50 protein-coding genes (1 of these 50 running past the window's edge) are annotated in these 56,453 nt (G+C 66.8%); 21 read left to right on the forward strand and 29 right to left on the reverse strand.

The window, feature by feature from the left end; all coding sequences use genetic code 11:
- The 7 genes from ACE3Q6_RS08770 to ACE3Q6_RS08800 form a co-directional block, all read right to left on the reverse strand.
- Positions 1-551, reverse strand: a 551-nt coding sequence (locus tag ACE3Q6_RS08770) for a superoxide dismutase (RefSeq protein WP_374431125.1), incomplete at its 3' end; no start/stop codon positions are given.
- 119 nt (positions 552-670) lie between these two features.
- Entirely contained in the window at positions 671-1,078 is a 408-nt protein-coding gene (locus tag ACE3Q6_RS08775; protein WP_374431127.1) for a hypothetical protein, read from the reverse strand.
- Positions 1,079-1,175: 97 nt separating this feature from the next.
- The gene (locus ACE3Q6_RS08780) at positions 1,176-1,721 is read right to left on the reverse strand and encodes a sarcosine oxidase subunit gamma (RefSeq protein WP_374431129.1); all 546 of its coding nucleotides are present in this window, start codon (positions 1,719-1,721) and stop codon (positions 1,176-1,178) included.
- Entirely contained in the window at positions 1,714-4,632 is a 2,919-nt protein-coding gene (locus ACE3Q6_RS08785; RefSeq protein ID WP_374431132.1) for a sarcosine oxidase subunit alpha family protein, read from the reverse strand. Before ACE3Q6_RS08785 ends, ACE3Q6_RS08780 begins: the two co-directional genes overlap by 8 nt.
- Entirely contained in the window at positions 4,629-4,952 is a 324-nt protein-coding gene (locus ACE3Q6_RS08790; protein WP_135450416.1) for a sarcosine oxidase subunit delta, read from the reverse strand. Before ACE3Q6_RS08790 ends, ACE3Q6_RS08785 begins: the two co-directional genes overlap by 4 nt.
- Positions 4,953-5,222: 270 nt before the next feature.
- Positions 5,223-5,579, reverse strand: a complete 357-nt coding sequence (locus ACE3Q6_RS08795) for a hypothetical protein (protein ID WP_374431134.1) — start codon at positions 5,577-5,579, stop codon at positions 5,223-5,225.
- A gap of 103 nt (positions 5,580-5,682) precedes the next feature.
- Entirely contained in the window at positions 5,683-6,930 is a 1,248-nt protein-coding gene (locus ACE3Q6_RS08800; RefSeq protein WP_374431136.1) for a sarcosine oxidase subunit beta family protein, read from the reverse strand.
- A gap of 218 nt (positions 6,931-7,148) precedes the next feature.
- Here ACE3Q6_RS08800 and ccmI point away from each other — a divergent pair, with 218 nt between their 5' ends.
- The 3 genes from ccmI to ACE3Q6_RS08815 are packed head-to-tail and all read left to right on the forward strand — an operon-like array spanning position 7,149 to position 9,062.
- A complete protein-coding gene (ccmI, locus tag ACE3Q6_RS08805) occupies positions 7,149-8,357 on the forward strand; it encodes a c-type cytochrome biogenesis protein CcmI (protein WP_374431140.1) in 1,209 nt (402 codons plus the stop codon).
- Entirely contained in the window at positions 8,354-8,827 is a 474-nt protein-coding gene (gene ruvX / locus ACE3Q6_RS08810) for a Holliday junction resolvase RuvX (RefSeq protein WP_374431141.1), read from the forward strand. The genes ccmI and ruvX overlap by 4 nt, the downstream gene beginning before the upstream one ends.
- Positions 8,828-8,831: 4 nt before the next feature.
- Positions 8,832-9,062 carry a DUF1289 domain-containing protein gene (locus ACE3Q6_RS08815; RefSeq protein ID WP_374431144.1) on the forward strand — a complete coding sequence of 77 codons (231 nt, stop codon included), beginning with the start codon at positions 8,832-8,834 and terminating at the stop codon, positions 9,060-9,062.
- Positions 9,063-9,178: 116 nt separating this feature from the next.
- Here the strand turns inward: ACE3Q6_RS08815 and ACE3Q6_RS08820 are convergent, their stop codons facing one another.
- Both ACE3Q6_RS08820 and ACE3Q6_RS08825 read right to left on the reverse strand, forming a co-directional pair.
- Positions 9,179-9,919, reverse strand: a complete 741-nt coding sequence (locus tag ACE3Q6_RS08820) for a hypothetical protein (protein WP_374431146.1) — start codon at positions 9,917-9,919, stop codon at positions 9,179-9,181.
- Positions 9,913-10,731, reverse strand: coding sequence for a sulfite exporter TauE/SafE family protein (locus ACE3Q6_RS08825; protein ID WP_374431148.1), 819 nt, complete (start codon positions 10,729-10,731; stop codon positions 9,913-9,915). Before ACE3Q6_RS08825 ends, ACE3Q6_RS08820 begins: the two co-directional genes overlap by 7 nt.
- 164 nt (positions 10,732-10,895) lie before the next feature.
- Between ACE3Q6_RS08825 and ACE3Q6_RS08830 the strand changes: the two genes are divergently transcribed.
- On the forward strand, positions 10,896-12,089 hold the full coding sequence (locus tag ACE3Q6_RS08830; RefSeq protein WP_374431150.1) for a multidrug effflux MFS transporter: 1,194 nt from the start codon (positions 10,896-10,898) through the stop codon (positions 12,087-12,089).
- On the opposite strand, the gene dusA is transcribed toward ACE3Q6_RS08830, so the two are convergent.
- Positions 12,068-13,093, reverse strand: a complete 1,026-nt coding sequence (gene dusA, locus ACE3Q6_RS08835) for a tRNA dihydrouridine(20/20a) synthase DusA (protein WP_374431153.1) — start codon at positions 13,091-13,093, stop codon at positions 12,068-12,070. The two genes, ACE3Q6_RS08830 and dusA, sit on opposite strands and share 22 nt — an antisense overlap.
- Positions 13,094-13,454: 361 nt before the next feature.
- Between dusA and ACE3Q6_RS08840 the strand changes: the two genes are divergently transcribed.
- Positions 13,455-13,646 carry a hypothetical protein gene (locus ACE3Q6_RS08840; protein WP_374431155.1) on the forward strand — a complete coding sequence of 64 codons (192 nt, stop codon included), beginning with the start codon at positions 13,455-13,457 and terminating at the stop codon, positions 13,644-13,646.
- A gap of 158 nt (positions 13,647-13,804) precedes the next feature.
- Here the strand turns inward: ACE3Q6_RS08840 and ACE3Q6_RS08845 are convergent, their stop codons facing one another.
- Positions 13,805-14,686: a hypothetical protein gene (locus ACE3Q6_RS08845; RefSeq protein ID WP_374431157.1), complete on the reverse strand. Its 882-nt coding sequence runs from the start codon at positions 14,684-14,686 to the stop codon at positions 13,805-13,807.
- Between the two features lie 147 nt (positions 14,687-14,833).
- Between ACE3Q6_RS08845 and ACE3Q6_RS08850 the strand changes: the two genes are divergently transcribed.
- Genes ACE3Q6_RS08850 through ACE3Q6_RS08860 form a run of 3 tightly spaced genes read left to right on the forward strand, consistent with a single transcriptional unit; the run spans position 14,834 to position 17,442 of the window.
- Positions 14,834-15,382, forward strand: coding sequence for a PepSY domain-containing protein (locus tag ACE3Q6_RS08850; RefSeq protein ID WP_374431159.1), 549 nt, complete (start codon positions 14,834-14,836; stop codon positions 15,380-15,382).
- Positions 15,383-15,427: 45 nt separating this feature from the next.
- A complete protein-coding gene (locus tag ACE3Q6_RS08855) occupies positions 15,428-16,087 on the forward strand; it encodes a response regulator transcription factor (RefSeq protein WP_374431161.1) in 660 nt (219 codons plus the stop codon).
- Positions 16,087-17,442 carry an ATP-binding protein gene (locus ACE3Q6_RS08860; protein WP_374431163.1) on the forward strand — a complete coding sequence of 452 codons (1,356 nt, stop codon included), beginning with the start codon at positions 16,087-16,089 and terminating at the stop codon, positions 17,440-17,442. Before ACE3Q6_RS08855 ends, ACE3Q6_RS08860 begins: the two co-directional genes overlap by 1 nt.
- A gap of 28 nt (positions 17,443-17,470) precedes the next feature.
- Here the strand turns inward: ACE3Q6_RS08860 and ACE3Q6_RS08865 are convergent, their stop codons facing one another.
- From ACE3Q6_RS08865 to ACE3Q6_RS08920, 12 genes are all read right to left on the reverse strand, one after another.
- Positions 17,471-18,715, reverse strand: a complete 1,245-nt coding sequence (locus ACE3Q6_RS08865) for a glycerate kinase (RefSeq protein ID WP_374431165.1) — start codon at positions 18,713-18,715, stop codon at positions 17,471-17,473.
- Complete coding sequence (locus ACE3Q6_RS08870) at positions 18,712-19,710, reverse strand: LacI family DNA-binding transcriptional regulator (RefSeq protein ID WP_374431168.1); 999 nt, start codon at positions 19,708-19,710, stop codon at positions 18,712-18,714. The genes ACE3Q6_RS08865 and ACE3Q6_RS08870 overlap by 4 nt, the downstream gene beginning before the upstream one ends.
- On the reverse strand, positions 19,710-20,879 hold the full coding sequence (locus ACE3Q6_RS08875; protein WP_374431170.1) for a dihydrodipicolinate synthase family protein: 1,170 nt from the start codon (positions 20,877-20,879) through the stop codon (positions 19,710-19,712). Before ACE3Q6_RS08875 ends, ACE3Q6_RS08870 begins: the two co-directional genes overlap by 1 nt.
- A 9-nt stretch (positions 20,880-20,888) precedes the next feature.
- Positions 20,889-21,191 carry a Dabb family protein gene (locus ACE3Q6_RS08880; RefSeq protein ID WP_374431172.1) on the reverse strand — a complete coding sequence of 101 codons (303 nt, stop codon included), beginning with the start codon at positions 21,189-21,191 and terminating at the stop codon, positions 20,889-20,891.
- Complete coding sequence (locus ACE3Q6_RS08885) at positions 21,188-22,762, reverse strand: GMC family oxidoreductase (RefSeq protein WP_374431175.1); 1,575 nt, start codon at positions 22,760-22,762, stop codon at positions 21,188-21,190. The genes ACE3Q6_RS08880 and ACE3Q6_RS08885 overlap by 4 nt, the downstream gene beginning before the upstream one ends.
- A gap of 100 nt (positions 22,763-22,862) precedes the next feature.
- Positions 22,863-23,621: a 3-ketoacyl-ACP reductase gene (locus tag ACE3Q6_RS08890; protein WP_374431178.1), complete on the reverse strand. Its 759-nt coding sequence runs from the start codon at positions 23,619-23,621 to the stop codon at positions 22,863-22,865.
- The gene (locus tag ACE3Q6_RS08895; RefSeq protein WP_374431180.1) at positions 23,618-25,120 is read right to left on the reverse strand and encodes a GMC oxidoreductase; all 1,503 of its coding nucleotides are present in this window, start codon (positions 25,118-25,120) and stop codon (positions 23,618-23,620) included. The genes ACE3Q6_RS08890 and ACE3Q6_RS08895 overlap by 4 nt, the downstream gene beginning before the upstream one ends.
- Complete coding sequence (locus tag ACE3Q6_RS08900; RefSeq protein WP_374431182.1) at positions 25,121-26,227, reverse strand: ABC transporter ATP-binding protein; 1,107 nt, start codon at positions 26,225-26,227, stop codon at positions 25,121-25,123.
- Between the two features lie 61 nt (positions 26,228-26,288).
- The gene (locus ACE3Q6_RS08905; RefSeq protein ID WP_374431184.1) at positions 26,289-27,533 is read right to left on the reverse strand and encodes an ABC transporter substrate-binding protein; all 1,245 of its coding nucleotides are present in this window, start codon (positions 27,531-27,533) and stop codon (positions 26,289-26,291) included.
- A gap of 190 nt (positions 27,534-27,723) precedes the next feature.
- Positions 27,724-28,602: a carbohydrate ABC transporter permease gene (locus ACE3Q6_RS08910; RefSeq protein ID WP_374431186.1), complete on the reverse strand. Its 879-nt coding sequence runs from the start codon at positions 28,600-28,602 to the stop codon at positions 27,724-27,726.
- Positions 28,599-29,492 (reverse strand): carbohydrate ABC transporter permease, encoded by an 894-nt coding sequence (locus ACE3Q6_RS08915; protein ID WP_374431188.1) that lies wholly within the window; start codon positions 29,490-29,492, stop codon positions 28,599-28,601. The genes ACE3Q6_RS08910 and ACE3Q6_RS08915 overlap by 4 nt, the downstream gene beginning before the upstream one ends.
- 111 nt (positions 29,493-29,603) lie before the next feature.
- On the reverse strand, positions 29,604-30,854 hold the full coding sequence (locus tag ACE3Q6_RS08920; RefSeq protein WP_374431191.1) for an ABC transporter substrate-binding protein: 1,251 nt from the start codon (positions 30,852-30,854) through the stop codon (positions 29,604-29,606).
- A 150-nt stretch (positions 30,855-31,004) separates the two neighbouring features.
- Between ACE3Q6_RS08920 and ACE3Q6_RS08925 the strand changes: the two genes are divergently transcribed.
- Positions 31,005-32,078, forward strand: a complete 1,074-nt coding sequence (locus tag ACE3Q6_RS08925; protein ID WP_374431193.1) for a LacI family DNA-binding transcriptional regulator — start codon at positions 31,005-31,007, stop codon at positions 32,076-32,078.
- Here the strand turns inward: ACE3Q6_RS08925 and ACE3Q6_RS08930 are convergent.
- From ACE3Q6_RS08930 to ACE3Q6_RS08945, 4 genes are read right to left on the reverse strand one after another with little or no spacing between them, the layout of a single operon-like run.
- A complete protein-coding gene (locus ACE3Q6_RS08930) occupies positions 32,069-33,595 on the reverse strand; it encodes an aldehyde dehydrogenase family protein (RefSeq protein WP_374431195.1) in 1,527 nt (508 codons plus the stop codon). The two genes, ACE3Q6_RS08925 and ACE3Q6_RS08930, sit on opposite strands and share 10 nt — an antisense overlap.
- A gap of 1 nt (position 33,596) precedes the next feature.
- Entirely contained in the window at positions 33,597-34,364 is a 768-nt protein-coding gene (locus ACE3Q6_RS08935; protein ID WP_374431197.1) for an enoyl-CoA hydratase/isomerase family protein, read from the reverse strand.
- The gene (locus tag ACE3Q6_RS08940; protein WP_374431199.1) at positions 34,361-35,932 is read right to left on the reverse strand and encodes an acyl CoA:acetate/3-ketoacid CoA transferase; all 1,572 of its coding nucleotides are present in this window, start codon (positions 35,930-35,932) and stop codon (positions 34,361-34,363) included. Before ACE3Q6_RS08940 ends, ACE3Q6_RS08935 begins: the two co-directional genes overlap by 4 nt.
- Positions 35,929-36,930 (reverse strand): Gfo/Idh/MocA family protein, encoded by a 1,002-nt coding sequence (locus tag ACE3Q6_RS08945; protein WP_374431201.1) that lies wholly within the window; start codon positions 36,928-36,930, stop codon positions 35,929-35,931. Before ACE3Q6_RS08945 ends, ACE3Q6_RS08940 begins: the two co-directional genes overlap by 4 nt.
- 160 nt (positions 36,931-37,090) lie before the next feature.
- On the opposite strand from ACE3Q6_RS08945, the gene ACE3Q6_RS08950 reads away from it, so the two are divergent.
- Complete coding sequence (locus ACE3Q6_RS08950) at positions 37,091-37,858, forward strand: aldolase/citrate lyase family protein (protein WP_374431205.1); 768 nt, start codon at positions 37,091-37,093, stop codon at positions 37,856-37,858.
- A 21-nt stretch (positions 37,859-37,879) separates the two neighbouring features.
- Here ACE3Q6_RS08950 and ACE3Q6_RS08955 read toward each other — a convergent pair whose 3' ends face one another.
- Complete coding sequence (locus tag ACE3Q6_RS08955; RefSeq protein ID WP_374431207.1) at positions 37,880-39,853, reverse strand: aminotransferase class V-fold PLP-dependent enzyme; 1,974 nt, start codon at positions 39,851-39,853, stop codon at positions 37,880-37,882.
- A gap of 103 nt (positions 39,854-39,956) precedes the next feature.
- The gene (locus ACE3Q6_RS08960; RefSeq protein WP_374431210.1) at positions 39,957-40,712 is read right to left on the reverse strand and encodes an inositol monophosphatase family protein; all 756 of its coding nucleotides are present in this window, start codon (positions 40,710-40,712) and stop codon (positions 39,957-39,959) included.
- A gap of 267 nt (positions 40,713-40,979) precedes the next feature.
- Between ACE3Q6_RS08960 and ACE3Q6_RS08965 the strand changes: the two genes are divergently transcribed.
- From ACE3Q6_RS08965 to iolD, 11 genes are all read left to right on the forward strand, one after another.
- Positions 40,980-41,993 (forward strand): BMP family protein, encoded by a 1,014-nt coding sequence (locus tag ACE3Q6_RS08965; RefSeq protein WP_374431212.1) that lies wholly within the window; start codon positions 40,980-40,982, stop codon positions 41,991-41,993.
- Positions 41,990-43,522, forward strand: coding sequence for an ABC transporter ATP-binding protein (locus ACE3Q6_RS08970; protein WP_374431215.1), 1,533 nt, complete (start codon positions 41,990-41,992; stop codon positions 43,520-43,522). The genes ACE3Q6_RS08965 and ACE3Q6_RS08970 overlap by 4 nt, the downstream gene beginning before the upstream one ends.
- Entirely contained in the window at positions 43,512-44,555 is a 1,044-nt protein-coding gene (locus ACE3Q6_RS08975) for an ABC transporter permease (RefSeq protein ID WP_374431217.1), read from the forward strand. Before ACE3Q6_RS08970 ends, ACE3Q6_RS08975 begins: the two co-directional genes overlap by 11 nt.
- Complete coding sequence (locus ACE3Q6_RS08980; protein ID WP_374431220.1) at positions 44,552-45,490, forward strand: ABC transporter permease; 939 nt, start codon at positions 44,552-44,554, stop codon at positions 45,488-45,490. The genes ACE3Q6_RS08975 and ACE3Q6_RS08980 overlap by 4 nt, the downstream gene beginning before the upstream one ends.
- A complete protein-coding gene (locus ACE3Q6_RS08985) occupies positions 45,491-46,768 on the forward strand; it encodes an amidohydrolase family protein (protein ID WP_374431222.1) in 1,278 nt (425 codons plus the stop codon).
- A gap of 286 nt (positions 46,769-47,054) precedes the next feature.
- The gene (locus ACE3Q6_RS08990) at positions 47,055-49,223 is read left to right on the forward strand and encodes a serine/threonine-protein kinase (RefSeq protein WP_374431225.1); all 2,169 of its coding nucleotides are present in this window, start codon (positions 47,055-47,057) and stop codon (positions 49,221-49,223) included.
- 275 nt (positions 49,224-49,498) lie between these two features.
- Entirely contained in the window at positions 49,499-50,641 is a 1,143-nt protein-coding gene (locus ACE3Q6_RS08995; RefSeq protein ID WP_374431227.1) for a hypothetical protein, read from the forward strand.
- Positions 50,642-50,908: 267 nt separating this feature from the next.
- Positions 50,909-52,006 carry an ABC transporter substrate-binding protein gene (locus ACE3Q6_RS09000; protein WP_374431229.1) on the forward strand — a complete coding sequence of 366 codons (1,098 nt, stop codon included), beginning with the start codon at positions 50,909-50,911 and terminating at the stop codon, positions 52,004-52,006.
- A gap of 131 nt (positions 52,007-52,137) precedes the next feature.
- Complete coding sequence (locus ACE3Q6_RS09005) at positions 52,138-52,974, forward strand: MurR/RpiR family transcriptional regulator (RefSeq protein ID WP_374431231.1); 837 nt, start codon at positions 52,138-52,140, stop codon at positions 52,972-52,974.
- A 66-nt stretch (positions 52,975-53,040) separates the two neighbouring features.
- Positions 53,041-54,948, forward strand: coding sequence for a 5-dehydro-2-deoxygluconokinase (iolC, locus tag ACE3Q6_RS09010; protein ID WP_374431232.1), 1,908 nt, complete (start codon positions 53,041-53,043; stop codon positions 54,946-54,948).
- Positions 54,945-56,453, forward strand: partial view of a 3D-(3,5/4)-trihydroxycyclohexane-1,2-dione acylhydrolase (decyclizing) gene (gene iolD / locus ACE3Q6_RS09015; RefSeq protein ID WP_374431235.1) — the 5' portion only. 318 nt of this gene lie beyond the right edge of the window; the window shows 1,509 of its 1,827 coding nt (coding positions 1-1,509); its start codon is at positions 54,945-54,947; the stop codon falls past the right edge of the window. Before iolC ends, iolD begins: the two co-directional genes overlap by 4 nt.

A 56,453-nucleotide genomic window follows, 5' to 3' on the forward strand; every position in this document is an offset into this window, starting at 1 on the left:
GTCAGGTAGGCCGGGCGCTTGTTGCGGAAGTCGATGTAGTAGCTGTGCTCCCACACGTCGCAGCCCAGAAGCGCGGTCTGGCCGAAGCAGAGCGGGTTCACGCCGTTCTCGGTCTTGGTTACCTTGAGGCTGCCGTCCTTGTCCTTGACGAGCCAGGCCCAGCCCGAGCCGAACTGGCCCGCACCGGCGGCGGCGAAGTCGTCCTTGAACTTCTGGACCGAGCCGAAGCTGTCGGTCAGCGCCTTTTCCAGGTTGCCCGGGATCTTCTTGTTCTCGCCCGGGGCCATCCAGGTCCAGAACATGTTGTGGTTCCAGTGCTGCGAGGCGTTGTTGAAGATGCCGTTCTGCGCCACGGCGCCGGCCTGGTAGGTGCCGCGGACGATGTCTTCGAGGGATTTGTTCTCCCACTCGGTGCCGGCGATCAGCTTGTTGCCGTTGTCGACATAGGCCTTGTGGTGGAGGTCGTGGTGATACTCCAGCGTCTCCTTCGACATGCCAAGCGAGGCGAGCGCGTCGTGGGCGTAGGGCAGATCGGGAAGGGTGAAGGCCATGGGAGTTCTCCTGTTGATTGCTTGGCACGAATAAGAGGGTTCGGTGCCGGAAGGTCAAGGGCAACCGACAAGAGGAAACCGCCCGCGCGGGAACGGGTTCCGACAGGACCACCGTCAAGTCAGACGGATTTGCACGTGCCGCGGCCCTCGAAGATGTTCGTGTAGTCGCCGCCGGGGGCGGCCCGCACCAGAACGGTCTTGTCGCCTTTGAAGTAGGCCGCGCGGAACTGCATGTTGGCTGTCTGTCCGGTGCTGTTGGTCATCTGGACCCGCCAGGTCCAAACCAGCTTGCGGGCGGTGTCCTCGGACACTTTGGCCTTCATCGGCTGTTCGTCGTTGTAATGCATGATCAGGGCATCGGACACGATCGCCTGACCGGAAGCCTCGCCATACTGCAGGATGTAGATGTCGGTCACATAGCCGCCGCCCGCATTCGAGGGGATAATCCTGCATTCCAGAGTCAGGGCCTCGGACAGTGACGGAGAAGCGATCAGAATGGCAGAAAGGAAAAGACTGCGAAGGGACATGGGACCACTCGTAAGGAAATGGTCGCCAGTGAATGCCAACGGCGACGGCCCCGTCAAGGGACGCGCCGCCGCGGTCGGGTCCGGGCTGAATCCGGGGTCAGAGCTCGCTGCCCGGCTGGGCGGAGTGGGTCAGGAGGCCCATGACATAAGCGGCGACCGAGCGGAAGCAGACCAGCGTGAAGCCGCCGTCCTGCGCCCACATCGCCGCGGCGACCTGGGCCGCGCGGGTGCGGCGGAGTTCGCCGGGTTCGAGTTTTTCGAAGTCCACGGGCGACAGCTTGCGCAGGACATCGGCGGCCTTTTCGCCCTCGATCCGGAAGACCGCGCGGGCGTCCGAGACATCGACGGCGAGGTGGTGTTCGCCGGCCAGCGCCTTTGCCAGCGAAGCAAGGGCGTCGCGGACCTCGGCGTAGGGGACGATCAGGAGGTATTCGTCCGGACTCATCCAGCCGCAGGCGCGGTCGCCGTTGACCTCGATCCGCCGCTGGGCCGGGAGTTTCGTCCCAGTAACGGCCTTCACGGCCTTGTCCAGCGCCTTCACGCCCTTGGCGCGCAGCGTGATCATGCCGAGGGGGCCGAACTCGCGGATGGAGGCGAAGCCCTGGAAGCTGGCGCCGTTCAGCGCCGAAACCGGGTTAGACATTCTGCTTCTCCCCATCCTTGTCGAAGAACACCGTGTCGCGGACCTTTGCCTTCACCGTGCCACCGGCGGCGGTGTTGAACTCCACGATCTCGCCCATGCGGGAGGGGCCGTGCTTCAGCAGCCCCATCGCGATGCCGCGCTTCAGGGTCGGCGAGTAGTAGGTGGACGTGACACGGCCCTGCACGTTGCGCTGGCCGTTGGCGTTGACCCCGTCGGCGATGATGTAGCTGCCGTCCGGGATGACCGAGCCGTCGAGCGTGTCGAAGCCCACCAGTTTCCAGCGGTCGGGGCTGGCGAGGTAGGTGCGTTCCTGCCCCCGCTTGCCGAGGTAGTCCGCCTTCTTCTTCGAGATCGCCCAGTCAAGGCCGAGGTCCTGCGGGATGACGGTCCCGTCGGTTTCGTCCCCGATCATGATGAAGCCCTTCTCGGCCCGCATGATGTGGAGGCATTCGGTGCCGTAGGGCATCGCGCCAAGGGCCTGGCCCGCCTTTGTGCACGCCTCCCAGAAGGCGGCACCGTGGCTGGCGGGGACAGCGATTTCGTAGGAGAGCTCGCCCGAGAAGCTGATCCGGTAGACCCGGACCGGGAAGCCGGCCAGCCTGCCGTCCGCCCATTGCATGAACGGGAGCGCCTCTTTGGAAACATCCATGCCGCCAAGGACTTGCAGGAGTTTCCGCGCGTTCGGGCCGACGACGGCGACCTGCGCATACTGCTCGGTCACGTTGGCGGTGTAGACCTTCCAGTCCCACCATTCGCACTGGAGCCAGTCCTCCATCCAGGCGTGGATGCGGTCGGCCCCGCCCGAGGTGGTGTGGCAAAGCCAGGTGTCCTCGTCGATGCGGGCGACGACGCCGTCATCGGAGAGGAAGCCCTGCTCGTTGCACATGAGGCCATAGCGGCACTTGCCGATGGGCAGCGTGGACATGACGCCGGTGTAGAGCATGTCGAGGAATTTGCCCGCATCGGGGCCCTTGACGATGATCTTGCCAAGGGTCGAGGCGTCGAGGAGGCCGAGGTTCTGGCGGGTGTTCAGCACCTCGCGGTGGACGGCCTGTTCGTGCGTCTCGCCAGCGCGCGGGAAGCAGTAGGGGCGGCGCCAGAGTCCGACGGGTTCGAAATAGGCCCCGGCGGCTTCGTGCTGGGCGTGCATCGGAGTGCGGCGCAGGGGTTGGAAGATTTCCCCGCGCGATTCCCCGGCCAGCGCGCCGATGGTGACGGGCGTATAGGGCGGGCGGAAGGTGGTGGTGCCGACCTGCGGTATTTCCGAGCCGAGGCTGTCGGCCAGGATCGCCAACCCGTTGATGTTCGAGAGTTTCCCCTGGTCGGTCGCCATGCCAAGTGTGGTGTAGCGCTTGGTGTGTTCGACCGAGACATAGCCCTCGCGGCTGGCGAGTTGGACGTCGGAAACCTTCACGTCGTTCTGGTAGTCGAGCCACATTTTGCTGCGCAGCTGGATCGGCGCGCCTTGCGGCATGACCCAGACGGGCGGGATGGCTTTCGGGCTGCCGGTGAGGTCCAGGTCCCCGGCGGCTGAGCCGACGACTTCCACCATGGCGCTGCCGTCGTGGTTCAGCGGCGGGCGCTTGGGGTCGGGAATGAAGGCCGAGATGGTCTCGTCCCAGGTCAGCTTGCCGCCGCAATGGCTCCACAGGTGGACGACGGGCGACCAGCCGCCGGACATGGCGACGGCCTCGCAGGCGATTTCTTCCTGGACCGAGCCTTCGCCGGCCTGGGCGCAGACGGCAACGCCGGTGACGCGCTTGCCGCCCTTGACCTTGGCGATGGCCTTGCCGGTGAGGACGCGGATTCCGGCGGCACGTGCGGCGTCCGGAAGAGCCCCGGTCGCGCTGTCGCGGGCGTCGAGGATGGCGGGCACGTCAAGGCCCGCGGCTTTCAGCGCCAGCGCTGTCTGGTAGGCGCTGTCGTTGTTGGTGACGACGACGGTCCGGTCACCGGGCGAAACAGCGTAGTTCACCACATAGTCGCGGACGGCCGAGGCCAGCATGACGCCGGGGATGTCGTTGCCCGCGAAGGAGAGCGGGCGTTCGATGGCGCCCGTAGCGGTGACGATCTTGCCGGTGCGGATGCGCCAGAGGCGGTGCTTGGGCCGCCCGTCGCCGGGGGTGTGGTCGGCGACGCGTTCGTCGGCGAGCACGTAGCCGTGGTCATAGACGCCGAAGCCGCAGGTGCGGGTGCGGATCGTGACGTTGTCGCGGGCGGCAAGGTCGGATTCCATCGCGGAGATCCAGGCCTCGACCGGCTTGCCGTCGACCTCGGCCTGGTCCACCGGTGCGCGGCCACCCAGGACCGGCTGCTGTTCGAGAAGGATCACGCGGTTGCCTGCGTCGGCGGCCGCCTTGGCGGCCTTCAGGCCCGCGACCCCTGCCCCGATCACGAGGACGTCGCAGAAGGCATAGGCCTGTTCATAGCGGTCGGCGTCGCCTTCCGTGGGAGCCTTGCCCAGACCGGCGGCACGACGGATGAAGGGCTCGAACAGATGCTTCCACGCCGGGCGCGGGTGGATGAAGGTCTTGTAGTAGAAGCCCGCGGGCATGAAGCGGGCGGCGTAGTTGTTGACCACGCCCACGTCGAACTCCAGGCTCGGCCAGTGGTTCTGCGAGGTGCATTCCAGACCGTCGAAAAGCTCGGTCGTGGTGGTGCGCTGGTTCGGTTCCAGCCGCGCGCCCGAGCCGAGGTTCACCAGCGCGTTCGGCTCTTCCGGCCCCGAGGCGACGATGCCGCGCGGGCGGTGGTACTTGAAGCTGCGGCCGACGAGAACCTGGTCGTTGGCCAGAAGGCCCGCGGCCAGCGTATCCCCCTGGAAGCCCTTGAAGCGCTTGCCGTTGAAGGAGAATTCGACGGGTTGCGTCCGGTTGATCAGACGGCCGCCCTTGGCGAGACGCGTGCTCATTTGTAGCCCTTCCAGTCAGGCCGGCGGGCCTGGATCTTCGCGATGATGTCGGCAGGCGGTTCGGAGACCTGCGCGGGATAGGTCCCGAACACCTCGAGCGTGGCGGTGCAGCGGGCGGCGAGGAACCACTTGCCGCAGCCGTAAGTGTGGCGCCAGCGTTCGAAATGGACGCCCTTGGGGTTCTTCCGGGCGAACATGTAGGCCTCGAACTCCTCGGGCGAGGAACCGGGGCCGAAGCGTTTCAGATGCGCCTCGTAGCCGGGCGAGAGTTCGGTCTCTTCGGCCTTCACGCCGCAGTAGGGGCATTCAAGGATCAGCATGAGGGTCTTTCCGGATATGCGGGGGTCATTCTTCGCGACGAGAGCGTGCCGACCATGCGGGCGACGCGCCCTGGGCGGGGCATGGGGGGCCTTTGCGGGGCAATGATCGCTGCAGCCTGCCGGGCAATGGCGGGGACGAGGCTGCGCGCGGGTTCCGGAGAGAGCGGGTGACGCGCGTCCGGCATGAAAAGGCCAGGGGCACGATCCTGTCGTGTCCCTGGCCGGAAGAGAGGGGCGCGCGCTGCGTGACGCGCACCGGAAATGCCCGTGTTACGGGTTGGTGGCAGGCTCGGCCGGTTCAGCCGGAGCAGGCTCGGCCGGAGCGGTCTCGACCGGCTCGGCAGGCGCAGGCTCGGCCGGGGCGACAGGCTCGGCAGCCGGTTCGTCGGCGTCGATGGTGACGTTGGTCGTGCTGTCGGCCGGTTCGGTGGGCTGAACGGTGACGTTGGTGGTGTCAGCCGCAGGGTCGGTCGAGACGGTCGACGGGCCGTCACCGCCGAAGACGAGCCAGAGGATGAAGCCCACGGCGACGACGAGGCCGCCGACGATGAGCGCCATGCTGCCGCCGGAGGAGGGTTCGGTCCGGGTTTCGCGGACGTAGGTCTTGTCGTTGTATTGGTCGGCCATTGGAGTGTCTCCATGCTGTTGCAATCTGGCATGGAAACGAGGTCCACGGGCGGAGGGTTCCACCCGCGCAGACGATCGGCAGGGAGTTGCCGACCCCGGGTCATCAGTGCGCCACCCCGGCGGCGACGGATTCGTCGATGAACTGGCCTTCCTTGAAGCGCCACATGCTGAATTCCGCCGCAAGCGGGCCAGGCTCGCCCTTGGCCATCAGTTCCGCCATCGCCCAGCCCGAGCCGGGGATCGCCTTGAACCCGCCGGTGCCCCAGCCGCAGTTGATGAAGCAGTTGCCCAGCGGGGTCTTGGAGATCAGCGGCGAGCGGTCGCCGGTCATGTCGACGATCCCGCCCCACTGGCGCAGCATCTTGAGGCGCGAGATCATCGGGAAGGTTTCGACCAGGGCGCGGAGGGTTTCCTCGATGTGGTGGAAGCTGCCGCGCTGGGTGTAGTTGTTGAAGCCGTCGGTGCCGCCGCCGATCACCATCTCGCCCTTGTCGGATTGCGACATGTAGCCGTGGACGGTATTGGCCATGACGACCACGTCCATGCAGGGTTTGATCGGTTCCGAGACGAGGGCCTGCAGCGCCACCGCTTCGATGGGCAGGCGGAAGCCCGCCATCTCGGCTAGCTGGCCCGAGTGGCCGGCGACGACCATGCCGAGCTTCTTGCAGCCGATGAAGCCCTTCGTCGTATCGATACCGGTCACATTGCCGTTTTCCGACCGGACGCCCTTCACTTCGCAGTTCTGGATGACGTGCATCCCCATCGCCGAGCAGGCGCGGGCATAGCCCCAGGCGACGGCGTCGTGGCGGGCGGTGCCGCCGCGGGCCTGGTAGAGCGCGCCGAGGATCGGGTAGCGCGGGCCATCGATGTTGATGATCGGGACCAGTTCCTTGACGCGCTGGGGCGAGATCCATTCGGTCTGCACGCCTTGCAGCGCATTAGCGTGGACCGTGCGCAGGTAGCCCCGCACCTCGTGATGGGTCTGGCCCAGCATCAGAAGGCCGCGGGGGCTGAACATGACGTTGTAGTTCAGCTCCTGGCTGAGCGTTTCATACAGGGACCGGGCTTTCTCGTAGATCGCGGCCGAGGGGTCCTGGAGGTAGTTCGAGCGGATGATCGTGGTGTTGCGGCCCGTGTTGCCGCCGCCGAGCCAGCCCTTTTCGATGATGGCGACATTGGTGATGCCGAAGTTCTTGCCAAGGTAGTAGGCGGTGGCAAGGCCATGGCCCCCTGCCCCCACGATGATCGCGTCGTAGGACGCCTTCGGCTCCGGCGAGGCCCAGGCGCGTTCCCATCCCATGTGGTAGCGGGCTGCCTCGCGGGCGATGGCAAAGACCGAATAACGCTTCATCGGGGCCTCATCTCGGACGGTTTGCGCCGGACAATCCGGCAGGGATGTCTTGGAACGGTTGCGGGATAAAGCCGAACCCCGCTGCGGCACAATTGGGAAAAATGCGACATTCGATCACGCCGGTGCCGAGTCCCTGCCGGTCTGCGCCGGTCTGCGGCCGAATGCCCCTTTCTTGCACGGGCCGAAAACACTATGTCGAGCCCCGAGAAGCGGGTGGAGTGACCAGCACCATGACAGGTGGAGTGTTCTGGGCAGTGGCCGTCGCCCTGGCGGCGATGGTCGCCTATATCCTGGTCAGCGCCTTGCGCCGGGTTCCCGCCGAAAGCAACAGCGCCGAAGCCGACCTGGCCGTCTACCGCGACCAGATGGCCGAGATCGCGCGCGACCTGCAGCGCGGCACCATCGGGCCCGAGGAGGCCGAGCGGCTGCGGGCCGAGGTCGGCAAGCGGGTGATCGAGGCGGACAAGACGCTCAAGGCCGGGTCGGTCGCCGGGGGGCGGACGCCGACGGGCGCGTTCGCTGCGGTGATCGTGGCCGTGGTCGTGGCGGGGGGCGCGGCGGCCTACTGGGGCCTTGGCGCGCCCGGCTATCCGGACATGGCGCTGGAGCCTCGGCTTGCCGCGCTGGATGACGGGATCCGCAACCGGCCCTCGCAGGAGGCGGAGCTGGCGAGGCAGGGCCGAAGCCGGGATGCGGCGCTGGATGCCAGGCTGGCAACTGAGCTGGCGGCGGTGACCGACCCCGAGGCTTTGCGCGCCCGGTTCACGCAGAGGTTCGAAGCGGGAAACCTGCAAGAGGCGGTGCGCGTGCAGGAACGAGCGCTGGCGCTGGCCGGGGACACGGCATCCTCGCAGGACCATGCCCTGATGGCGCTGGCCCTTGTGGTGGAAGCGCAAGGCTACGTGTCGCCAGAAGCGGAGCTGCAGGTCAAGCAAAGTCTAACCTTGGATGTGACAAACGAGATTTCCCGGTATCTGGTTGGCGAGATGTTCCTGCAGGGCGGGCGCTACGACTATGCCTTCAAGTTCTGGCGACCGATTGCGGAAAGTGGCAACCCGGAATCGCCCTTCGTGCAACAGGTTAGGGACGAGATCGCGGACGTCGCCGAACTGGCCGGGATCCGCTATGCCCCGCCCGCGGACGCGGGATCGGGCCCCTCAGCCGGGGACGTGGCCGCGGCTGCGGAGATGACGCCCGAAGAGCGGCAGGCGATGATCGAGGGCATGGTGGCGCAGCTCTCGGACCGGCTGGCGACCGAGGGCGGCGATGTCGAGGAATGGAACCGGCTGATCCGGTCGCTCGCGATCCTGGAACGCCTGGACGAGGCGCAGAAGATCTACGACGAGGCCAAGGCCAAGTTCGAGGGGCGGCCGGCAGAGCTGTCGTTCCTGCGGCTCGCGGCGGTCGAGACGGGGCTGAACCCGTGATCTGCGGGTCTGTCGAGGACTTCCTGGCCGCCCTGCCCCCGAACCGGGCGGTCGCCGGGCTGGACCTGGGCGACAAGACCATCGGCGTGGCGCTTTCGGACCTGCGCCGCCAGGTGGCGACGCCGATCGAGGTGATCCGGCGCGAGAAGTTCACCATCGACGCGGGCAAGCTTCTGGCGCTTCTGGACGCCCGCGGGGCCGCCGGGATCGTGCTGGGGCTGCCGCTGAACATGGACGGGTCCATCGGCCCGCGCGTGCAGGCGACGCAGGCTTTCGCGCGGAACCTGGAGAAGCTTACGGCCCTGCCGATCTGCTACTGGGATGAGCGGTTGTCCACCGTTGCGGCAGAAAGGGCACTTCTTGAGGCGGATACGTCGAGAAAGCGTCGGAAAGAGGTGATCGATCAGGTGGCCGCGGGCTATATCCTGCAAGGCGCGCTGGACCGGATGGCGCGACTTGAGCAGGGGTGACGGGGTGAAGGACGACGTCTGGAAACGTGACGAGATCGCCTCGCCTTGCGTGAAGCTCTGCGTCGTGCATCCCGAGGAGCGGATCTGCGTCGGCTGCTTCCGGTCGATCGACGAGATCTCGGGCTGGTCGCGGATGACCCATGAAGAGCGGGCGGCCTTGATGGAAGAGCTTCCCTCGCGCGCGCCCCGTCTGGCCAAGCGTCGCGGCGGGCGGATGGCCCGGCTGGAGCGCTGATCAGGCGGAGTGCCTTCGGCACGGAATCCTTAGGTCGCCTGCGCGGGACTGCGCCCGCTTGTCTCCGGCTGGGGGTTTCACCCCCAGACCCCCAGGATATTTGGGCAAAGATGAAATCAGGGGGCCGTGAGCCACTGGTGGACGGTCGGCATTTGCGGGCGGAGATAGGCGATCATCCGGCCTTCCGGGGGTGCGGCGTTGCCCGGTTTCCACGCGGCGACGCCGTGCAGGGTGAGGCGGTGAAGGAGCGTGGCTTCGCCGGGTTTTGCGGGGAGTTCGATGCGCCGGCAGGTGGCGAAGATTTCGCGCCGGGCCTGCTGGTATTCAGGGGTGATGTCGATGTCGCCCCAGCTTTCCGGCGGATGTGGGGCGAGGGCCTTGAGGAGTGCCGCGCGAAGGATTTCGTGACTTCCTTCCCAGACCGTGAGCGGTGACGCCGTGGCTTCGTTGAGCGGCAGGCCGAGGATCCAGGCATGGGGTTCCTTCACCATCCGGCGCTTCTCGGGGCCGATGGGGAGGAGGCCGTCGAGATGGGCCGCGTCGCGGTCACGGCGGAAGGCGAAGGCGGCGGGGGTCTCCTCGGGCGAGGGCTGGGGGTAGCCGGGGCGGATGATGGAAAGCTGGGCGCGGTGCAGGGGTTCGGGGGCCAGTGGCAGGGCGTCCCAAGGGAAGGGGATGCCGCCAATGCTGCCGTCGGTTCCGTTCGGCAGCGCATCGACACCCACGAACCAGGTGCCGCCGCAGCGCCAGGTCTCGTCCGTCGTGGCGAGATGCTGGAGGGCCGCAGTCCGCGCGGCGGCGGCCCAGGCGGCGATGGCGGGGTGAGGGCCAAGCTTCTGCCAGCCCTGCCCTACCATCCGACGACCTTCCGCAGCATGTTCAGCGCGACAAGCGTCAGGAAGACGGCGAAGGCGCGCTTCAGGGGCCTGGGGTTCATCGCATGGGCCAGGCGCACGCCCAGGGGCGTGGTCAGCAGAGTGGTGCCGATGACGACCAGGAAGGCGGGCAGGTTGACGGCACCGACCGTGTAGGGCGGCGCATCCTTTACCGTCAGGAGCAGGAAACCCAGGACCGAGGGCACGGCGATCAGCACACCGAAGCCCGAGGCGGTGGCGACGGCGCGGTGGATCGGCGTGTTGTAGAGCGTCATCAGCGGCACACCGAAGGTGCCGCCACCGATGCCCATCATCGCCGAGAAGAAGCCGACCGCCGCGGCCAGAAGGCTGCGCACCGGCTGGCCGGGCATGGCATGCCCAAGCCGCCAGCTGTCGCGACCGAAGGCCATCCAGAGCCCCGCGACACCCGCGAGCGCCCCGAACACGGCCTGGAGCGTCATCGACGAAACTCTCCCGGCGACGAAGGTGCCCACTGCGGCCGCGATCACCAGGGGCGGACCCCAGGTCTTCAGCACCTCCCAGTCGACCGCGCCCTTCTTGTTGTGCGCGGAGATGGACCTGAGCGATGTGATCACGATCGTCGCCATCGAGGTCGCCACGCAGACCTGCATCAACTGGTCGCCGCCGTAGCCGAGATGGTCGAAGGCGTAGAAGAAGGCGGGGACCAGCATGAGCCCTCCGCCCACGCCGAACAGGCCGCCGACGACGCCGGCGAAGGCGCCGATCACCAAAAGCACGGCAAGCATCGGCAGGAGGTCGGCGAGTTCGGGCATCAGGCACCTCGGGCAGCAGCCCGCCGGACATAGCCCGCCGGTCCGGGGCTGGCCAGTGCCGAAAGGGGCTGGCGGCAATGGATACCGAATGGTATGCAGCCCGTCCAACGGCCGAGTCGGGCCCTGCCCCTTCGTCGGGACAGCTTTTCAGAACAGGTTTCCAGATGTCTGATCGTATATTGCGCCCCGCGCTGGTGCTGGGGCTTTTGTCTTCGGTCGGTCCGTTCGCGATCGACATGTATCTGCCTGCGATGCCCCAGATCGGGGAGGCGCTTGGCACCACGGTCCAGGGGATGCAGGGCACCATCGTAGCCTATTTCATCGCCTTTGGCCTTGCGCAGCTGATCTATGGCCCCTGGGCCGACCGGTCGGGCCGCAAGCCCCCGCTTTATGCCGGCATCGCCGTGTTCCTGGCGGGCTCGGTCGTCTGCACCTTTTCGACGACGGTCGAGGGCCTGATCCTCGGCCGTGCGATCCAGGGGCTTGGCGGGGCCGCGCTGATGGTGGTGCCACGGGCGATCATCCGCGACAACTACACGGGTCCGCAGGCGACGCGGCTGATGGCGGCGGTGATGATGGTGATTTCGGTCTCGCCGATGCTGGCGCCCTTGGCGGGGTCGGGGCTGATGGCGGTCTTCGGCTGGCGGGCGATCTTCGGGGCGCTGGTCGTTGCGGCGCTGGTCAGCCTGACGATCCTGGCGCTGTTCCAGCCCGAGACGCTGCATGACAAGGACCGGCAGCCCTTCAACCTTGCCGCGATGCGGCGCGGGGCGGCGGTGCTGTTCACCGATCCCCTGTTCATGGGGCTGACCTTCCTGGGCGGGTTCGGGATGGCGAGCTTCTTCGTCTTCATCGCAAGCGCGAGCTTCGTCTACACCGGGACCTTCGGCCTGTCGCCCACCGGCTTTTCGCTGGCCTTCGCCGTGAACGCGATCGGCTTCTTCGGAGCGTCGCAGGTGGCGGGTCCCTTGGGGATGCGGCATGGCGCGCCGAAGGTGATGGCCTGGGCCTCGCTGGGGTTCGCGGTCTTCACCGTGGCGCTGTTCGCGCTGGCCTTGACGGGGGTGGTGAACCTGTGGCTCTGCATGGCGGGGCTATTCCTGGCCAATGCCTGCCTGGGGCTGATCATCCCGACGGCGATGGTGATGGCGCTGGACGAACACGGCGACATCGCCGGCCTCGCCTCCTCGCTGGGCGGCACGCTGCAGATGCTGGCGGGCGGGTTGATGATCGTCGCCGCGGGACCGTTCTTCGACGGGACCGCGACGCCGATGCTGGGCGCCATCGCGCTGTGTGGTGTGCTGGTGCTGGCGCTGTCGCGGCTGGTGCGGTCGCGTCAGGCGGCGGCGCTGGCCTGAAGCTCGGCCAGGGCGGCGTCGATCACCGCGAGCCCCGCCCCGTTCCGCGAGGCCTGTTCGGACAAGACCCGGCGCCAGCCCCTGGCGCCGGGTTTTCCCATGAAGAGGCCCAGCATGTGCCGGGTGATCTGGTGGAGCCGGCCGCCTGCCGCGAGGTGGTCGGCGATGTAGGGGCGCATGGCGTTGACGACGTCCACTGCGTCGGGGGCATGATCGTCACCCCAAAGCGCATCCGCCCCGATCAGCACCGAGGCCGGGTCGTGGTAGGCCGCGCGGCCGATCATCACCCCGTCGAGCCCCTGGTCGAGGAAGCACCGCGCCTGATCGAGGCTGGTGATGCCGCCGTTGATGCAGACCGTCAGCTCGGGGAACTGCCGCTTCATCCGCACCACGAGATCGTGGTCCAGGGGCGGGATCTCGCGGTTTTCCTTGGGGCTGAGGCCCTGTAGCCAGGCTTTCCGCGCGTGGATGATGATATGGCGCACCCCTGCCCCGGCGAGCGTCTCGATGAATTGCGGCAGGATGGTCTCCGGGTCCTGGTTGTCCACGCCGATCCGGCATTTCACCGTCACGGGCACGTCGGTCTCGCCCATCATGGCGCGGACGCAGTCTGCGACAAGTTGCGGCCGTTCCATCAGCACCGCGCCGAAGCATCCCGACTGCACGCGGTCCGAGGGGCAGCCGCAGTTGAGGTTGATCTCGTCATAGGCCCAGGGCCGCGCGATCTGCACCGCATCGGCCAGTTCGCGCGGGTCGGAGCCGCCCAGCTGCAGGGCGACTGGGTGTTCCACCGAGGAATAATCGAGAAGCCGGGGCTTCGGCCCGTGGACGACGGCGGGGGCGGTGACCATCTCGGTGTAAAGCATCGCTCGCCGGGTCATCTGGCGATGAAAGACGCGGCAGTGGCGGTCGGTCCAGTCCATCATCGGGGCGACGGAGAGGCGGTGGGCGGCTGGAGCTGCCGAGTCCCCTTTCGTTGCCGCTTTGTTATCAATGGCCGTCATGCGTCTTTCGTCCTTGAAAGGCCGTGAAAGTCTTCGTCGGCCGGATGTCTTAGCAGGGGGAGCCCAAGAAGGATGGGGACAGTGGGCGCCAAATCCAAGCGGGAACTATGCGATGGAGCCAGCGCATACAAGGTCGAGATCGTGGCTTGAGGCGCCGCTTCGGCCAGGCCGGAAGGGGAGTGAGGAGCACGCCGAAAGGGCGATTGCGGCGGACAGGTGGCGCAATGCGGGCCGGATCAAGATGAACCGAAGATGAACGGCAAGTTTGCCACCCGTTAAACATAGATTTGGCACAGTGATTCCAAGTTGAGTCGTAACCCGCCGCAAAGAGCGATCGACGTGTGTATCTGTGGGGGAAGTCATGCTGCGTTCGTCGACCGAGGAAAATCGCCTGTACCTGACTGCCGACCTGCGGGCCTTTGATGGCCAGCCGCTTCAGAAACGCCAGAAATCCTCGGGCAGCATGTTCCCCGCGGATCTGAAGCGGTTCCCGCCGGTCGAGGACGTTGTCGCCGCCCTCGACCGGATTGCGTCTCGGGCTTTTGTAGCCTGAAGTTCCCTTCTCTGTTGCGAAAGGAAAGGCCACCCCGGGACGGGGGTGGCCTTTTTGCTTTGGGTCCGCAGGGTGCCCGAATGGCCAAGGCGGAACAGTGAGGCACAAATGCAAAACGGCCGGCGAGACGCCGGCCGTTTGCCTTTGGTTTCGGAAGATCAGAGGCCGAGTAGCTTCTTGACCGCCGCCTCGACCTCGTCGGTCACTTCCTTGTTCGCGGCAGCTTCCAGGAGCGAACGCTCCAGTTCCGGCTGGTCCTCGACCTTCTGGGTCAGATCCGCGACTTCGGCTTCGAGGGTCTCGTAGTCAACGGCAGCGTCATATTCGATCTGAAGGGTTTCCTCGGCCTGTTCTGCCGCAGCGAGATCCTCAAGCGCGGCCGCGAGATCGGCTTCGATCGAGGGGACATCGGCCGGGTCGGCGGTGGCCAATTGATCTTCGAGCGCGCTCACAATGCCCTCGGCCGTGGCCGTTTCGGCGGCCGCAAGATCGAGTTCGGTCTTGACCTCACTAGACGAGCGCGCGGGCACCGGCAGCGCGGCAAGCTCGGCTTCCTTGAGTTCCAGGTCCTCGGCAAGCTGCTCACCGGCCAGAACGGCGTCGCGGTAGGCGGCGATACGCCCGACCCGCGAATTGGGCGAGGCGTTCTTCAGGGCGTTCTCGTTGGCATGGGCGGCGTTGAGCGCGCCGAGTTCCGAGGGATGCACGCCAAGCTCTTCGGCGAGGTCCTTCTTCTTCGGCTTGGCCTTTGCCTTGGCTTTCACCTTGGTCTTTTCCTTGGACTTGGTGGCCTTGCTGTCGGACGACTTCTTGTCGGCCTTGTCCGCCTTGCTGTTGCCGGAAGACTTGTCGGAGTTGCCGCCACCCTTCCCGTTGCCGCCGCCGTTGCCGCCGCCATTGCCATTGCCGCCGCCATTGTCATTGCCCGACTTGGCAAAGGCCACGTCATGGTGCGTCATCGCTGCCACTACGGCCACCGAGCCCAGGAGGGCGACTGAAAGCGAGCAGGCTTTCAGAAATTGCAGGGAGGTCTTCTTCATCTTCTGCCTCATGTGTTTGGGCGACCCGCCTGCACACAGACTGCGGACGGCAGCCCGAGTCGCGGGTCCATGGCGGCAATAGACACGAGACGCGTTTAACTCGGCGCAAACCAATTGTTCATCTTCAGTTCATGTCAAATCTGCTAGATGTTGATCATGAAAATTCGACACACCTTGGCACTTCTGTCGATGCTGGCCTTCGCGGGCCCCGGCTTCTCGGCCACTGTCCGTGAACTGGATGCGGCCGAATTGCGCCAAGTTGCGCGTTCGGGAGAGGTTCTCAGCCTCAAGCGCGTGATCGAATCAGTTGCCAAGGCCACAGGGGGCGAGCCGATCGAGGCGCGGGCTTTCGAACGGAACGACATCTTCTACCGGATCGTTCTGAAGAAGGCGAACGGGTCGGTCGTCAGCGTCATCATAAATGCCCGCACCGGAGAACAGGTCGGCCGGAATTCGGCCATCGGTCGCGATGTTGCTGCGGCCGCGGAAGGTGGCAAGGGCAAAGGAAACAAGGGCAAGAGCCAGTCCGCCGGATCGAAGGATAAGAGCGGAGGCAATTCGGGCGGCGGTGGCAACGGCGGTGGCGGTGGCGGGAACGGCGGCGGCGGTGGGAACGGCGGCGGCGGCGGTGGCGGTGGCGGCGGCGGGAGCAGTGGCGGCGGCGGCGGCGGTGGAAACGGCGGCGGCAAAAACTGATCCGTGCCATAATTGTTGCCAAATTAGCGGATAATTCCCGATCCCATGAGAATCTTGCTCGCCGAAGACGAAGTGGTCCTGTGCGACCAGATCAAGCGTCTGCTTGCTGCAGAGGGCCGGATTGTCGACGTCGCCCATGATGGCCAGGAAGCCGGCTTCCTGGGCGCCACCGAACCCTACGACATGATCATCCTGGACATCGGCCTGCCGATCAGGGACGGCATTTCGATCCTGAAGGAATGGCGTGCGGGCGGGATAACCACGCCGGTGCTGATCCTGACGGCGCGGGATGGCTGGTCCGACCGCGTGGACGGTCTGGACGCCGGCGCCGATGACTATCTGACGAAGCCCTTCCATCTGCCCGAGCTTGCGGCCCGCGTGCGTGCTGCCCTGCGGCGAAGCACGGGCCGCACCAATCCGCTTTTCGAACGTGACGGCGTCGTCTTCGACACCCGGCATGGCCGCGCGACAGTCCACGGGATTCCGGTCGACCTGACCTCGCAGGAGGTCGCGGTCCTGACCTATCTCATTCACAACGCGGGGCGGCTGATCTCGCGTACGGAACTGTCGGAACATATCTACGAATACGATGGCGACCGCGACTCCAATACCATCGCGGTCTTCATCAACCGGCTGCGCAAGAAACTTGGCCCCGAGCTTATCCAGACCATGCGCGGCCGCGGATACATGATCGACGCGCCCTGATGCTTTCCCTGCGGAAACGGGCCTGGATCAGCGGCGGCATTGCGGCGCTGGTCTCGCTGACCGTCGGGACATTCCTGCTTTACTCCTTCCTGAACCAGCGCGTCCTTTTGCGGTTCGACACGGCGCTGGTCGAAAAGCACACGCGGTTGGTCGCCGCGTTGAGCTCGGTCTCGGACAACCCCGGGCTTCTGTCAGAGCTGCTGTTCGACCCGGCCTACCAGACCCCCTTTTCTGGTCGCTATTGGCAGGTCACCGGGCCGGATGGAGAAATCTTCACCTCTGGCTCGCTGCTTGACGCGACCCTGCCCGGATCCGCGCAGGCGACCCCGGCCCTTGACATCCGCTATGCGGCGAACCCCGAGGTCGAGGAGGTCCGCCTGGCCCAGCAGCTGATCACGCTTGAGGATGGCAGCACCTGGACAGTGACCGTGGCCGAGACCGTGGCGGAGCTGAACGCCGAACGGGTGGAGACGCGCAGGAGCCTGGTGGTGGCCTTCGCGCTGGTCGCGCTGATCGGCATGGCGAGCGTGCTGTTCCAGACCGCAACGATCATCGGCCCGTTGAACCGGCTGCGCCGGGACGTGGCGCAACGCTGGGACAGGGACGAGGAGCTGAGCGAGGCGGACTACCCCGAGGAAGTGGCGCCGCTCGTCGCCGACATCAACGGACTTCTGGCGCGCAACCGCGAGATCATCAGCCGGTCCCGGCGGCAGGCGGCGGACCTCGCCCATGCGCTGAAGACGCCAAGCGCCATCCTGCGCAACGAACTGACGCTGCTGGCCGAGGGGTCGCATGACATGGACAAGGCGCTGGAGGCGCTGGACCGGGTGGACGCCCAGCTTGGCCGGTCGCTGGCACGCCTTCGCGCGGCGAACTCGGGTGAGGCGACGCAGGTGCGGACCGACCTCAGCCATTCGGTGGACCGGTTCGGCCGCATGTTCGGAATGATGGCAAGGCGGGAGGGCAAGTCGATCAGCCTCTCCTGCGAGCCGGGCCTCACGGTCCGGATGGACGCCCAGGACATCGAGGAGGTGCTGGGCAATCTCTTGGACAATGCCCTGAAGTGGTGCCGGTCGGGCATTGCGCTTACGGCCCGTAGGCGGCCTCAGGGGATCGAGGTGCTGATCGAGGACGACGGTCCGGGCATCCCCGCGGCCGACCGGGTCGAGGCGATGCGGTCCGGCGCACGGCTGGACACCTCGAAGCCCGGAACCGGACTTGGTCTGGCGATCGCAAGCGATCTTTTGCAGGCCTATGGGGCGACGATCGCGCTGGAAGACAGCGCGGCGCTTGGCGGACTGGCGGTGCGGATCACCCTGCCCACGGTGCAGGCGAGGATGGCGCCGAAGGGTTAGGACTACACTGTCCGCGCGGCACGGACCGTCACTTCGGTGGCAGGATCAGGATCGCGCGGAAGTCGTTGACGTTGGTCAGGGTCGGACCGGTCACGACCTGCGACCCGGCTTTCGCAAACCAACCGTGCGCGTCGTTGCGGGCAAGCGCCTCGGCTGCGCCGGGGGTTTGCAGCGTGTCCGGGCTGACCAGCGCGCCCGCCACCTCGGCGGCCCCGTCCACCCCGTCGGTGTCGCAGGCGATGGCGTGGATCTGCGGATGGCCGTCCAGCGCAAGTGCCAGGGCGAGGCAGAATTCGGCGTTGGGCCCCCCTACCCCGTCGCCAGTACGGGTCACGGTCAGCTCGCCGCCGGAGAGGAGGAGGATGGGCTTGTCGCCGGGCTTCAGGCTGGCAGCGAGGCTGGTCGCCATTGCGGCCTGTTCGCGGGCGACGTCGCGCGCCTCGCCTTCGATCCGGTCACCGAGGGTCCGGACCTCGGCCAGCGGGGCGGCGAGGTCGGCGGCGGCGGCGAGGGATTGGGCCGGGGCGGCGTAGATGACGTTTTGGGTGCGCGAGAGGCGCGGGTCGCCGGGGGGGACGACGCCGGAATGGGCAAGGGCGGCACGGGCCGACGGCGGGACCGGGATGGACCAGCGGTCAAGGATCGCGCGGGCGTCGTCGGGGGTGGTGGCATCGCCGACGGTGGGGCCGGAGCCGATGAAGGCCGGGTCGTCGCCGGGCACGTCGGAAATCATCAGGGCGAGAATCTTGGCCGGATAGGCGGCGGCGGAGAGCTGGCCGCCTTTGACACGGCTTAGGTGCTTCCTGACCGTATTCATCGCCACGATGGGCGCGCCGGAGGCGAGGAGGGCCGCGTTGACCTGCTGCTTTTCGGCCAGCGTCATGCCCTCGGCCGGGGCACAGAGAAGCGCGGAGGCCCCGCCGGAGATGAGGGCGAGGACGAAGTCGTCTTCAGTGAGGCCCTGCAGAAGCTGGAGCATGCGCTGCGTTGCATCCACTCCGGCCTGGTCGGGGACGGGATGGGCGGCCTCGACGATCTCGATGCCCTGGCATGGGCGGGCATAGCCGTAGCGAGTGATGACGAGGCCGTCGCAGGGGCCCCACGCCGCCTCGACCGCTTCGGCCATGCGGGCGGAGGCTTTGCCCGCGCCGATCACGAGGACGCGACCCTTGGGCTTTTCGGGCAGGAAGCGCGCGAGTGAGCGCATCGGGTCGGCCACTTCCACGGCGCGGTCGAAGAGCTGGCGGAGGAACTGGGCGGGGTCCGGGATCATGAAAGGCTCGACGCGCGGGGGATCAACGTCACGGGTGTAACGGTTTCCGGCGGCGGGCGATGGTCGTTTTCCAGCCATTCCAGCACCGTTTCCGCCATCCTCTGCCCAAAGCCCGCGATGTCGCAGCGGACCGAAGAGAGCGCGGGGTAGACCTGGGCGCAGTCCTCGATGTCGTCGAAGCCGACGATCTTCAGGCTTTGGCCAATGGCGCGGCCCTGCTCGGTGCAGCCGGTCAGAAGGCCCAGGGCGGTGAGGTCGTTGAAGCAGAGGACGGCATCGACGCTGGGATGCTGTTCGGCAAGGCGGCGGGCGGCCTCGCGCCCGAAGGCGCGGCCGGGGCGGCCGGGGAGGTGGAGGGGGGTCATGCCGTGGGCCGCGAGGGTGGCAAGGTAGCCGGACATCCGCAGTTGGGTGACGGCGCGGCCTTCGAGGCCGCCGACGAAGGCGATGTGCTGGGCGCCTTGAGCCAGGAGGTGCTCGGTGGCGAGGCGGCTTCCCGTGGGGTAGTCGGGCGCGGCGAAGGGCGCGCGGCTGGTGGGGACGACCTGGCGCAGGACCTGGAGGGCCGGGACATTGGCGCGGGCGATGGCGTCGAAGGCGGTCTCGTCGCCGTAAGCCGGCGAGACGATGAGGGCGGAGACGCCGTGTTCCAGCATGGCGCCGATGACTTGCGTCTGCAGGGCGGGGTCTTCGTCGGTATTTGCAAGGACGGTGGCATAGCCGCGCGCCGACAGGGCCATCTGCAGCGAGGTCGCGAATTCGGTGAAGAACGGGTTTCTCAGGTCGTTGATGACGACGCCGATGAGACCCGCGTTCGAGGAGCGCAGGTTGGCGGCGGCGCGGTTGTAGACGTAACCAAGTTGCGCCATCGCCCGGCGCACGTCGTCGCGGGTTTCCTGCTTCACCAGCGGGCTTTGTTGCAGAACGAGGCTGACGGTCGATTTGGAGACGCCCGCAAGCGTCGCCACGTCGATGATCGTCGGCCGTTTGTCCATCAGTCCTGGTCGATCCCGTGCAGGGCGAGAAGGGTCTTCATCCGCGCTTGTGCCAGATCGGGGTTGGAAAGCAAGCCTGAGGCGTCGGCCAGGCGGAAGACCTGGGCGTAGTGGGTGATGTCGCGGGAGGATTGGAAGCCCGCGGGCATGATGAAGTGCTTCTGGTGGCCGTTGAGCCAGCTGAGGAACGCAATCCCCGCCTTGTAGAAGCGGGTGGGGGCGCGGAAGATGTCCCGGGAGAGCGGGACGGTGGGGGTGAGGAGGCGGTGATAGGTCTGGCTGTCGCCCTGCGCGAGGGCTTCGAGGGCCTGGGAGGCCGCCGGGGCGATGGCGGCGAAGATGCCGAGCAGCGCGTGGGAGAAATGGGTGCCGTCGCCCTCGATCAGCGGCGCGTAGTTGAAGTCGTCGCCGGTGTAGAGGCGGACGCCTGCGGGAAGGCGGGCGCGGAACTGTTCTTCTTGGGACTGGTCGAGGAGGGAGATCTTGATGCCGTCCACCTTGCCGGGGTTCTCGGCGATGAGGGACAGGACGAAGTCCGAGGCCTTGGCGACGTCCGTGCTGCCCCAGTAGCCTTTCAGCGCGGGGTCGAACATGTCGCCCAGCCAGTGGAGGATGACCGGGTCTTTCGCGCCGTCGATGAGCTTTCGGTAGACGTGGCGGTAGGTGCCCTCGGAGGCGCGGATCGCCGGGAAGGCGCGGGACGCCATGAGGATGAGCTGGCCGCCGGCGGCTTCTATGGCCTCGGCCTGTTCGGTGTAGGCGGCGAGGATGGCGTCGGGGGTGGTCAGGTCGGCGAGGGGTTTGTGGTCGGTCCCGGCCCCGCAGGCGACCCTCGGTTTCATCGGGTGGGCCTTCGCGGCGCGCATGGTGCGCTGGATGAGCTCCATCGCGGTGGGCCAGTCGACCCCCATGCCGCGTTGGGCGGTGTCCATCGCCTCGGCGAGGCCGAGGCCCTGGTCCCAGAGCTGCTGGCGGAAGTTCAGGGTCGCGTCCCAGTCGACGGCGGGGCGGGTGTCCCAGGGGTTCCGCTCGCGCAGGGGATCGGAGACGACGTGGGCGGCGGCGAAGGCAGTGCGGGTGAGTGGGACCTTTGGGGCCCGCGGTGTCAGCGGCGTGCCGGTGAGGCGGTAGGGTTCGAGGCGGGCGTCGGCTGTGGGGAGGGTGAACATGGGGTGGCCTCAGCAGGGAAGGTCGAAGACGAGGATACCGTCGAGGCCACCTTGGGCGGCGGCGACGAGGGCGGCTCCGACGCGTTTGTGGTCGGGGTGGGCCTGGTAGGTGGCCAGCGCGTCCCAGTCGGCAAAGTCGACGGTGAAGCCGTGGAGGTAGCCGCGTTCGATCTTCTCGGGACTCTCCGAGCGGCCGGAGTGGATGGCGAGGATGCCGGGGAGTTTGAGGCTGTGGAGGTCGGCGAAGATGCTTTGGATGTGGACTTCGGAGACCTCGGGCCGGGCCTTGAGGAGGACGATGTGGCGGATCATGCGGCGGCTCCCTTGATCAGGTCGGCGGCTTTCTCGGCGATCATGATGGTGGCGGCGTTGGTGTTGGAGGAGACCACGGTCGGCATGATCGAGGCGTCGACGACGCGGAGGGCGTCGATGCCGTTGAAGCGGAGGGTGGGGTCGACGACGGCCTCGGCGTCCGCGCCCATGCGGCAGGTCCCGGCGGGGTGGTGGTCGGTCTTGGCGTTCTTCACGGCGTAGTTGATGTAGTCCTCGTCGGTTCTCACCTCGGGGCCGGGAAGGCGTTCGGCGAGGACGAAGGGTTTGAGCGCGGGTTGGCGCATGATCTCTTGCGCGAGTTTGAGGCCCTTGATCGACATTTCGCGGTCGTAGGGATCTTCCCAATAGTTCGGGTCGATCAGGGGGGCGGCTTTGGGGTCTGCCGAGGCCAGGCGGACGGTGCCGCGCGAGCGGGGTCGGAGGAAGGCGGAGTTCAGGGTGACGCCGCCCTGCGGCATGGCGGCGACGCCGGCCTCGATGCCGGAGCCGAGGCCCAGGTGGAACTGGATGTCGGGGGAGCGGGCGGAGCGGTCGGCGTACCAGAAGCCTCCCGTCTCGAAGAGGGAGGAGGTGACAGGGCCCTTGCGGGTCAGGAGGTATTGAAGGCCCGCGAGCGCCGACCAGTGGAGTTTGGCGTAGCGGTCATAGGTGTGGGGGCCGGTGCATTCGGCGATGACGAAGAGGTCGAGGTGGTCCTGCAGGTTCGCGCCCACCTGCGGGCGGTCGAGGACGACGGGGATGCCGAGGCGGTTGAGGTCGTCGGCGGGACCGATGCCGGAAAGCTGCAGGAGGCGGGGGGAGCCGATGGCGCCGGAGGAGAGGATGACCTCGGTCGTGGCGCGGTGGGTTTCTTCGGTCGTCTGGACGCCGACCGCCCTGCCCTTCTCGACGACGATGCGCAGGACCTGCTGGCCGGTCTTGACTTTCAGGTTCGGGCGACGGAGCGCCGGTTTCAGGAAGGCGGTGGCGGTGGAGGAGCGGCGATACCAGCGTTGGGTCAGCTGGTAGTAGCCCAGGCCGTCCTGCGTCTCGCCAGTGAAATCGCGGTTCCGCGGGATGCCGATTTCGGCCCCGGCGGCGAAGAACGCCTCGCAGATCGGCAGGGGCGCGCGGGGTTGGCTGACGCCGAGGGGGCCGTCCTTGCCGTGGTAACGGTTGTCGTGGGTGTCGTTGTGTTCGGACTTGCGGAAGTAGGGGAGGACGTCCTCATACCCCCAGCCGGGGCAGCCCATCTGGCGCCAGTCGTCGTAGTCCTGCGCATTGCCACGGGTATAGAGCTGCGCGTTGATCGAGGAGCCGCCGCCGATCACCTTGGCTTGCGTGTAGCGGATCTGCATCCCCTTCATGTGCCGCTGCGGAACGGTCTGCCAGCCCCAGGAGCCGATGCCCTTGGTCATCTTCGCGAAGCCCGCGGGCAGGTGGTAGAACGGATGGCGGTCGCGGCCCCCGGCCTCAATGAGGAGGACCTTTGCGGCGGGGTTTTCGGACAGGCGGGCGGCGAGGACGCAACCGGCAGAGCCGCCGCCGATGATGATGTAGTCGTAGGTCATTGGAGTGCCTTGGGTAGCGGTCCGGGGGACCGGAATTTTCGAAAATTCCGGGCAAAAATTTTCGAAAATTTTTGCGGTGCGCGGGGTGGGAACGGCATTCTCACAGCCTCTCGATGGAGAGGCCGCCATCGACGGGGAGGACGGCCCCGGTGGCAAAGGCGAGTTGTCCGGTGACGAGGGGGATGACGGCCTGGCCGATGTCTGACGGCTGGCCCCAGCGGCCGGCGGGGACGAGGCCCTGGGCGATGCGGGCGTCGTATTTGTCTTTGACCCCAGCGGTCATGCCGGTTTCGATGATGCCGGGGCGAAGCTCGAAGACGCCGATGTTGTGCGAGGCAAGGCGCAGGGCGAGCGTCTGGGCGGCCATCGCGGCGGCGGCCTTGGAGATGCAGTAGTCGGCACGCTCGGGGCTCGCCATCTGGGCCGAGACGGAGGTCACGAAGGTGATGGAGCGGTAGTGTTCGCTGCTCGTGGCGAGCATGCGTTTCGCGACCTGTTGCGCCAGGAAGAAGGCCCCGCGCAGGTTGATGCCCATGATCCAGTCGAAGTTTTCCGGTGTGATGTCCAGCATGTCGCCCCGGACCTTGGCGGCGACGCCCGCGTTCTGGATCAGGGCGTCGAGGGGGCCTTGGTTCGCCTCGATGGCGTCGAGGAGCGCAGGAATGGCGGCAATGTTCGACAGGTCGTGCTGGTAGTAGCGGGCGTCGGGGCCGAGGGCTTCGAGGGCTTGGGTGACGCTGGCGTCTCCGGGGGCGGAGCGGGAGGCGATGGCGAGGCGGAAGCCTTGGGTGGCAAGGGCCTGGGCGATGCCGAGGCCGATGCCTTGCTGGCCTCCGGTGATGAGGGCGAGGGGTTTCATGGCTGGGCTTTCGCGATGTGGTCGCCTGCGCGGAGAGCCAGCGCGGCGATGGTGAGCGAGGGGTTCACGGCGGCGGAGGTCGGCAGGACCGAGGCGTCGCAGATGTAGAGGTTGTCGAGGTCGTGGGCCTTGAGGTTCGTGTCGACCACGCTGGTCCTTGGGTCCGCGCCCATGCGGTTGGTGCCGCACTGGTGGGAGGGTTTGGATTTGGGGAAGCCCCGCGCCAGGGTGATGGGCCAGCCGGCTTTCCGCATGGCTTGCTTGAGGCGTTTCACCAGGAGGTCGTGGGCTTTGGTGTTGGTCTTGCGCCAGTCGAGGACGACCTCTCCGTTGCGCCAGAATACGCGGGAGTTGGGGTCGGGCAGGTCCTCGGACATGGCCATGATGTGGATCGAGTGTTCGGCGATGTGGTGGGAGAGCCAGAGAGGAAGGCCGGATTCGCCCGCGAGGATGGGTCCGGTGATGCGGCCGAGCATCTGGATGTTGCCGAGGGGTTCGCCGTTCGGGCCGCCGGTCAGGTAGAAGTCGTTGACCTGGATGGTCTTTTCATAGGTCGTGCGATTCCGGCGGAAGGGATTGTAGGCGACCATGCCGGTGAGGTTGTGGTTCATGAAGTTGCGGCCGACCTGGTCGGATTTGTTCGCAAGGCCGGTCGGGTGGTCGTCGTTCGCACTGGCGAGGAGGAGGGCGGAGGAGAGGATCGCTCCGGCGGAGAGTACGACGGTGGGGGCGGTCAGGGTCTCGCGGGTGCCGAAGCGTTCGACTTCGACGCCGGTGACGCGGCGGGCTTCGGAAAGGAGGCGGGTGACCTTGGTGTTGGTCTGGAGGGTAACGTTGGGGTGTTTCAGCGCCTCGACCAGCGCGCAGGATTCGGCGTCGGATTTGGCCCCCGTGGTGCAGGGGAAGGCGTCCCAGCCGGTGCGGGCGCGCTTCAGCCAGGCGTCGATGTCCACGCCCAATGGGAGCGCGGAGACGTGGAGGCCTTGGGCGGCGAAGGCCTGACGGAGGGCGGCGATGTCTGGCTCGTCCGGGACGGGTGGGAAGGGATAGGGGGCGGAATGGGGCGGCTCGGTCGGGTCACCCGCCACGTCGCCCCGGACGCGGTAGAGCGTTTCTGCCTTGGAGTACCAGGGTTCGAGGTCAGCGTAGGCGATGGGCCAGCCGGGGGTGGTGCCTTCGAGGTGGCGGAGGGGGCGGAAGTCCTCGGCCCGGTAGCGGAGGAGGACCGCGCCGTAGAACTTGGTGTTGCCGCCGACATAGGCGTAGTTGCCGGGGTGCAGGGCCGCGCCGGAGATGTCGCGCCAGGTCTCGTTCGGCTTGAAGTGGCCGCGCTGGAAGATGGCGGCGGGGTCGCGGGCTTCGGGCGTGTCGGGCAGGCGGTCGCCGCGTTCCAGGATCAGCACCTTACGCCCCGTAGGGGCAAGCGCGGCGGCCAGCGTCGCCCCCCCCATGCCGGAGCCGATGATGATGATGTCCGCGGTGTATTGGGCAGATTTCATTCAGGCGATCCGCTGTTCGGTTTGCGGATCGAAGGCTACGGCCTTTTCCATGTTCACTGCGAAGTCAAAGGCTTGTCCGGCCGCGACATTCGCGTCGGCGCGCATCCGGGCGATAGCGTCCTTGCCCGAAAGCGTCATCGTGACGAAGGTGTCGGCTCCCGCCGGTTCGGTGACGGTGACGCGGTTTCTCAGGGCGACGATGTTGCCGGACTTGCGGTCGGCGCCCTCGGGGTCGGTGATCGCCTCGGGGCGGATGCCGAGGAGGATGTCCCTGCCCTCCCATGCCGTCAGATCCTGGCTGAAGCGGAGGTGCTGGGGCGTGCCGTCGGCGTCGGTGAGCGCCGCGTGGGGCTGGCCGTCGCGGAGGACGACCTTGGCGGGGACGATGTTCATGGCAGGCGAGCCCATGAAGGTTGCCACGAAGACGTTGGCGGGGGTGTCGTAGATCTCTTTCGGGGTGCCCAGCTGCTGGACGAAGCCCTTGTTCATCACGGCGATGCGGGTGGAGAGGGTCATCGCCTCGATCTGGTCGTGGGTGACGTAGACGATGGTGGTTTTCAGCTTCTGGTGGAGCTTCTTGATCTCGGTCCGCATATCGACGCGGAGTTTGGCGTCGAGGTTGGAGAGCGGTTCGTCGAAGAGGAAGACGTCGGGGTTCCGCACCAAAGCCCGGCCCATCGCCACGCGCTGGCGCTGGCCTCCGGACAGCTGGCCGGGCTTGCGGTCGAGGAGATGGTCGATCTGGAGGAGCTTCGCGACCTCGGCCAGCGCCTTGTCACGCTCGGGTTTGGGGACGCCGTGCATCTCCAGCCCGAAGGTCATGTTCTGGCCTACGGTCATGTTGGGGTAAAGCGCGTAGCTTTGGAACACCATCGCGATGTTGCGCTTCGAGGGGTGGACGCCGTTCACGACGCGGCCCTTGATCGCGATCTCACCGGCCGAGATGCCTTCCAGCCCCGCGATCATGTTCAGAAGCGTGGACTTCCCGCAGCCGGAGGGGCCGACGAGGACCAGGAACTCGCCCTCCTCGACCGCGATGTCGACGCGGTGCAGGACTTCGACCTGCCCGTAGGATTTGGTGACGTTGCGGATGTCGAGAAAACCCATGTTCGTCCTCATGTCGTTGGGTCGGCCCCGTCCCGGGGAGTTCGGGACGAGGCCGGTAGCCTTACCGGGCCGCCGCGATGGCGTCGGCAAGGGCGGTTGCGGCCTCTTCGGGGGTCTGGTCAGAGTTGAAGAAAGCGGTGATTGCATCGGTGGCGGCGCCCACGACGGCGGCGTTGGCGGCGTGGGTTCCGGCGAAGGTCGGGACAGCGGTGCCAGCGGCGTCATTTGACGCGAGGCTGGCGGACGTAGCCTGGGCGCAGGCGTCCATCGCCGACAGGTCGATGTCGGTCCGCGCCGGGATCGCTCCCTTGGCCTGGTTGAAGGCGACCTGAACGGCGGGGTCCATGATCGCGCTGGCAAGCACCTCTTGCCCCTTGATCAGGTCGGGGTCGGTCTGGGTGAACAGGCTGAGAGAGTTCACCAGATAGACGAAGGCATCGCCCCTGGCCTTGGGGACCGGGATGCAGGCATAGTCGTCGCCGGGCTTCTTCCCCGCATTGGTGAACTCGCCCTTGGCCCAGTCGCCCATGATCTGCATCGCCGCCTCGCCGTTGATGACCATGGATGAAGCGAGGTTCCAGTCGCGACCGGGGGCGTTGTCGTCGACCATGCCGCGCAGCTCGGCCAGCTGGGTAAAGACGGCGACCATTTCCGGCCCGCGCAGGGTGGCATCGTCGAGCTCGATCAGCGCTTTGCGGTAGAAGTCGGCGCCCCCTACCCCGGCAGCGACGGCTTCGAACATGTAGGCCTCTTGCCAGGCCTGCCCGCCGTGGGCGAGCGGGATGATCCCGGCCTCACGGAACTTGGGCGCAAGGGCGTTCAGCTCTTCCCAGGTGGTGGGATAGGCCGCGCCGATCTTGTCGAAGGCGGCTTTGGAGGCCCAGATCATGTCGGTCCGGTGCACGTTGGTCGGGACCGAAACCCAGCTTCCCTCGACCTGGGTGAAGTCCTTGACGGCCCGCGGGAGTGCGGCGTCCCAGCCCTGCGCTTCAGCCAAAGCGTCGACATTGCCGAGCATGCCCTCATTCGCCCAGTCGATGATGTTCTGGCCCAGGATCAGCACGGCGGCGGGCGGATTGCCACTGGCGATGCGGGCCTGCAGCGCGGTCTTGGCCTGATCGCCGCCGCCGCCCGCCACGGGCGCGTCGGTCCAGGTGACGCCCTCGGCGACGACCTTGTCACGGACGGCGCCCAGGGCCGCCGCTTCGCCACCAGAGGTCCAGAAGTGCATCACCTCGACCGAAGGGTCGGCGAGGGCCGGGCTGGCGGTAGCCAGAAGTAGTGCGGTTATGGACAAGACCTTCATCTTCGGTATTCCTTCCTGCTGTTCGCCCTTGTCAGTCGTCAAAGCGGGCTTGGGTTGAACATGACCGTCGGGCGGTTGCCGCCGCCCGGCGGTCTCCCTCAGGTCCTTTGCGTTTGCGCGGGACGTTGGGGCCGGGAACCAAGAATTTTCGAAAATTCTTGGCAAAAGTTTTCGAAAACTTTCGCGGGGATCATCCCTTGACGCTCCCCGCCATGAGGCCGCGGACGAAGTACCGACCAGCGACGATGTAGACGATCAGGGTGGGAAGGGCGGCCAGGATCGCGCCCGCGAAGTGGACGTTGTATTCCTTCACGCCCGTCGAGGACTGGACGAGGTTGTTGAGCGCGACCGTCATCGGCTGCGAGGTGCCGCCGAACGAGACGCCAAACAGGAAGTCGTTCCAGATGTTGGTGAACTGCCAGATGACCGAGACCACGGCGATGGGCCCGCTGACCGGGAGCAGGATGCGCCAGAAGATGCGGAAGAACCCGGCCCCGTCGATCTGGGCGGCGCGGATGAGCTCGGTCGGGAAGGAGGCATAGTAGTTGCGGAAGTAGAGCGTGGTGAAGCCGATCCCGTAGACGACGTGGACCAGGATCAGCCCGGGCACGGAGCCCGCGAGGCCGAGTTTGCCGAGGACCACCGCCATCGGGATCAGCACGATCTGGAACGGGATGAAGCAGGAGAAGAGCATCAGCCCGAAGACCCAGGTGTCGCCCTTGAAGCGCCACTTGGTCAACACGTACCCGTTCAGCGCCCCGACGATGGTCGAGATCGCAACGGCGGGGACGACCATCAGGATCGAGTTCAGGAAATAGGGTCTGAGGCCGGTGGGTTCGACGCCGATCTGGGCGGTCGACCAGGCCGAGCGCCAGGGGTCGAGCGTCCAGGTCTGCGGGAGCGCCATCATGTTGCCGCCGGTGATTTCCTCCAGCGGTTTCAGGGAGTTGACGCCCATCACGTAGAGCGGCAACAGGTAGAAGAGCGCGAAGAGGACCAGGACCAGGTAAATCAGAACCCGCGTCGCGCGCCCCGTCGAGACGGCGGTGTCTTGGCTTGCGCCGCTCATGCCTTCTTCTCCTTCAGCTCGGCGTAAAGGTAGGGGACCATGATCGCGGCGATGGTCATCAGCATGATCACGGCCGAGGAGGCGCCGATGCCCATCTGGTTCCTCGTGAAGGTGTAGGAGTACATGAAGGTCGCAGGCATCTCGGTCGCCCGTCCCGGCCCGCCCCCAGTCAGCGCGATGACGAGGTCATAGGACTTGATCGCGAGGTGGGAGAGGATGACGAAGGCCGACAGGAAGGCGGGGCGGAGGAGCGGGATCACGATCCGCCGGTAGAGCTGCCAGTTCGAGGCGCCGTCGATCTGGGCGGCCTTCAGGATCTCGTTGTCGATACCTCTCAGGCCCGCCAGGAACATGGCCATCACGAAGCCCGAGGTCTGCCAGACGGCGGCGATGACGATGGTGTAGATCGCCATGTCGCCGTCCTTGATCCAGGTGAAGGAGAACGACTCCCATCCCCAGAGGTGCATGATCCGTTCAAGGCCGATGCCGGGGTCGAGGAACCATTTCCAGGCGGTGCCGGTGACAATGAAGCTCAGCGCCATCGGGTAGAGGTAGATCGGCCGCAGGACGCCCTCGCCCCGGATCTTCTGGTCAAGGAAGATCGCCAGCATCAGGCCTATGACCGTGCAGATGACGATGTAGAGCGTCGCGAAGATCGCGATGTTGGTGATCGCTGTGGTCCAGGCGGGCAGCGCGAAGAGCTTCTGGTAGTTCTCGAAACCAACCCAGTCGTAGCGGGGCAGCATCTTCGACCCGGTGAAGGACAGGACCACGGTAAAGAGAATGAAGCCGTAGACGAAAAGGAGGGTTACGGCGAAGGAGGGGGCGAGGACGAGCTTCGGCAGCCAGTCCTGCAGGCGTGTGCGGAAATCGGCCTCGGTCGTGGCCATCGGTCCCTCCCGTTGATCCTGGTGTCCAAAATCCTTGAGTAAGGATTTTGACAAATTCCTTGCTTCAGGAATTTGGCTCGGGGGGCGGCGGTGCCGCCCCCCGGCAATCGATTACTGCGCGGCGGCGACGGCTTCGGCCAGCGCGGCGGCAGCCGCGGCGCCGTCGGCATATTCGCCGTTGAAGGCCGCGGTGATCACGTCATAGGTGGCGTTCTTCACCGCCGCTGGGGCTGCGTGACCATGCGCCATCGAGCCGAAGAGCGTGCCGTTGGTGTTGGCTTCCGCCAGGTCCGCCATGCCCTTCTTGCCGCAATCGTCGAAGGCGTCGTTCGGCACGTCGGTCCGGGCCGGTACCGAGCCCTTGACCACGTTGAAGGCCGACTGGAAGGTCGGGTTCATGATCGCACTCGCCATCGCGGCCTGGGCAGCCTTGGCCTCATCGCTCTCGACGTTGAACATCGCGAACTGGTCGCTGTTGAAGGTGACCGAGCCCTGCGTGCCGGGGAAGCGGATGCAGACGAAGTCGGTGCCCGGGACCTTGCCGGCCTTCAGGAACTCGCCCTTGGCCCAGTCGCCCATCATCTGCATCCCGGCTTCGCCGTTGATGACCATGGCGGAGGCGAGGTTCCAGTCGCGGCCCGAGAAGTTGTCGTCGACGTAAGAGCGCAGCTTGATCAGGCGGTTGAAGGCCTCGGCCATTTCCGGCCCGCCCAAGGCAGCCGGATCGAGGTCGATGAAGGCCTTCTTGTACAGATCGCCCCCCATCCCCAGGACAACGCCGTCGAAGACGGTCGCTTCCTGCCAGGGCTGGCCGCCGTGGCCCAAGGGCGTGATGCCGTTTTCCTTCATCTTGTCGAGGACGGCTACCAGTTCGTCCCAAGTGGTCGGCGCGGCAAGGCCGGTCGCGTCAAGCGCTGCCTTGTTGATCCAGACCCAGTTGGTCGAGTGGACGTTGACCGGCGCGGCGATCCACTTGCCGTCGGCCTTCGAGAAGCCCTGAAGCGCGGCGGGAACGACAGCGTCCCAACCCTCGGCGGTCGCAACTTCCGTCAGGTCGCCCAGAGCGCCCTCGCCCGCCCAGTCCAGGATGTCGAAGCCCAGCATCTGAACGGCGGTCGGGGGATCGCCGGCCGTGACGCGGGCACGCAGCGCGGTCATCGCCGCCTCGCCGCCGCCACCGGCGACGGGCATGTCAACCCAGCCGATGGACTTGGTGGCAAGGTCGTCCTTCAGCACGTTCAGCGCCGCCGCTTCCCCACCCGAGGTCCACCAGTGCAGGACCTCCACATCTTCGGCGTGAACCAGGCTCGTGGTCACCAGCAGCATCGCGGCCGCGGCAAACCCGCGTTTCATCATCGTCATGGTCTTTCCTCCCGTGTTGCGTCCCCTTGGGACTGTGGAATTTAAAACGTTGCAAAATTCAACTCGTCAACCGATTCCTGCTTTTGGTGCCGATTGCAGTTGAAATGCCGCAGGTAACCGGGCAGATTCCGCTTTCAGAAGCAGGGCAGGTTGTATCGTTACAGCACCGGCCAGCCGGGAAAGGGCACCTCTTTGGACGAGACCGCGAGCCACGCCGCCCCGCGTCCCCGCGCCACCTTGCGGACGATTGCCCAGGCAACCGGCCTTGCCGTCACGACCATCTCGCGCGCCTTGGCTCAGGATCCGCGCATCGCGGCGCAGACCCGGGCGCTGGTGGCCGAGGCCGCGCGGGCACAGGGTTACGTTCCCGACCGGGCCGCGCAGCGGCTGCGCACGGGCAGGACAAAGGTCGTCCAGCTCCTCCTCAGCCTCGATCACGAATTCCTGGGTTTCACCCATGACCTCCTGGGCGGGCTGGCCGAGGCGCTGCAAGGCACCGGCTATTCCGTGACGCTTTTCCCCGACGTGATGCAGGCCGACCGCATGACCGCGGTGCGTCAGATCGTCGAGAATCGGTTGGGCGACGGGATCGTGCTGAACCGGACCGAGCCCTTCGACCCCCGCGTCCGCTATCTGACCGAACAGGGTTTTCCCTTCGTCAGCCATGGACGGACGGAATTCACCACGCCGCACCCCTGGGTCGACTACGACAACGAGGCCTTCGCCCGCGCCGCCGTGGCGAGGCTTGCCGAAAAGCGGCGCTCGCGCCTGCTGATGATCCTGCCGGATGCGCGCTACACCTTCGCCCAACACCTGCGCTACGGGCTGATTGCCGCCTGCCGCGAGCGCGGGTTGCATTGGGAGACGCCCGAGACGGTCACCCTCTCGACCCCAGCGCCCGAGATTGCCGCCTTCCTGCGCCAGCGCCTTGCGGCCCCGGACGCGCCCGACGGCGTGATCTCCGTCGGTGAGGTGGCGGCCATCGCCTGCCTTTCCGCGATGTCGGACCTGCGCCTTGATCCAGGCCGACAGCTGGACGTCGTGGTCAAGCGGGCCTCGGCGATCTTCGACCTTCTGCGTCCCAACGTCGACACGGTGTTCGAGGATCTCCGGGGTGCGGGCCGTGCGATGGGCGCGGTGCTCTTGCGGTCCATGCGCGGCGAGGCCGCAGCCGACCTGCACGTCCTGCAGTCCCCGAAGATCGAGTTCGCGGCTCATCCCTGACCCCTGACCCAAGGCGCCCGCGTGCGACCGATCCGCATGACCAGCGACTTCACCTCCAGGAACTCGTCCAGGCCATAGCGCCCGATCTCGCGGCCAAGACCCGACTGCTTCATCCCGCCGAAAGTCACTTCGGGGAAACCGTCCATCCAGGTGTTGGTCCAGACCGTGCCGGCCTGCGCGCCGCGCGCGAAGGCCAGGCAGGTGTGGACGTTCTCGCTCCAGACGCCGGCGGAAAGGCCGTAATCGGCGTCGTTCACCAGGGTCAGCGCCTCGTCCAGCGTCCGGAAGGTCAGGACCGTCAGGACCGGGCCGAAGACCTCTTCCCGGGCGATCGCCATGTCGGAGGTGACGCCCGTCACCACCGTCGGCTGATAGAACTGCGGCGTCAGGCCCGGAACCTCTAGCGGTGCGCCGCCCAGCGCGACTGTGGCCCCGGCCTTGCGGGCGGCGGTCACATAGGCGTCGATCTTGGCCCCATGCTCGCGGCTGACGATGGCGCCCACCTGCGTTGCGGGATCCAGGGGGTCTCCGAAGGCGACCTGGCGCGACAGTTCCACCACCCGGGCGGTAAAGGCCTGGGCGATGTCTTCGTGGACGATGATCCGGCTGCCCGAGTTGCAGCACTGACCCACGTTGAAATAGACCCCGAAGACCACGGCATCGGCGGCGCTTTCAAGGTCAGCGTCCGGGAAGATCACCTGCGGGTTCTTGCCTCCGAGTTCCAGGGCGACCTTCTTCAAGGTGCTGGAAGCAGCCGCCGCGATGCCCCGGCCTACGGCAGTAGAGCCGGTGAAGGTGACCATGTCGACGTGCGGATGGCTGGCGAGCGTCGCCCCGACGGGTTGGCCGTAGCCGAGGACGATGTTGACGACTCCGGCGGGCAGACCCGCTTCGATCAAGTGTTCTCCCAGGATTACTGTGGTCGAGGGGGTGAGTTCCGAGGGTTTGACCACGCAGGTGCAACCAGCGGCCAGCGCGAAGGGAAGTTTCTGGGACAGGATCCAGAAGGGGAAGTTCCAGGGCGTGATGACCCCGACGACGCCGATGGGTTCCTTCAGGACCACGGCCAGCATTTCCGCGCCGAGGCTGTTGTGGCTGTCGCCGTGCAGCGTCCGGGCAAGGCTGGCGGCATAACGCCAAAGGTCTGCGGCTCCGCTGATTTCGCCCCGAGCCTGGGTGATGGGTTTGCCCGATTCCAGTGTTTCCACCAGCGCCATGCGCTCAACATTGGCCTCGATCAGGTCGGCCACCTTCAGCAGGACCGTGGCGCGGGCCTTGCCGGAAAGCTGGCTCCACCGGCCGTCGTCGAAGGCGGTGCGGGCGGCGGCGATGGCAGCCTCGGCCTCGGCCTTGCCGCCCTTTGCAGCGCGGCTGACGACGGTCCCGTGCGAGGGCGACAGGCGTTCCGAGGTTGCGCCGTCCGCGCTGCCCTGCCATTGGCCGTCGATCAGGTGGCGGGCCTCGAAGGCCGGCGGGAGTGTGGTCCGGATCGCGGGGATCAGGGTCAGGTCAAGCATCTCAGGTCCCCGGAAATTCTGGTTTGCGCTTTTCCTGGAAGGCCGCGACGCCCTCCTGCCGGTCGGCGCTGGCGGCGATGGCGGCGGAGCCGAGCGCCTCGATCAGGGCGGCGCTGTCCTCGCCCTGCCCCGCATGGATCATCGCCTTGGTGATCTCGGTCGCGCGGGGGGAGAGGGTGGCGGCCTTCCCGGCGATCTCTTGCGCCGCGGCGCGGGGGTCGTCGGTGACCTCGGCGACAAAGCCGCAGGAGAGAAGGCGGTCGGCCGGGATGCGGCGGCCGAAGAGAGCCATTTCCTTGAGGACGCCTTCCGGGATCAGCCGCGCAAGGCGCTGCGAGCCGGACCAGCCGGGGACGATGCCCACCCCAGCCTCGGGCAGCGCGATGGTGGCGCGGGGCGTGATCAGGCGGATGTCGCAGGCGGCGGCGAGTTCGAGGCCGCCGCCGAAGGCGTGGCCGTTCAACGCGGCGATGGTGGGTTTCGCAAGCCTCGCGAGGCGGTCAAAGATGCGGTGGCCGCCGCGCACCCAGTTGCGGGCGAACTCGGCCGGGGACAGCCCGCCCCAGGCGTTGATGTCGGCACCGGAGCAGAAGGCCTTCTCCCCTTCCCCGGTGACGATCACGGCGCGGACCTCCGGGCGGCCCTCGATGACTTCAAGGTGGCTGGCAAGCTGGGCCAGCATGTCCACGGTGAAGCAGTTGAGCTTGGCCGGGTTGTCCAGCGTCAGCGTGGCTATGGGGCCCGCGATGTGAAGGCGGACACCGCTCATGGCTGCCACCCCATCGGGCCTTCGGCGAGGAGCGAAAGCGGCATGAGGGTGGCGTTCTCGACCACGGTGACGCGACCCTGGCTTGCGGCGACGATGTCGCGGGCGGGGTCGATGCCGGGCATGATCTCGGTGGCGACGAGGCCCTGGTCGGTCAGCCGGATCACGCAGCGTTCGGTGATATAGAGCACCTCTTGCCCCGTGGCCCGGGCGCGGGTGCCAGAGAAGGTGACGTGTTCGACACGCTCGACCATCTTGCAGAACTTGCCGGGGGTGGCGACCTTGAGGCCCTTTTCGGTCAGTTCCACCCCTGCCCCGGCCTCGAACCAGCCGGAGAAGACGATCTTGCGGGCGTGCGAGGTGATGTCGACAAACCCGCCGCAACCGGCCGTGAGGTAGGGCTTTTTCCCGAGTTTCGAGACGTTGACGTTGCCTTCGATGTCGATCTCCAGGAAGGACAGGAACGACAGGTCGAACCCCGCGCCCTGGAAGTAGATGAACTGCTGCGGCGAGGGGACGTAGCCCCAGGCGTTCGACGCGCAGCCGAAGGCAAAACCGGTGAGGGGCATCCCCCCGACGGCGCCCTGTTCGATGGCCCAGGTGACGGCTTCGGGGTGGCCTTCCTCCAGCAGGATGCGGGGGACCATCGCGCTGATGCCGAAGCCGAGGTTGGCGGTCTGGCCCTTCCGCAGCTCCATCGCGGCGCGGCGGGCGATGACCTTTTCGACGCCGCGCTCTGCCAGCGTGAAGGACGACCACGGACGCATGATCTGGCCGGAGATGGCGGGGTCGTAGGGCGTCTCGCAGGTCTGCTTCTGGTCGGGGTCGAGGACGATGAGGTCGACGAGGTGGCCGGGGACGCGGACGTCGTGGGGGCGGAGGCTTCCGGCGGCGGTGAGGCGGGAGACCTGCGCGATGACGAGCCCACCGTTGTTCCGCGCGGCGATGGCCTGTTCGAGGCCGCCCAAGTAGGCGCCTTCGTGTTCGTAGGTGAGGTTGCCGTTCTCATCCGCCGTGGTGGCCCGCAGGATGCAGACGTCGGGCTGGATGTTGGGGAAGTGGAGCCAGGTGTCTCCACCGAACTCAACGCGCTTCACGATCGGGGCGGCCATGCCGCGCGCGTTCATCGCGCAGCCCTCGCGGATCGGGTCGGCGAAGGTCTCCATCCCCACCTTGGTCAGCACCCCGGGGCGGCGGGCGGCGGCTTCGCGGTGCATGTCGAAGAGGATGCCGGAGGGGACGTTGTAGGCGGCAACGCGGTCCTCGACGATCATCTTCCAGATCTCGGGCATCGGCAGGTTCGAGGAGCCGGAGGGGTAGGAGCCGGCGAGAACGCGGGCGAGGAGCCCGTCCTGCGCGATCCAGTCCATGCCCTTGACGCCGTACATGTCCCCCGCCGCGATGGGGTGGAGCGTGGTGATGCCCCTGGGGTGGCCTTCCGCGCGGAAGCGGTCGCCCAGCGCCTTCAGGACCAGGTCGGGGCAGCCCAGGGCCGAGGAGGAGGAGACGGTGACGACCGCGCCATCGGCGATGCGGGCGACGGCGTCCGATGCTGCGACGAGCTTGGTCATGCCGCCCTCCCATAAGTGACGTGCTGGCGGGTTCCGGTGCGCGCGGCCTCTCGCACCGCCAGCGCGACGGCCAGCGAAGCGACCCCGTCCGGGCCGGTTGCGGCCGGGGTGCCTTGCCCGGCAATGGCGGCGAGGAAGTCGGTGACGCCCTGGACGTAAAGGTTGTGCGGCGGGAAGGGCACGGCTTCGCGGCCCTGGGCGGTGACGAGCTCGATCTCCCCAACCGGCTGTTGCGTCATCACGCCCCGCGCGAAGATCGAGCCTTCGGTGCCGTGCACCTCCAGCCCTGAACCGGCGAAGGGATGGGTGAAGCTTTCGTGGCTGAAGACCATCGCGCCCGAGGGCATGGTCCAGACCGACATGGCCGAATCCTCGACCCCCTGCCCCATGCCGCTGGCTGCCATCTGGGCGACGACAGAGTGCGGGTCTTCGCCCAGAAGGAAGCGGGCCACGTCGGCATCGTGGACGGTGATGTCGGGGATCACCCCGCCGCCCGCCGCGGGATCGTTGATGCGCCAGCCCTGCAGATGCGGCGGCAGGTGGACGGCGTGGAAGATGCGAAGCGACAGGATGCGGCCGATGCGCCCGGCCCGGATCAGGTCGCGGATGGTGCGGTGCGAGCCGGAGCAGCGCAGGTGATGGTTCGTCGCGAAGGTGACCCCGGCGACCTGCGCGGCATTTACCATTTCGGCAGCCTCGGCCACCGTCATGGCAAGCGGCTTTTCGCAGATGACATGCTTGCCCGCGGCAATGGCGCCAAGTGCCTGGTCGCGGTGCTTCTCATTGGTCGACGAGATGTAGACAGCGCCGATGGACGGGTCGTCCAATATCAGCGAAAGGCTGTCACCCGCTGCCGCAATGGCGTGCTGCGCCGCATAGTCACGGGCGCGGGCAGCCGTGGAGCTGACCACCGCCGCCACCTCGCCCCCCGTGGCGCGGATCGCCCCGATCATGTGCTGCTCGGCAATGGTGCTTGCCCCGATCAACCCCCAGCGCATGATTCCCCTTCGTTCTTTTGGATCGTTCCAAGAACCTACTGGAACGATCCAAGTCAAGTCAACCGCCTTGTGCGTTCCAGGCAGGAAAAGCTGCGCCGGGACTGGCGTCTGGCAGAAGGCCGATTATGCTTTGCCCGGACCGCATATCAGGAAAGTGCCGATGCCCGCCCCTATCAACCGACTGAAGTACCGCCTCGCTGCTGGCGAGACACTGCACGGCTGCTGGCTTGGCATGGCCGATCCCTATGCCGCGGAGATGGCGGCGACCTGCGGCTTCGATTGGCTCTTGATCGACGGCGAACATGCGCCGAACGACCTGCGGTCCACGGTGGCGCAGTTGGCGGTGATCGAGCCGTCGCCCAGTCTGCCGGTGGTGCGGCTGCGCGACGATGATCCGGCGCGGATCAAGCAGATGCTGGACGCTGGCGCGCAAAGCCTGCTGATCCCGATGATCGAAAGCGCCGAGCAGGCAGCGGCCTGCGTCCGGGCAACGCGCTATCCGCCCGAGGGGATCCGGGGCGTGGGGTCTTCGCTGGCGCGCGCATCGCGGTTTTCAGCCGTGCCGGATTACCTGGCCACGGCGAACGGGCAGATCTGCCTGATCCTGCAGATCGAAAGCCGCGCGGGGCTGGCGGCGCTGGATGACATCCTCGCGCTGGACGGCATCGACTGCGTCTTCATCGGACCGGCGGACCTTGCGGCCGACATGGGCCATCTGGGGAATGCGGCCCACCCGGAGGTGCGGGAGGCGGTCATGGATGCGATCCGGCGGATTGCGCGTTCCGGCAAGGCTGCGGGGGTCTTGTCGACCGAGGACCCCTTCCTGTCCGAATGCAAGGCAGCTGGCGCGCGGTTCGTGGGCGTCGGGATCGACGTGCTGATGTTCGTCGAGGCGATGCGGGCCCGGGCGCGGCATTTCACCGCCTGACACTCGTCGTGGGACCAGCGGTCAGCCGGAAACCAGCGCAAGCGCCCGGATGGGCGATCCGGTGCCGTCCTTGATCTTCAACGGCGTCACGATCAGCACGGCCCCCTTGGGCGGCAGCTGGTCGAGGTTGCAGAGGCTGGCGAGGCCGAAGCAGTTGTCCCGGTGCAGGAAGTTGTGCGCCGGGAAGGGGGGGCTGAATTTCCCCGCCATTCCGGCGTCGGTCCCGATGCACTGGGTGCCCCAACCGACGATTCCCTTTCCCAGGAGGTAGTCGATGCAGTCGGTCGAGGGGCCGGGCGAATGCGAGCCGTCCTCGAACGGATCGGGGTCCTCGTTGAGGAACAGCTCCTCGTCATGGGATCGCTTGTCCCAGTCGGTGCGCATCAGGACCCATTCGCCGGGGCCAATGGGGCCATGCTTCGCCTCCCACGCCTTCACATGGGCGGCGGTCAGCAGGAAATCGGGGTCGGCAGCGGCCTCGTCGGAACAGTCGATGACGTTCGCCGGTGCGATCAGGCGCTGGACGGAGAGGGTATCGGTGAAACCATCCGCGTGGTCCTTGCCCGACAGCCAATGGTGCGGCGCGTCGAAATGGGTGCCGGAGTGTTCGCCAAGTTCCAGCCAGTTCCAGGCCCAGAACGGACCGTCCGCATCGTATTCGCTGATGCGGTGGATGGCGACCTTGGGGGTGTTCTTGGCGAGGTCTTCGGGCAGACGCAGGATCGGCGTCTCGGGGCCAAGTTGGGCGGTGAGGTCGACGACTTTCACACCGCCTGAGGCAAGACCTGAGGCAAGCGCGGTGAGCACCTCGGTCGGGTTCCCGGTCCGCTCCCCCTGCCCCGCGAACCGGCGGCGGCGGCGGGCCATGACCTCTTCCACCATGTCGAAGACGGCATCCACCGCGCGTTCCTCGGTCACGAAGCCGGGCGACATGCGCAGGATCGGGCCGCGGAAGTCGACGGAATAGCCCTCGACCCCCAGCGCGCCGACACAGGCCGCCGCTTCGGCCTTGTCGGGCATCCGGATCATCACCGCGCCGCCGCGCTTGTGGGCCTCACGCGGCGAATGGAGGGGCAGGTTCAGTCGGTCGGCCCGTTCGATCACGCGGTCGACAAGGCGGCGGTTATGGGCGGCGACGTCGTTCAGGTCCTGCTTCGCAAACCACTCCATCGCGGGCAGAGAGGCGATGGCGGCGACGGACCCGGGCGTGCCGGTGTCGAAGCGGCGGACGTCGGGCGCGTATTCGAACTTGTCGAGGTCCCAGGAGAAAGGATTGTTCTGCGAGAACCAGCCGCGCCCCTCGGGCGTCAGCATGGGGATCAGGTCCTTGTCGGCGTAAAGGATGCCCGCGCCCGGCGTGCCGCAAAGCCATTTGAGGCTGGTGGAGACGACGAAATCCACCCGCGGGTTCAGCGCGTCGAAGGGCATCAGGCCCGCGCCTTGCGTGATGTCGGCGACCATCAGGCTGCCCATCTGGCGGCCGTGGGCGACCAGCGCCTCGTAGTCCATCTTCGACGAGCCGATGGAGGTGACCCAGGTCAGAAGTGCAAGGCCCACGTCGGGGCCCCAATGGGCCAGGAAGTCCTCGGTGGTGACGAGCGGAAGGCCTGCGGACAGCGGCACGGTGGTGAGCGTGAAGCCCATCTTCGGCGCGAGGCCCTGGAGGAGGAAGTGGAGCGAGGGGAAGCAGTCTGCCGCGACCAGCACGCGCTTGCCCTTCAGCATCCCCTCCGGCAGGGCACGCAGGATCTTCTGCAGGCCTTCGGTCACGTTGTCGACGGTGGTAAGCGACCCCTTGGGCACGTTGATCAGCCGCCGCCAGCGGTCGATGAAATCCTGCCGCTTGCGCAGCACATAGCCCCATTGCTTGTCGTTCGGGGCGGACCAGACTTCGGAGAACTCGGCCATGGCGCGGGCCATGTCCTCTTCCTTGCCGGGGTAGATGCCGATGGAATGGTAGAGGAAGTAGCCCCCAGTTGTCGTGTTGCTGGCCAAGGTATCCCGTCCTTCCACCCGATGACCCGGGAACGATAGGTCAAATCCCTAGGGGCCTCAAGATGTTTCAAGTTTGAACCATCTGGCCGGTCCTCACCGGGCCTTACTGCAAGCCACGAAGCGCGGCCGCCCAGGCCACACCGTCCAGGATGCCGAAGGCCTTGCCGGCAAGGACATCCACCGTGCCGTCCGAATGGACCTTGAACGCGGCGGGAAGCCCGGCGGCGCGGCAAAGCGCAAGGCCCCCGGCACAGTCCCAAATCCCGCCCGCCCGCGGCTCGACATAGCCGGCCAGCCGCCCTGTCGCGACCAGCATCAGCGACAGCGCGCAGGACCCGAAGAGACGCGGCGCATGGCCCGAAGCCTCGATGGCGGCCTCGACGGCGTGGCGATCGGCCGCTGGCCAGCGCGGGTTGCGGCCGATCCCGATGCAGGGCGGAGCGATGGCGCGCGAACCGGGAGAGAGGCCGGTTTCCTGCAAGGGCCCGCTGGCCGTTCCCACCGCCATCATGCCCAGCGCCGGGGCAAAGACCGCGCCCGCAACGGGCTGGCCCCGGTCCATCAGGCCCAGGGAGATGGTCCAGAACGGCAATCCGGACAGGAAATTCGCCGTCCCGTCGATGGGGTCGATGGCCCAGAACCTGCTTTCGACCGGCCCGCCATATTCTTCCCCGAGAACCCCATCGCCGGGAAAGTGCTGCATCAGAAGGCGGCGGAGCGTGACCTCCACTGCGCGGTCGGCGTCGGACACCAGATCCCCGGGGGCCTTCGCCTCGACGGCGCGATCCTGAAGGCTGTCGAAAAAGCCCAGCGCCTCGCGGCCCGCCTCGTCAAGGATATGCGAGAGTGCATCGATCATGGGGCCAGCATAGGGGCGAGGTCCGGCCCGATGGAAGGCCGTTCGCGAAGCCTGCCCGCCGACGAAAATCCGCCATCGCATGGGGCCCGGATCCTGTGGTGACCTTGTCCTGCTGACTTCTCGCGCAGAGCTGTTTGCCTTTGCCGGAAAGCCGGGCAGCCGACATCATCCTCATCAGGCGGTCCCGCCGTGCCGCTTGTGTCGAATCGGGAATGAGTTTTACCTCTTGGTAAAAATCGGCTTGCAACAACAGGGATCGGAGAAGCTATGACCACGGGAACCTTCACGGTATCGCGGCGCGGACTGCTTTTGGGCGGGGTGGCTGCAACGGCGGCGGCAAACCTGCCCTTGGCAACCTGGGCGCAAGAGCCGATCAAGATGGCGGGCATCTACACGGTGCCGGTGGAGCAGCAGTGGGTGAGCCGCATCCACATCGCCGCCGAGGCGCTGAAGGCGGCGGGCACGGTGGACTACACCTACACCGAGAACGTGGCAAACACCGACTATCCCCGGGTGATGCGCGAATACTGCGAGGCGGGCGTCAAGCTGATCGTGGGCGAGATCTTCGGGGCCGAGGCCGAAGCGCGCGAAGTCTGCGCGGAATACCCGGACGTGGCCTTCCTCCTCGGCTCCAGCTTCATGCCTGACGCAGCGGCGAACCCGAACCTCGCCGTCTTCGACAACTACATCCAGGACGCGGCCTACCTGTCCGGCATCGTCGCGGGCGGCATGACCAAGGGCAACATCGGGATGGTCGGCGGCTTCCCGATCCCCGAGGTGAACCGGCTGATGCATGCCTTCATGGCGGGCGTGCGCGAAGTGAAGCCGGATGCGAAGTTCCAGGTCAGCTTCATCGGGTCCTGGTTCGACCCGCCGAAGGCCAAGGAAACCGCCTTCGCCATGATCGATGGCGGCGCGGACCTGATGTATGCCGAACGCTTCGGCGTCTCGGACGCAGCGAAGGAACGCGGCGTTCTGGCAATCGGCAACGTGATCGACACGCAGGCGGATTACCCGGAAACGGTCGTCACCTCGGCGCTCTGGCACTTCGAGCCCACGCTGAACGCGGCCGTCGCGGCGATCCAGGGCGGGACCTTCAAGGCCGACAATTACGGCATCTATTCCTACATGAACGTCGGCGGCTGCTCGTTGGCGCCCTTGGGCACCTTCGAGGGCAAGGTCCCGGCCGAAGTCATGGCTCTGGTGGCCGAGAAGGAGAAGGCGATCAAGGACGGCTCCTTCGTGGTCGAGATCAACGACACAGAGCCGAAATCGTCGTGAGCAAAGAAGAAGGGGCGGAGGTCGTCCTCCGCCTCGACCGCATTACCAAGCGCTTCGGCGCGCTGACAGCGAACGACGCGGTGTCCCTGACCCTGCGGCGCGGGGAAGTCGTTGCCCTGCTGGGCGAAAACGGCGCGGGCAAGACCACGCTGATGAACATCCTCTTCGGTCATTATGTGGCCGATGAGGGAACGGTCGAGGTCTTTGGCGCACCCCTGCCCCCCGGCAACCCACGCGCGGCGCTGGCGGCGGGCGTGGGTATGGTCCACCAGCATTTCACACTGGCGGGCAACCTGACGGTGCTGGAGAACATTCGCCTCGGGACCGAGGGCCTTTGGTCTCGTAGCGCGACGGATGCGCGGGAGAAGGTGGAGCGGCTCTCGCGCGACTTCGGGCTGGCGGTGCATCCCGATGCCAAGGTCGGACGCCTGTCGGTGGGCGAACGCCAGCGGGTCGAAATCCTGAAAGCGCTCTACCGCGATGCGCGCATCCTGATCCTGGACGAGCCGACGGCGGTGCTGACGCCTCAGGAGTCGGATGCGCTGTTTGCCACCCTACGCAAGGCGACGGCACTGGGGCTGTCGGTGATCTTCATCAGCCACAAGCTGCACGAGGTGATGGCCATCGCCGACCGGTGCGTGGTGCTGCGGCACGGGCGGGTGGTGGGCGAGGTCGACACGCATGCAACCGACAAGTCCGCCTTGGCGGCGCTGATGGTGGGGGGCGAGCTGTCCCTTCCCCGGGCCGAGGCGCGGGCGGCGGGTCCGGTCCTGATGAAGCTGGAGGCGGTCTCGACGCCCGACCGGGGGGCCGCGCCGGGGTTGAAGACGGTGACGCTCGAGCTGCGGGCGGGGCAGATCACTGGGCTCGCGGGCGTCTCCGGCAACGGGCAGGCTGCGCTGGCCGAGATTGTGGGCGGCCTCGCCATGCCGTCCTCGGGGCGGATCGTACTTGCGGAGGCAGCCATCGCGCGCTGGTCGCCGGGCGAGGCGCTGGCGCGCGGCGTCGCGCGAATTCCAGAGGATCGGCACCACCAGGGCTCCATCGCCGATTTCGACCTGACCGAGAACGCGGTGCTGGAGGGCTACAAGACGCGGTTTTCTCGCCGGGGCTGGATGGACTGGCGAGCGGCGCGGGCCTTTGCGGAGGGGATCATCAAGGGCTACGACGTGCGCTGTCCGGGGCCTTCGACTCGCATCCGGCTTCTGTCCGGCGGGAACATGCAGAAACTGATCCTGGGCCGGGCGATGGCGTCCGAGCCGATGGTGATCCTTGCGAACCAGCCGGTTCGGGGGCTGGATGTGGGCGCGATCGCCTATGTGCAGGGCCAGCTGATCGCGGCGCGAGACCGGGGCGCTGCAGTTTTGCTGATCTCGGAAGACCTCGACGAAATCATGGGCTTGTCGGATGTCCTTCACGTGATGTCTCAAGGCCGACTGTCGCCCGCCTTTGCCCGCGGCACGATGACGGCGGCAGAGTTGGGGCTTTGGATGGCGGGGCAGAGATTCGGGGACGCGGATGCGGCTTGAGGCGATCCCCAACCCCTCGACCGCGCGGCGGCTAGGGCTGCCGGTGCTGGCGCTCGTCGCCACGCTGGCGGTCGCGATGGGCCTCGCGCTCATCGCCGGGGCGAACCCCTTTGCGGTCCTGGGCCAGATCGTGACCGGCGCGCTGGGATCGCGGCTCGCGGTGCTGGAGACGCTGAACCGCGCGACGCCGTTGATCTTCACCGGGCTGGCCGTGGCCGTGGCTTTCCGCGCGAAGCTGTGGAACATCGGGGCCGAGGCGCAGCTTTATGCCGGAGCGATCCTTGCGGTCGTGCTGGGGACCGGGCTGCTGGGGAGCCCTTGGGTCCTGCCAGTGTCCGCCCTCGCCGCGATGCTGGCGGGGGCGGCGCTGCTTTTGGGTCCGGTACTCCTCAAGACGCGGCTCGGGGTGGATGAGGTCGTCACCACCCTCCTTCTCAACTTCATCATGCTGTTATTGGTCAGCTACCTCTTGGAAGGCCCGATGAAGGACCCGATGGGCATGGGCTGGCCGAAGTCGACCCCGCTGATCCCCGAAGCCCGCCTGCCCCGCATCGTCGAGGGCTTGCGGCTGCACTGGGGCTTCGCCCTAGCGATCATCGCGGCGGTGGTGGTCTGGGTGATCCAGACTCGGACGACGCTCGGCTTTGAAATCCGAGCGGTGGGGCAGAACCCCGAAGCCGCGCGGTTCGCTGGGATGCCGGTCAATGCGGTCTTGGTGAAGACGGCGCTCTTGTCGGGCGGGCTGGCCGCGCTGGCGGGGTGGTCCGAGGTGGCGGGGCTGAAGGGGCATCTGTCGTCCGACCTGTCGCCGGGCTTCGGCTACACGGGGATCATCGTGGCGATGCTTGCGCTTCTGCATCCCCTGGGCGTCGTGGTAACGGCGATCTTCGTCGCGGGAATCTTCGTGGGGTCCGATGCGATGAGCCGGGCGGCTGGCGTGCCGACCTATATCGCCGACATGCTGCTGGCGGTGGCGCTTCTCTTCATGGTGCTGGCGATCCTTCTGACCAAGGTCCGGGTGGTGCGGGGATGAGCGAGATCGTCGACATCCTGATCTCGGCCAGCTTCTGGGCCGCCGTGATCCGCATCGCGACGCCCTTGATCCTGGCGACGATGGGGGAACTCATCTGCGAACGCGCGGGCGTCCTGAACCTCGGCATCGAGGGGATCATGGTCATCGGAGCCTTCACCGGCTGGATGGCGGTCTATCAGGGGATGCCGCTTTGGGGCGGGGTCGTGGTGGCGATGGCGGCGGGGATGCTGTTCGGGCTGTTGCATTCGGTGCTGACGGTGCCTTTCGGGTTGTCGCAGCATGTGGTGGGGCTGGGCGTGACGCTTTTCGCCACCGCCTCGGCCTCCTTCGCCTATCGCCTGATGCTGCCCGAAGTCACCAGCCCCCCGAAGATCGAGCCGTTCCAGCCGCTGGCCCTGCCCTTCGATGTCCCGTGGCTAAGCGAGGCCCTGTCGCAAACAGCGCTGACCTGGGCAGCCTTCGCGGTTGCGGGCCTGGTGGCCTGGGTGCTGTATCGCACTCCGCTTGGGTTGGCCGTCCGCGCCGTGGGCGAGAACCCGGCGGCGGTAGAGGCGCAGGGGCTGTCGGTCACAGGCCTTCGGATGGGGGCAGTCATCGTTGGGTCCGGGCTGATGGCGGTGGGGGGCGCGTTCCTGACGCTATCGGCTTTCTCGAGCTTCTTCTTCGAGATGGTCAACGGCCGCGGCTGGATCTGCATCGCGCTGGTCGTCTTCGGGGCCTGGAAGCCGGGCAAGGCCTTGCTGGGAGCGATCCTGTTTGCGGCCTTCGATGCCTTGCAGATCCGGTTGCAGCAGACCGAACTGGGCGCGGTCCTGCCCTACCAGCTCTTCCTGGCCCTGCCCTTCATCCTGTCGATCCTGGCCCTCATCCTCATGTCGCGCCGGGCCGAAGTGCCTGCGGCGCTGATGGTGCCCTACAACAAGGGGGAACGCTGAATGTTCGATCTTCTGGTCAAGGGCGGCACCCTGCCCGACGGTACGGTGGCCGACATCGGGATCGCCGGCGACCGGATCGCCGCCGTGGGGCGGCTGGACGCCCCGGCCGGACGGGTGATCGATGCAACAGGAGACCTCGTCTCCCCGCCCTTCGTGGACCCGCATTTCCACATGGACGCGACGTTGTCCTATGGCCTGCCGCGCGTGAATGCCTCCGGCACCCTGCTGGAAGGGATCAGCCTTTGGGGCGAACTCCGCGAGATCGCCACGGTGGACGAGATGGTCGACCGCGCGGTTACCTATTGCGACTGGGCGGTCAGCATGGGGCTTCTTGCCATCCGCACCCATGTCGACACCACCCCCGACCACCTGCGTACCGTCGAGGCGATGCTGGAGGTCAAGCGCCGCGTCGCGCCCTATCTCGATCTGCAGCTGGTGGCCTTCCCGCAGGACGGCCTCTACCGCACCAAGACGGGCCGCCAGAACGTGCTTCGCGCGCTCGACATGGGCGTCGACGTGGTGGGCGGCATCCCGCATTTTGAACGCACGATGGAGGAAGGGGCCGAGTCCTTGCGCGACCTCGCGCGCATCGCGGCAGAACGCGGCCTCATGTGGGACGTCCATTGCGACGAGACCGACGATCCACTTAGCCGCCATGTGGAAACAATGGCGCGGGAGGTGACGCGGCACGGGTTGGGCGGTCGGGCGGCGGGCAGTCACCTGACCAGCATGCATTCGATGGACAACTACTATGTCTCGAAATTGCTGCCGCTGATCGCGGAAAGCGGCATGACGGCGATCCCCAACCCGTTGATCAACATCACGCTTCAGGGCCGCCACGACACCTATCCGAAACGCCGGGGGCTCACCCGGGTGAAGGAGATGCAGGCCCTGGGCATCCCCGTGGGCTGGGGGCAGGACTGCGTGCTGGACCCCTGGTATTCCCTGGGGACAGCCGACATGCTGGACGTGGCCTTCATGGGTCTGCACGTGGCCCAGATGACCCATCCCGCTGAAATGGCACGCTGTTTCACCATGGTGACCGAGGTCAATGCGCAGATCATGGGACTTGCGGATTATGGCCTGCGACCCGGCTGCGTGGCGAGCCTCGTGGTGCTGGACGCAGGCAACCCGACCGAAGCCCTGCGACTACGGCCTGATCGCCTTTTGGTTGTAGCCAAAGGCCGGGTCGTGTCGGAACAGAGCCGCAATGACGCCCGACTCACCCTGTCCGGTCGTCCGGCAACTGTCCGCCGCCGACTGCATCAAACACCCTGAAGTGCCACAATTAAGTGCAGTAGCTCCGCCCCTTGCCACGGATGCCATTCGCCTTGATTTACTGATGCAAGGATATCATTTCCCTCAAAGGTTGAGAGGGACGCACCTTCAAATCTCCTATTAATCGCCCCATTTTCGCCCTCATCCACAACCATCACGGATGCTGAAGATTGGTGCGCTTGCGTGGACGATGAGCCCTGCGTGGCAGAGCCGTCCGGCAAGAGTGCCGTGAATGCGTTGGCAGAAGCTGATTGGACGCCGCACCAAAGCGGAAAGGGTGAGCGACATGGCACAGCAGAAAGTGGCCGAACCCCTTGATGAGGCCGAGGACCTCATCGACGAACTGCAGCCGGGCGCAAAGCTTCTCAAGGGTCAGTACACGATCACCCGTTACATCAACTCGGGCGGGTTCGGGATCACCTATCTGGCCAAGGACAGCCTCGACCGCGACGTGGTGATCAAGGAGTGCTTCCCCTCCTCGGTCTGCCGGCGGTCGAAAGTCATGGTCGCCGCCCGCTCGCGCGCGCATACGGCCGAACTGCGGTCCATCGTGCAGCTTTTCGTGCGCGAAGCGCGGAACCTGGCAAAGATCGTCCATCCGAACATCGTCGCCGTGCACCAGGTGTTCGAGGACAACGGCACCGCCTACATGGCGATCGACTTCATCGACGGGCTGGACCTGCAGCAGATCATCGACGGCGAAGGCGAGAAGCTGACGCCGGACCACATCGTGCGGATCACCGACAAGCTCTTGGCCGCCGTGGGCTTCATCCACGATCATGACATGCTGCACCGCGACATCTCGCCGGACAACGTGCTGATCAACAAGGCCGGTGAGCCGATCCTGATCGACTTCGGTGCGGCGCGGGAACATGCCTCGAAGACCACGCGCGCCATGTCCGCGCTGCGGGTGGTGAAAGACGGCTACTCGCCGCAGGAATTCTATATCGCCGGGTCCGAACAAGGCCCGTGGAGCGATCTCTACGCGCTTGGCGCGACGCTGTACCACCTGATCTCGGGCGAGGCCCCGGTCAACGGCCAGGCCAGGCTTGCCGCCCTCGCCGAAGAGCGTCCGGACCCCTACGTCCCGCTGACCGGGCGCTTCGCGGGATATCCTGCGGGATATCTGGAAGCGATCGACTGCGCGATGAGCGCCCTGCCGAAGCAGCGGGTGCAGACGGCGGCGGACTGGATCGCGATGTATCGCGGCCGTCCCACCGCGGCGGCCAGCGTGGATGACGCGGTGCATCGCCTGGTGGCCGAGTTCCAAAGCTCGCCTGCCCCGGAACCTGCGGCAGTGGCCAAGGCAGTCTCGCGCCAGCCCGAAGCGTCCGCCGCGGTTGCCCCGGCCCCGGTGGCGCGCGGGCGTAGTCCGGTGCAGCTCGTGGCCGGCGTCGCGGTGGCGCTGGTCGTGGTTGCGGGCGGATATCTGATGCTGGGCCGGCCCGACGCCCCCGCGGCTGAAACAGCTGCTGCCGCCCCTTCCCCTGCCAGCGCGGAAAGCACCGCCTCGGCGGCGGCGACGGCGGCACTCGTTGCCCCCGAAGCGGCAGCGCCCTCTACCGCAGGCACCTCGGCCCCCGCGACGACGGCCGCAATCGAGGCGGCCGAGCCGACCGATGTGGCCGAAGCCGCCCCCGCCCCGACCGAGAACGCCGCCGAAGCAGAGCTTGCCACCACCGCGACGCCGGCCACCACGGAACCGGCAGTTGAACCCGCCGCAACCCCGGCGGTTTCCAGCGCCGCGACGGAAGCTGGGACCGAGGCCGTCCCCGTGATCGAGGCCGCCGCCGAAACCACGCCGGAAGCTGCGCCTGCCGCCCCCGCCCCAACAGACGGCCCGAAACCCGCCGCGACCCAGGTGGCCTTCGCCGTCTGGGACGTGGCGATGCCCTTCAGCTACGACGACCGCATGATCGACGGCCGCCGCGTCGCCGTGGTGACCCGCTTCCGCCCCAACGTCGACATCCCGTCCGCGGGCGACTGGCTTGCGCCGGGCGTGGCGATCCGGTCGGTCAACGGCATGACGATCGAGGCGGCGGGATCGCTGACCGCTGCGGTGATGAACGCGATGGCCGTCGATCCCGATGGCCGTGCACGCGTCGTGGTCGAATTCAGCGACGCCGCCCGCCAGGTGAAGACCGGCCTTCTCACCGTGGATGCCATCCGGCTTCTCACCCTGCAGAACGGCGTATCGGCCCAGGCCCAGGTCGTCGATGGCGCGTGGCGGACCACGGTCACTGCGGTCGGCCGGCCCGAGGCGACGGACCTTCAGCCCGGGGATACGCTCTTCCGCGACAAGACGACGACCACGCCGCTGGACGGCGCCGACTCCTTGGAAAAGATCCTGGCCGCGCTGGTCGACCGGAATATCAGCAGCACGGACTTCTCGATCATCCGCGACGACAAGGTCGCCACCGCCACGATGCAGCTGGCGCTGGACGGAGGCAACTGATGGCAGCCAAGACCGCCCGGCAGGATGATCGCACCGGGCCAGTACTTTCCCCAGCCGCCCCTGCCCCGGTGGTCCGGCCAGCCGGCGCCATGCCGCTTGACCCACTGGTCGCCATGCTGTCGCGCGCCGTCGAACGGTCGTCCCCGGCACCGGTCGCCGGTCCCTCTTCCAGGGCTTCGGGCTGAGACCTCCGCCCGGAGACCGCAAAGTCATTCACCCCGACCTGCGTGCGGCCGCATCTCCAGCCCGCACCGGCCGGCCAAAGGAGCAGAAAGATGGCACTTGCGCGGACCTTCACACTTGGCTGCTCGGCGGTTCTACTGACCAGCGCGGCCGCCTTTGCGCAGGAGGCATGTTCGACCTACACGGTCTCGGCCGGGGACAATCTGCGCTTCATCGCGCGGGCGGCCTACGGCGACTCCGACCTCTACCGCGCGATCTATGAGGCCAATGTAGCCACCATCGGCGAAAAGGCGGACCTGATCGAGATCGGAACCCAGCTGGTCATCCCCTGCGATCCCAAGAACCCGACCGCCCCCCTTGCTGCGGACCCGGCACCCGCCGCCGAGACAGAGACCACCGCGGCTGCAGAGCCCGCCGCCGCCCCCGAACCCGAGGCCGAGGTCACTCCGGTCGCCGCGGCGCCCGAACCCGCCGCTCCTGCCCCGGCAGCGCGGCCCATCGCCTTCGTCACCGGCAACGGCTATGCGCCCTTCGCGGACGAGACGCTTCCCGGCGGCGGGATGATGACGCAGCTGGCCGAAATGGCGGTCTTCCGTGCGGATCCGAACATCCCCTACACGATGACCTTCATCAACGACTGGCAGGCCCATATCGACGCGCTTCTGCCCTCGGGCGCCTATGACCTGAGCTTCCCCTGGATCCGCCCCGACTGCGAGTCGCCCGCAACCCTGTCGCCTGGCGACCAGACACGCTGCGCGGACTTCGTCTTCTCGGGTCCCTTCTACGAGATCGTCGACGGCTTCTTCGCCCTGCGCGAAAGCGGCCTCGGCGCGGTGACCGACTACGCCGAATACGCCGGCAAGCGCATCTGCCGTCCCGAAGGCTACACGACGGGCGTCCTGGATGCGGTGGGCCTGACAGCCTCGACCGTGCAACTGGTCCGGCCGACGCTGGCGACCGACTGCTTCCGCGCGCTTGCGGCAGAAGAGGTCGACCTGGTCGCGATTGATGCCGAAGTGGGCGATGCGGCAGCGGCCCAGCTGGGGCTCAGCGCGCAGGTGGAGCAGAACCCGCATCTGTCCACGCTTCTCAGCCTGCATGTCATCGCCCACAAGTCCAACGCCCGCGCCGTGGACATGATCGGCCAGCTCGATGCCGGCCTGATCGAGATGTACCAGTCCGGTGAATGGTACGAGATCGTCTCGACCGCGCTGGCCCAGGACCGGCAGGACTAGCGTTTCCATGCAGGAAACATACCCAGTGCTTTCAGACAGGGCTGCGTCAAATGGAATGACCGCCGCCATGAGGCGCTGTGGACCCATCGTCCGCGTCGCGGCTGCCGGATTGCACCCGCTTTCGGAAGCTCGTCGCCCCGCGGGGATTGATCACGGCTTCGCCACATTCATGCCATCACTACAACCATATGGTGCGGCATTGCTTGGTATTGTTTCGGTATCTGCTGGTTTCTTGCAGCGTAAACGGCCTTCAAGAGGATTTCGTCCATGAGAACCGCAAAAAACATGCAAAGGCTGGCCGCCCTGACGGCGACCATGATCGCGCTGCCCGTCATCGCGTCGGCCCAGGAAGCCTGCACCACCTACACTGTCAAGGACGGCGACACACTCGGTTCGATCGCCCAGGCCGCCTATGGCACCTTCGACTACCAGATGATCTTCAACGCGAACCGCGATGCGCTGGCTGCGAACCCCTCCAGCCTGCCCGCAGGCCTGCAGCTCATCCTGCCGTGCGAAGACGGCCGACTGACCCCCGACCAGGAGCTGAGCAGCGTCATCGAGACCGAAACGCAAGAGCAGGAAGCCAACCGCACCAAATCGAACGTCTACGAGCCGCCGCTGAAGTTCGTGACCTCGAACAACTGGATGCCCTTCACCGATGAATCGCTGAACGGCGGCGGGATCTTCACGCGAATGGCCACCACCGCGATGCAGCGCGGCGGCAACGACCGCGGCTACGAGGTGTCCTACGTCGACGACTGGATGGCGCATATCGACACGCTCCTGCCCTCGGGCGCCTTCGACGTGTCGATCGCCTGGGAAGCGCCGGATTGCTCGAAGCTTGACATGCTGGGCGAATTCTCGGCCCGGATGTGCACCGAGTTCGACTTCTCGCTCCCGATCTACGAGGCGGCCTACACCTTCAACACGCTGCCCGAAAGCAAGTACGCCAACGCCCGGTCCTTCGACGAATACTCCGGCGCCAAGATCTGCCGGCCGGAAGCCTGGCCGCTGGGCGACCTGGAAGTGCAGGGCCTGGTGCCGCCGGTCGTGGAATACATCCAGCCGAAAAGCCCGCTGGAATGCGCCGAGAAGCTGATGGCGGGCGAGGTCGACATCTATTCCATCGAGACCGAGACCTCGACCTCGAACTTCGCCGAGCTGGGCGTGACCGACAAGGTCACCACCAACCCGGCGCTGGCGACCTTCATCTCGTACCACTTCCTGACCGCCAAGAGCAATCCGCGCGGCCGGGTCTACATCGCCATGCTGAACCGCGGCATCACCGAGATGCGGGAATCCGGCGAATGGTATGACATCGTCGCGACGGGTCTGGATGAGTACAACAAGCTGAAGCAGCAGTAGCCCCACTCCTGCGACGGCTTGCAGGAAGCCCCGCGCCGCCCCCGGCGCGGGGCTTTCGCGTCCCCGGGCATTCGGGACTTGGAACATTCATTCCGTGTGCTAAGCTGGATATTCCGCAACACAGGTGTTCCATGCCCAAGGGCGAACCTCCCGTCGAACCGCGCGACCCGCCTCGGACGGTCGAGGCCTTCCGCGAACGGCTCAACGCCCTGCACGGGCACCTGCCACGCCGGTTGCAGCAATGCGCGGATCACGTGGCGATGCATCTGGACCGCATCGCGCTTTCCACCGTCGCGCAGGTGGCACAGGGCGCGGGCGTGCCCCCATCGGCGGTAATGCGCTTCTGCCAGGAGATGGGCTTCTCGGGCTATGCCGAGATGCAACGGCTGTTCCGCGAGGCGCTCTCACGCGCCGCGCCCGACTATACGACGCGGCTTGCCAATCTGAAGGCCGGCGGCGCGGGGCAGCCCGCCACCCTTGTCGCGGAATTCGTCGAGGCAGGGCGCCAGTCGATGGAGGCGCTTGCACGTGATCTGAACGAAACCGTTCTGAATCAATCTGTTGAGCTGCTCTCCCAGGCGCGGACGATCCATATTGCTGGCTTCCGCCGGTCGTTCCCCGTGGCCTCGTACCTGGCCTATGTCTTCGACAAGCTGGGGGTTCCGGCGGTGTTGCATGACGGGGTTGCGGGGCTTCAACACCGTGCGGCGCTGCAACCGGGCGACGCGCTTCTCGCGATCACCTTTGCCCCCTATTCCGAAGAGACGCTGGCGCTTGCCACCCAGGCCCGCGACCGCGGCCTGCCGGTCGTGGCCCTGACCGATCCCCCGGCCCGCGAGCTTTCGGGACTGGCCGACGCGGTCCTCTCGGTCACCGAGATCGACTTCGGCGCCTTCCGCTCGCTTTCGGCGGTCATCGCACTGGCTCTGTCGCTTGCCGTGGCGGTGGCGGCGCGGCGTGAAACTTGACCCTTCCCTGCGGGCGTGAAATGGAATATTCATTCCACCATCCCGCCCCGACTCGGAGCCTCTCGCATGTCCCGGAAGCCGCTTGACGTGATCACCATCGGCCGGTCCTCGGTCGACCTTTACGGCGCGCAGGTCGGCGGGCGGCTGGAGGACATGGGGTCGTTCCAGAAATACATCGGCGGCTCGCCCACCAACATGGCGGCAGGCACCGCGCGGCTGGGGCTGAAGTCCGCGCTGATCACCCGCGTCGGCAATGAACACATGGGCCGCTTCATCCGCGAGGAACTGGCCAAGGAAGGCGTCGACGTCCGGGGCGTGAAGACCGACCCGGAGCGTCTGACGGCGCTGGTCCTCCTCGGCATCCGCGACGACAAGCAATTCCCGCTGATCTTCTACCGGGAAAACTGCGCCGACATGGCGCTGTGCGAGGATGACATCGACGAGGGTTTCATCAGTGAGGCCCGGTCCGTCGTCGCCACCGGCACCCACCTCAGCCATCCCCGGACCGAGGCTGCCGTCCTCAAGGCCTTGAATCTCGCCCGCAAGCACGGGCTGCAGACCGCGCTGGACATCGACTATCGCCCGAACCTCTGGGGGCTGGCGGGGCATGGCGACGGCGAAAGCCGGTTCATCGAATCCGCCAAGGTCACCGCCAAGCTGCAGTCGACGCTGCACCTCTTCGACCTGATCGTGGGCACGGAAGAAGAGTTCCACATCGCCGGCGGCACCACCGACACCATCGCCGCGCTCCGCGCCGTGCGGGCCGTCTCCAAGGCCACCCTCGTCTGCAAGCGCGGCCCGATGGGCGCCGTCGCCTTCACCGGCGCGGTCCCAGACAGCCTGGACGACGGCGAAAGCGGGCCCGGCTTCCCGATCGAGGTGTTCAACGTCCTCGGCGCGGGCGACGGGTTCATGTCGGGCCTTCTGAAAGGCTGGCTTGACGGCGAACCCTGGCCCATCGCGCTGAAATACGCCAATGCCTGCGGGGCCTTCGCGGTCTCCCGCCACGGCTGCACCCCGGCCTATCCGTCCTGGGAAGAGCTGCAGTTCTTCCTGAAGCGCGGCGTCGTCGAAAAGGCGCTCCGAAAGGATGCCGCGCTCGAACAGGTCCACTGGGCGACCAACCGCCACAAGGACTGGTCGACCATGCGCGTCTTCGCCTTCGACCACCGGATGCAGCTGGAGCAGATGGAGGGCGCTGACCCCGCGAAGATCGGCGCGTTCAAGCAGCTTTGCCTGCAAGCCGCGCTTCAAGTGGCAAACGGCCAGCCGGGATATGGGATCCTCTGCGACAGTCGCCTCGGCAGGGACGCCCTCTTCCAGGCCGCGGGCACCGGACTTTGGATCGGGCGACCCGTGGAATGGCCGGGCTCGCGTCCCCTCACCCTCGAACCCGAGCTTGGGCCTGATTTTGGGGGCCTCATGGAATGGCCGCTTGAGCATGTGGTCAAGGTCCTCTGCTTCATCCACCCCGACGACGACCCCGCGACGAAGGCCGCGCAGGAAGACACCGTCCGCCGCCTCTTCCACGCCTGTCGCCGCAACCGGCTGGAGATGCTCCTGGAGATCATCCCGTCCAAGGTAGGCCCGGTCACCGACGACACCTCGGCCCAGATCATCCAGCGGTTCTATGACCTCGGCGTCTATCCCGACTGGTGGAAGCTGGAACCCTTCACCACCGAGGCCGCCTGGACGAACGCCTGTGCCGCCATCACCCGCAACGACCCGCATGTCCGCGGCATCGTCGTCCTCGGCCTTGATGCCAGCGAAGACGCGCTGTCGGCTTCGCTGGCCCTTGCGGCCAAGCAGCCGCTGGTGAAAGGCTTCGCCATCGGCCGCACGATCTTTGGCGATGCCGCCCGCGCCTGGCTGAAAGGCCAGATGACCGACGCCGAGGCTGTACAGATGATGTCCGACCGCTATGCCCGCCTGTCCGCAACCTGGGACAAGGCCCGTGAGGGAGCCACGAAATGACCACCGTCCGCCTGACCGCCGCCCAAGCCCTTGTCCGCTGGCTGTCTGTCCAGAAGGCCGAGGATGGCTCCCGTTTCATCGAGGGCGTCTGGGCGATCTTCGGCCACGGCAACGTCGCCGGGATCGGCGAGGCGCTGCATGCCCACAGGGACGTGCTGCCCACCTGGCGGGGCCAGAACGAACAGACGATGGCCCACGCCGCCATCGCCTATGCCAAGGCGCACCACCGCCGGAAGGCGATGGCCGTGACCTCCTCCATCGGCCCCGGCGCCACCAACATGGTCACCGCCGCTGCGCTGGCGCATGTGAATCGCCTGCCGGTCCTCTTCATCCCCGGCGACGTCTTCGCCAATCGCGCCCCTGACCCGGTCCTGCAGCAGATCGAGGATTTCGACGACGCCACGGTCAGCGCCAATGACTGCTTCCGCCCCGTCGTGCGCTACTTCGACCGCATCTCGCGCCCAGAACACATCCTGACCGCCCTGCCCCGCGCGCTTCGGGTGATGACCGACCCGGCAAACTGCGGCCCGGTCTGCCTTGCCTTCTGCCAGGACACCCAGGCGGAAGCCTACGACTACCCCGTCGAATTCTTCGAGCCCCGCACCTGGTTCATCCGCCGCCCCGAACCCGACCAGCGCGAGCTGGAGGCCGCTGTCGCCGCGATCAAGGCCGCGAAAAACCCGCTGATCGTCGCGGGGGGCGGTGTCCTCTACTCCGGCGCGGAACAGACCCTTCTGGACTTCGCCAAGACGCACAACATCCCCCTGGTCGAAACCCAGGCCGGGAAAGGCGCTGTGGACTGGGAAGAGCCTCTGCACTTCGGCTCCCCCGGCGTGACCGGCACCGGCTGCGGCAACGATCTCGCCGCCAGGGCTGACCTGGTGATCGGCGTCGGCACCCGCTTCCAGGACTTCACCACGGGGTCATGGACCGTGTTCTCGGCCCCCAGCCGGAAGCTTCTGTCGATCAACATCCACGGCTACGACGCCCACAAGCGCGCCGCGCAACCGCTTGTTTCCGACGCCAAAGTCGCGCTTCAGAAGATCAGCGCAGCCCTTGGCCAGCACCGCTTCGCCGACCCGGACTTCTCGGCCCGCACCAAGTGGTTCCAGACCACCGACGCACTCTTCGCCGCGCCCAAGGGCAACGAACTGCCCACCGACGCCCAGGTGATCGGCGCGGTGGACCGGAACGCCGGGAAGCAGAGCCTGATCATGTGCGCCGCGGGGACGATGCCCGGCGCGCTCCACGTCCTCTGGCGGGCGGCGCAGGGCGGGTATCACATGGAATACGGCTTCTCCTGCATGGGGTATGAGATCGCGGGCGCGATGGGGATCAAGATGGCCTGCCCTGAGCGCGACGTGATCTGCATGGTCGGCGATGGCAGCTACATGATGGCCAACTCCGAACTTGCGACCGCCGTGATGATGGCGATCCCCTTCACCGTGGTCCTGACCGACAACCGCGGTTACGGCTGCATCAACCGCTTGCAGAAGGCCACCGGC

The sequence above is a fragment of the Tabrizicola sp. genome, from assembly GCF_041913445.1.
GTDB lineage: Bacteria > Pseudomonadota > Alphaproteobacteria > Rhodobacterales > Rhodobacteraceae > Tabrizicola.

Bases quoted from the DNA above. Each gene is read 5' to 3' on its own strand.
- ACE3Q6_RS08905 (WP_374431184.1), bottom strand. From the start codon at position 27,533: ATGAAGGTCTTGTCCATAACCGCACTACTTCTGGCTACCGCCAGCCCG.
- ACE3Q6_RS08960 (WP_374431210.1), bottom strand. From the start codon at position 40,712: ATGATCGATGCACTCTCGCATATCCTTGACGAGGCGGGCCGCGAGGCG.
- ACE3Q6_RS08900 (WP_374431182.1), bottom strand. From the start codon at position 26,227: ATGGGTTTTCTCGACATCCGCAACGTCACCAAATCCTACGGGCAGGTC.
- ACE3Q6_RS08920 (WP_374431191.1), bottom strand. From the start codon at position 30,854: ATGACGATGATGAAACGCGGGTTTGCCGCGGCCGCGATGCTGCTGGTG.
- ACE3Q6_RS08825 (WP_374431148.1), bottom strand. From the start codon at position 10,731: ATGCCCGAACTCGCCGACCTCCTGCCGATGCTTGCCGTGCTTTTGGTG.
- ACE3Q6_RS08965 (WP_374431212.1), top strand. From the start codon at position 40,980: ATGACCACGGGAACCTTCACGGTATCGCGGCGCGGACTGCTTTTGGGC.
- ACE3Q6_RS08895 (WP_374431180.1), bottom strand. From the start codon at position 25,120: ATGAAATCTGCCCAATACACCGCGGACATCATCATCATCGGCTCCGGC.
- ACE3Q6_RS08795 (WP_374431134.1), bottom strand. From the start codon at position 5,579: ATGGCCGACCAATACAACGACAAGACCTACGTCCGCGAAACCCGGACC.
- ACE3Q6_RS08790 (WP_135450416.1), bottom strand. From the start codon at position 4,952: ATGCTGATCCTTGAATGCCCCTACTGCGGCGTGAAGGCCGAAGAGACC.
- ACE3Q6_RS08830 (WP_374431150.1), top strand. From the start codon at position 10,896: ATGTCTGATCGTATATTGCGCCCCGCGCTGGTGCTGGGGCTTTTGTCT.
- ACE3Q6_RS08870 (WP_374431168.1), bottom strand. From the start codon at position 19,710: ATGGACAAACGGCCGACGATCATCGACGTGGCGACGCTTGCGGGCGTC.
- ACE3Q6_RS08860 (WP_374431163.1), top strand. From the start codon at position 16,087: ATGCTTTCCCTGCGGAAACGGGCCTGGATCAGCGGCGGCATTGCGGCG.
- ACE3Q6_RS08990 (WP_374431225.1), top strand. From the start codon at position 47,055: ATGGCACAGCAGAAAGTGGCCGAACCCCTTGATGAGGCCGAGGACCTC.
- ACE3Q6_RS08885 (WP_374431175.1), bottom strand. From the start codon at position 22,762: ATGACCTACGACTACATCATCATCGGCGGCGGCTCTGCCGGTTGCGTC.
- ACE3Q6_RS09000 (WP_374431229.1), top strand. From the start codon at position 50,909: ATGAGAACCGCAAAAAACATGCAAAGGCTGGCCGCCCTGACGGCGACC.
- iolC (WP_374431232.1), top strand. From the start codon at position 53,041: ATGTCCCGGAAGCCGCTTGACGTGATCACCATCGGCCGGTCCTCGGTC.
- ACE3Q6_RS08985 (WP_374431222.1), top strand. From the start codon at position 45,491: ATGTTCGATCTTCTGGTCAAGGGCGGCACCCTGCCCGACGGTACGGTG.
- dusA (WP_374431153.1), bottom strand. From the start codon at position 13,093: ATGACGGCCATTGATAACAAAGCGGCAACGAAAGGGGACTCGGCAGCT.
- ACE3Q6_RS08935 (WP_374431197.1), bottom strand. From the start codon at position 34,364: ATGAGCGGTGTCCGCCTTCACATCGCGGGCCCCATAGCCACGCTGACG.
- ACE3Q6_RS08780 (WP_374431129.1), bottom strand. From the start codon at position 1,721: ATGTCTAACCCGGTTTCGGCGCTGAACGGCGCCAGCTTCCAGGGCTTC.
- ACE3Q6_RS08850 (WP_374431159.1), top strand. From the start codon at position 14,834: ATGTTGATCATGAAAATTCGACACACCTTGGCACTTCTGTCGATGCTG.
- ACE3Q6_RS08975 (WP_374431217.1), top strand. From the start codon at position 43,512: ATGCGGCTTGAGGCGATCCCCAACCCCTCGACCGCGCGGCGGCTAGGG.
- ACE3Q6_RS08855 (WP_374431161.1), top strand. From the start codon at position 15,428: ATGAGAATCTTGCTCGCCGAAGACGAAGTGGTCCTGTGCGACCAGATC.
- ACE3Q6_RS08800 (WP_374431136.1), bottom strand. From the start codon at position 6,930: ATGAAGCGTTATTCGGTCTTTGCCATCGCCCGCGAGGCAGCCCGCTAC.
- ACE3Q6_RS08875 (WP_374431170.1), bottom strand. From the start codon at position 20,879: ATGTTCACCCTCCCCACAGCCGACGCCCGCCTCGAACCCTACCGCCTC.
- ACE3Q6_RS08880 (WP_374431172.1), bottom strand. From the start codon at position 21,191: ATGATCCGCCACATCGTCCTCCTCAAGGCCCGGCCCGAGGTCTCCGAA.
- ACE3Q6_RS08980 (WP_374431220.1), top strand. From the start codon at position 44,552: ATGAGCGAGATCGTCGACATCCTGATCTCGGCCAGCTTCTGGGCCGCC.
- ACE3Q6_RS08845 (WP_374431157.1), bottom strand. From the start codon at position 14,686: ATGAAGAAGACCTCCCTGCAATTTCTGAAAGCCTGCTCGCTTTCAGTC.
- ACE3Q6_RS08930 (WP_374431195.1), bottom strand. From the start codon at position 33,595: ATGCTTGACCTGACCCTGATCCCCGCGATCCGGACCACACTCCCGCCG.
- ACE3Q6_RS08910 (WP_374431186.1), bottom strand. From the start codon at position 28,602: ATGAGCGGCGCAAGCCAAGACACCGCCGTCTCGACGGGGCGCGCGACG.
- ACE3Q6_RS08950 (WP_374431205.1), top strand. From the start codon at position 37,091: ATGCCCGCCCCTATCAACCGACTGAAGTACCGCCTCGCTGCTGGCGAG.
- ACE3Q6_RS08940 (WP_374431199.1), bottom strand. From the start codon at position 35,932: ATGACCAAGCTCGTCGCAGCATCGGACGCCGTCGCCCGCATCGCCGAT.
- ACE3Q6_RS08915 (WP_374431188.1), bottom strand. From the start codon at position 29,492: ATGGCCACGACCGAGGCCGATTTCCGCACACGCCTGCAGGACTGGCTG.
- ACE3Q6_RS09005 (WP_374431231.1), top strand. From the start codon at position 52,138: ATGCCCAAGGGCGAACCTCCCGTCGAACCGCGCGACCCGCCTCGGACG.
- ACE3Q6_RS08865 (WP_374431165.1), bottom strand. From the start codon at position 18,715: ATGATCCCGGACCCCGCCCAGTTCCTCCGCCAGCTCTTCGACCGCGCC.
- ACE3Q6_RS08785 (WP_374431132.1), bottom strand. From the start codon at position 4,632: ATGAGCACGCGTCTCGCCAAGGGCGGCCGTCTGATCAACCGGACGCAA.
- ACE3Q6_RS08820 (WP_374431146.1), bottom strand. From the start codon at position 9,919: ATGGTAGGGCAGGGCTGGCAGAAGCTTGGCCCTCACCCCGCCATCGCC.
- ACE3Q6_RS08840 (WP_374431155.1), top strand. From the start codon at position 13,455: ATGCTGCGTTCGTCGACCGAGGAAAATCGCCTGTACCTGACTGCCGAC.
- ACE3Q6_RS08890 (WP_374431178.1), bottom strand. From the start codon at position 23,621: ATGAAACCCCTCGCCCTCATCACCGGAGGCCAGCAAGGCATCGGCCTC.
- ACE3Q6_RS08995 (WP_374431227.1), top strand. From the start codon at position 49,499: ATGGCACTTGCGCGGACCTTCACACTTGGCTGCTCGGCGGTTCTACTG.
- ACE3Q6_RS08775 (WP_374431127.1), bottom strand. From the start codon at position 1,078: ATGTCCCTTCGCAGTCTTTTCCTTTCTGCCATTCTGATCGCTTCTCCG.
- ACE3Q6_RS08945 (WP_374431201.1), bottom strand. From the start codon at position 36,930: ATGCGCTGGGGGTTGATCGGGGCAAGCACCATTGCCGAGCAGCACATG.